This window comes from Actinosynnema sp. NPDC050801, assembly GCF_040673975.1.
Taxonomy (GTDB): domain Bacteria; phylum Actinomycetota; class Actinomycetes; order Mycobacteriales; family Pseudonocardiaceae; genus Actinosynnema.
Window position 1 is genome coordinate 281,794 of sequence record NZ_JBFAQZ010000001.1, and the last position, 55,907, is coordinate 337,700.

Below are 55,907 nucleotides of genomic sequence, written 5' to 3' on the forward strand. Positions count from 1 at the left end.
ATCCAGGCCTACGACCTCGCGCCCAACGGCAGCACGGTGCGCAGCCACGAGATCAACCCCGTCCCCGAGCCGAAGCGGTTCACCCAGCCGCCGGCGAACGGCGTGGCGACCGCCAAGGTGGGGCTGCTCGGCGACTCGTTCGCCTACTACGCGGCGCAGTACCTGGTCGCGTGCTTCACCGACCTGACGATGGTGCACGTCGAACGCCTCACCAGCAACGCCCGCGAGGTCGCCCAAGCCCTCGCGGCCACCGACGTCGTGGTGCTCGAAGCCGCGGAGCGACTGCTGGTCAGCGGGCTGGACCCGGTGCTGGCACCGGCCGTCATCGACGTGATCGCCGAGGAGTTGGCCAAGCAGCCGCGCTAGCGGTGGTGCCCGTTCTCCTTGGCGTGGTTGGCCAGCAGGGACGCCACCGTCACCGCGGGACCGCTGTCCTCACGCAGCCGCCGGCGCCTCGGCGCGACCTCGTCCGGGTCCGGCTCGTCGGAGGGCCAGACGGCCGGGATGTGCTGGGTGGGGTCCTCGACCGCCCTCGGCGCCGGGGCGGGACGGGGCGCGAGCGGACGCGGCGTGAGCCGGTCCGGAGCGGGTCGAGCCGGGGTGAGCCGCCCCGGTACCGGTTGGTCCGGTGCCGGTTGGGCCGGCGTGCCGCGGGGTGGTGTGGCTGTACGCACCGGAGGAGCGGGTTGGGCCGGCGTGCCGTGCGGTGGTGTGGCTGTACGCACCGGAGGAGCGGGTTGGGCCGGCGTGCCGTGCGGTGGTGTGGCCGTGCGCACCGGAGGGACGGGTTGGGCAGGCGTGCCGCGCGCCGGCGTGCGCGGGGGAGGGGTCTGCCGGGGAGGAGCGCCCTGGAGCGGCGTGCCCTGGGGCGGGGTGCGCGGCGTGCGCTGGGGCGGCGGGGTGCGCAACCGGTTCGGCGGCCGGACCGGCGCGATCACCACGGTGGGCTCCTCGCGCACCGGCTCCGGGTCCGCCTCCTCCGGCCACCGCGCGTCCTCGACGTCCTCGACGTCCTCGAACTCGTCCGGTTCGGCCACGTCGTCGAACTCGTCCGGCTCGTCGTGCTCGTCCTCGAACTCCGCCTCGGCCTCCGCCGGTTCCGGCTCGGGCTTGGGCGCGGGCTTGCGGGACAGCCGCCGGGCCAGCGCGTGGCTCGGCTTCTCCACGAACCGGTAGCTCAGCTCCACCACGCCGAACGTCAGCGCCACCGCGAGCGGTATCGCCAGCAGCAGCGGCACGGTCGGCCGCATCAGGTCCAGCGCCACGAACGCGACCAACCCGTGCAGCAGGTAGATCGAGTAGCTGCGCTCGGACAGCGCGATCCAGATCCTGCGTTCCTTGAGCCGCGGCTCGGCGAAGTACCCGGCCATGAAGCACAGCAGCGCGAACGCGAGCGCGAGGTTGTAGGAGGTGTCGAGCCGGCCCAGCTCCAGGTGCTCGGCGAGCACGTACAGCGCCCACGCGATGCCCACGTAGGTCCCGCCGAGCCACAGCGGCACGCGCTTGCTCGTGGTGGCCCAGATGATCTGCCCGATGATCGGGATCGGGAGGTAGGAGACGTTCACCGCGAACAGCGCCCACGACGCGCCGAACTCCCGGGCGCTCATCATCACCACGAACACGAAGGTCAGCTGGGCGCCGATGGCGAGCCACGTCCAGCGCCTCATCACCGGCAGCAGCAGCACCAGCAGGGTGTAGAAGACGACCTCGACGACCAGCGTCCACGCGACGCCGACCATCACCACCTGCGGCACGATCAGGTAGTTGACCACCAGCGAGTTGGTGAGCACGGTCCACCAGGTGATCGTCGGCTCCTCCGCGCCGACCAGCGTCTGGGCGCCGAGCAGGATCACCCCGGCGGTCAGCAGCACCACGAACGTCATCGGGATGTAGACGCGGACGAGCCGGTTGAGGCCGAACCGGCGCTGGCCCTGGCGCAGCGCGATCGGCGTCACCACGAACCCGCTGACGAGGAAGAAGAACGGCACCGCGATCTGGCCGATGCCCTGCAGGCCCATGTGCATCGGGTCGCTGGTGAGCGCGTCGATGAAGTCGATGCCGGGCGTCGGCCCGACCTCGCGCTTGGCGACCCACTGCTCGGCGAGGTGGCTGTAGAAGACCAGCAGCGCGGCGAGCCCGCGCCCGATGTCGATGAACGCGATGCGAACCTTCGGCGGTGCCGTCTGACCGTCCAGGGGTCCGCCCCTTCCAGTCTCGCGACCCTCCCCGGGCAGCATGGTAACGGAAGGCTCTCGATCGGACGGCGGATCGTGATTATCCCGGGCGGCCGGTAACGCTGCCGCGCCGCTCCCAGCGGCGGATCGCCCGATCAGCGGGCATCTCGACCAACCGGTGCAGCACTTCGGCCGCGAGGAACGTCACCGCGAGTCCGATCAGGACCACCAGGTTCTCGTCCAGGTGAGGCATCAGGGTGTCGAAGACCGGGTAGATCGCGCACACGTGCACCAGGTAGATCGCGTACGTGCGCTTGGCCCACGCCTTGACGAGCGCCGACCGGCTGACCCGGTCCTGCGCCTTCATCAGCAGCACGACCACGAGCACCGCCAGCAGCACGGTGCGCGGCACGCCGTCGCCCTGGAACGTGAGGCCGATCTTGTCCGCCCAGACCAGCAGCAGGAAGTGGACCGAGCCGATCGCCACGCCCGCCAACGGGTCGACCCGCCCGGAGTGGACCAGGGAGATCAGCTGACCGAGGCACAGGACCGGGAGGTAGGTGGCGAACCCGGTGAAGTGGGCGCCGAAGAACTCGTTGTGCGGCGCGGCGAGCAGCGTCAGGCAGCAGAGCGCGGCGATCGCGAGCGGCGGTACCCAGGCCCGCTTGCGCAGCAACGGGATCGAGAGCGCGACCAGCACGTAGAAGAGGACCTGCACGCGCAGCGTCCACGTGATGGCGAGCAGCGCGACGTCCGGTTCCGCGAAGCCGTTGCCCAGCACCATGCCGAGCAGCAGCTTGTCCACCCCGAGCGGGCCTTCCCAGACCCGCGAGATCCGCAGCCCGAAGTTGATCATGCACCAGCCGATGAACGTGACCACGAACAGCAGCGGCGCGAGGCGGGTCAACCGGCGGCGCAGGAACTGGCCCGGCGTCTCGCGGTTGGTGACGTGCGTCACCACGACCCCGCTGACCACGAAGAAGAACGCGACGCCGACGAACGAGATCCACGGGTGCAGGTGCAGCGTGTCGGCGCTGACCCACGCGGTCGCCGTCCACGCCCACCACCCCTCGCCGACGCCCGCGAACCAGGCGAGCACGTGCGTGAAGACGACCGCGCACGACGCGATGACCCGCAGCAGGTCCAGGCCGTGCAGGTAGTCGGTGCGCTTGGCCCGCGCGGTCGTGGGCTGCTGCTCCAGTTCGGTGGTGCTCATGCCGGACGCCTCCTCCCGCGGTGCAGGACCCGGTGCACGACGCGGTGCGAGCCGAGGTGCAACAGCTCGGCGGCGAGGCACGTGCACGCCAACGCGACCGGGATGGCCACCACCGGCGGCACCACGGGGTGCTGCACGCCCAGCACCGCGTACCCCACCACCGGGATCGACACGAACAGCGGCAGCGCCCGGCTGTCCAGCCAGCGGACGAGACGCGTCGCGGCGAGGGAGGCGCCCCTCGGCAGCGCGATCAGGAACAGCAGCAACGCGTAGACGCCGGTCAGCGGGCGCCAGAACGCGGCGGTCCCGGGGACCACCCGTTCCGCGAGCACCAGGAGCCCGAGGCACAGCAGGCCGAGCCCGAGGGCGTGCCGCCGGAACAGCAGTTCGGTGCGCTGCAGCCAGGCGACCTGACCGAGCGTCGCCAGCGGCACGAGGGCGGCGACCAGACCGATCACCCGCGGCACGTCGTGCGCACCGGTCGAGGCGGCCCACCCGCTCCCGAGCAGGAGCAGGCACACGACCTCCAGCTGCACGAACACGGCCAGGCCGGGGAACCGGTGTTGCAGCGGCAGCAGCACCAGCACGACGAGCGCGAACAGCGCCACCGCGGCCACCGGCGTGGTGATCGCCGGGTCGACCAGCGGTTGCGCGCCGACGGCCAGGAGCAGCGCACCCACCGCCACGGCCACCACCAGCGGCGGGAGACCCCGGCGCGCCAACCGGGACGCGAACGCGAGCCGGCCCGGACCCGCGGCGCCGGCGATCCCGCCGACCGCGAACCCGGCGACCATCAGCAGCAGCGCGACACCGAGGAACCCGAAGTCCTCGCCGACACCGGTCGGTCGGTTGACCCAGTTGCGGATCGCCAGAAGCAGGTCCGGCGACCGGTCGTGCCGGCTGAGCCACAACCCGACGAGGTAGCTGTAGGCGACCAGGCACACGGCGGCGGCGGTCACCACGCTCACCCCGGCGACCCGGGTGCGTCTGTCAACCATCGGCGGGCAGCGCCCCGAGCTGCTTGGCGAGCAGACCGCCGAACCCGGCCAGGTCCGCGGGCGTCCGCGCGTTCAACTCGACCCGGACGACCAGGTCACCGTGGACGTAGTGGGCCCGTGCCGTGGACCGCGCGTGCGGATCGGCGTCCGGTTCGGGCTCGAACTCCACGATCCGGGTGACGCCGTTCTCGGCGGGCGTGCGCCAGAGGCCGAACGAGACCTGCAACTCGTCGAGCTCGTCGGCGGCCCGCAGCGCGGCGTCCCGGTCGGCCAGCCGGACCACCGCGACCAGGAGGCGACCCTCGGGGAGCTTGGACGACACGGTCAGCCGCGCCGCGCCCGCCCCTTCCCGGGTGAAGACCTCCACCTCGGACGGGTTGAGGAAGCCGAGCTTCTCGACGTCCCGGAAGGACAGCACGTGGTCGTAGTACTCGGTGCCCGAGTCGAAGTCGGCCAGCGCGAGCCGCGGCGCGGCGCGTCGGCCCTCCTCGCCGGCGAGCGGCACGTTGCGCGCGTTGTCCGGCAGCGGTGGCGCGCCGAACAGCGCGAGACCGCCGAGGCTGACGCCCGCGAGCAGCGCGATGGTCAACAGGGTGCTGGGCACGGAGGTGCGCGACGGCGTCCGACGGTCGGACACGGCACCTCCTCACCAGGACGCGGCCCCCGCCGATGGCGGGAGCCGCGTCGATTGTAGGTGAGGATTTTGGTCACCAACCTGGAAAAGGCTCAGGTCAGAGTGGGCGAAGCCACAGTGTGACGAAGCCGGTGTCGACCGCTTCCGCCTGCCGCACCAGGTCTTCGTCGACCTGCTCGGCCTCCGGGTCGGCGCCGAGCGGCACGGGCGCGTACCCCATCTTGCGGTAGCCGAGGAGGACCTGGAGCGGGTCGTCGCCGAGCTCGGTGATCGCACTGGGGCAGAACTCGCACACCACGTGCGGCCGGTCGCGTTCCAGCACGGCGGTCAGCCCGGCGAGCGCGCGGTGGTCGCGGCCCTGGAGGTCGACCTTCACCAGCGTGACGCGGCGGTCGGCCACCTCGGGCCTGCCGTCGAGCCGGACCGCGGGGATCACCACGCCGCCCGCCGCCTCGTCGGACAGCTCGTGCGCCCGGTGGTCGCCGCTGTTGTCGTCCTGGGCCTGCACGAGGCGGATGCTGCCGTCCTCGTCCCAGGCCGCGACCGGCAGCACGTCGACGGTCCGCGCGCCCTCCGGCCCGAGGTTGGCCACCACGTTGCGGCGCAGGTACTCGGCGTTGACCGGGTTGGCCTCCACCGCGACGACCGACGTGACGCCCTCGGTCCGCTGGAGCAGGCGCAGCGTGTGGTAGCCGACGTGCGCGCCGATGTCGAGGAACGTGCCGTCGCCCACCAGCCCGGCCATCAGGTCGGCCTCGTCGACCTCCCACGACCGGTGGTAGGCCAGCCACGGCAGCACCACGTTGTCGACGGGCAGCAGCAACGCGCCCGCGTCGCACACCACCACGTCCGCACCGGCGGGCACCGGCGCGTGCCGCAGCCGGGCCGTGTCCTGCACCGCGGCCAGCGCCCGGGCGAGCTCGGCGATCCGCTGCTCGTCGCCGTCGAGCCGCCGGTCGCGCTCGGCGAACCGGCCGAACGTGGTGCGCTCGTCGTCCTCCAGCCGCGACCACACCCGTTCCAGGGTGGTGTCGAGCTGCTTCTCCAGGCCCGTCACGCTCGACGCGGTGTCCTGCACGGCGGTGCGGAACTCGTCCTGCACGGCGGCCAAGCGGGTCTTGAGGCCCTCGTTCGCCCAGCGCGTCGACTCCACGTTGGACTCGACCGCCTCCAACCGCGCCACCACGCCGTGCAGCGTGTCCTCGACGCCGCCGACGAGCGTGCCCATCACCTTGCGCTGGTGCACGTCGTAGTGGTCGATGGCGCGCAGCACGGCCTTGCGCAGCGCGGGCGCCAGCGGCGTGCGCGCCGCGGTGCCCACCTCGGCCCGCCACAGCAACGCCTGCTTCGACTCGCGCAACGGCCGCAGCAGGTCCGCGCCGGGCAGCTCGGCCCGGTAACCGGCGCCGCCGCTGCCCTGCCAGCTCTCGTGCGCCGCGCGCAGCTGCTCGGCCATCCAGTCGGCGGCCTTGGCCACCGACCGGGTGCGCAGGATGTGCTCACGTGCCGCGCGACCGCGGCGGGCGGCCTCGGCCGGGTTGTCCGCGACCTCGCGCATGGCGCGCGCGGCGGCGTCCAGGTCCGGCTCGGCCCACACCGCGGTGGCCGGGTACGGGTGGTTGCCCGGACCGACCGGCACCCGCCGGTGCGGCACCGGCCAGCCCGTCGTGGCGTCCAGGAACTCCGCGGTGCTGGAGTAGTCGGTGGAGATCACCGGCATGGCCCGTGCCATCGCCTCGGCCACGGTGAGGCCGAAGCCCTCGCTGCGGTGCAGCGAGACGTAGGCGCTGCTCGACGCGTACAGGTCGTCCAGCTCCCGCACGGACAGGTACCGCTCGACCAGCTCGATCCGCGGGTCGTCCATGACCTTGACCCGCAGCCGCTCGGCGGTGTGCGGGTTCTTGTCGCCGTTGATCGCCTTGAGCACCAGGCGCACGTCGTCGCGGCCCTCGAACGCCCGCTGGAACGCGTCGACCAGGCCCCACGGGTTCTTGCGCTGGCCGATGCTGAAGAAGTCGAACGCGAACAGGAACCGGACCGGGTCACCGGGACGGCGTTCGGGCCTGCTCACCGGGCCGGGGTCGCGCACCGGCACCGGGATCGCCTTGACCGGGACCGACGTGTGCTTGGCGATGGCGTCGCGGCAGAACTCGCTGACCGTCCACACCTCGTCGACCAGGTCGAACGCGTGGTGCATCTCGCCGGGGAACTCCTCCAGCTCCCACGCCCACAGGCCGATGCGGTAGCGGTGGTGGCCGACCTGGGGCTGGTGGTCGAGCACCGCGCGGGTCTGGTCGGCGTTCACGCACAGCAGGCTGATCGGGAACCGCGGCTGCCCGACCGTGCCCGGCTCGGCCAGGCCCGTGCGGTTGGACACCAGCTGGTCCTCGACCACCGAGACGACCGGCACACCGGACTCGCGGATCGCGTCGTGCACCAACCGCGCCATCTCGCCGACACCGAGCTCCGCGGTCAGGTAGCCGACCACGTTGACGCCGAAGTCCGGCGTCGGCTCCGCGGGCTCGACCGGCTCGGCGGGCAGCGCCCACGCCGGCAACGACGCCTCGGTCACCCCGGAACTCGCGCACCAGGAGCGGAACGGGCCGGCGTCCCGGCTGTGCGGCAGCGGGAACGCGGTCCTCAGGTCGGGGCGCGAGTCCCACACCGCCTGCACGAGACGGCTCAGCGTGGTGCCGACGGGCGCGTCGTCCGGCGGACCGGCGAGCCACCGGCGCAGCGCCGCGCCACCGTCGGAGTCGAACGCGTGCGGCGGCACGACGACGGCCCGGGCGCCCGTGTTCTTGCGTTCGGTGTTCTTGCGTTCGGCTTTGACCCACGCGTCGCGGTACAGGGTGCGCATGGCCGGGCTGATCTTCGTGCCGTCGGCCATCTTCGCGAAGCCGTACGGGATCGACTCCAGCGTCTCGGCGTAACCGTTGCCCTGCAAGGACGTGCGGTAACCGTCGCACAGCTCGCGGACGGTGGGGTGCTCGGACAGCACCACGCGCGGCCGGGTCGGCGTGTGGTGGGACAGCAGCCACGGCTTCTCCGGCCGGTAGCCGCTGTAGTGGAAGAACCGCAGCCGGTGGCCGCCCGCGGTCAGCACGCCGTCGGCGTCGCGCTCCACCGGGCGCTCGTGGATGTTCCAGTAGGCGACGTTGAAACCGGGGTCGCGCAGCACGGTGTTGCCGAACAGCGCGGGCACCTGGTCCACCCACCGCTGGTCGGTGAACAGCTGCTTCTCCGGCGCCACGATCGCGTCGTGGCGCAGGCGCTCGGCCCAGAAGTCCAGGAACGGCTCGGAACCGGGACCGGTGGCCACGAAACCGAGGTTGAAGATCCCGGCGCCCATGATCGCGGCTTCGCTCGGGTCCTTGCCGTCGCGCGGCAGCGGGGTGAGGAAGTGCGGCGTGAGCACGATGCCGTGCGCGAGCGCCAGCTCCTCCAGCTCCGGCATCGGGGCGAAGACCTCGATGTCCGGGTCGAGGTAGATGACCACGTCGGCCTGCGAGCGCAGCTCGCGCAGCAGGTACGGCTTCACCGCCGTGGCGAGCTCGGTGATGTTGTAGGCCGTGGCCATGCGCAGGTAGTCGTCCGCGTCGATCCCGGTGGCGTCGGGGCCGACCGTGCGCATCCGCCCCTGCCGCTCGCCGGAGCCGCGCGGCGCGTCGATCACCGCGATCACGAACTCGTGATCGGGGTGGTGCTTCAGGTAGGACGCGGCCAGGACGCGCGCGGCGGGCATGTAGTTGCGGGCGACGACGGTGCACGCGGTCACGGCACCGCCGCCGTTGCGCGGCTCAGCCATCTGCGGGGAGCACCTCTAGCTCGGCGTCGAGGGCCTCGTCGAAGCCCTTGCGGGCGGCGGCGAGGGAGGGCGCGGCGACGTCGACCCGGATGATCAGGTCCTTGCTGCTGTAGTGGCCGCGGACCCGGGCGTTCTGCCCGTCCTTCGCGTCGACCTGGCCCGCCATCACGCCGGCGGGGGCGTCGGTGACCTGCGCCATGCCGTTGTTGATCTGGGTGTTGTGCAGGCCGAGCGCGCCGGCGGCGGCCGCCGCGGCGTCGGTGCACTGCACGATCAGGATGATGCCCCTGGAACCGTCGTCCAGGGTGAACTGGGCGAGCTTGGTCTTGGTCGCGCCCGCGGTCGTGTAGAGCGCGGCCTCCGAGTCCAGCAGGTACTTGAGGTTCGGGACCGCGGTGAAGTCGGTCACCGCCTTGTTCGTGCTGACCTTGCCGGGGACCTCGCCGATCGGCAGCGGGTCCGGCGGCGGCTGCGACGTGGTGGTCGTCGTGGCCCCGGAGCTCTGGGTCGGGTCGGCCACGGGCGTCGAGCCGCCGCGCCCCCAGATCCAGTAGGCGCCGAACGCGATGCCCGCGAGCAGCACGACGGCCAGCACGATGCCGATGACCTTGCCCTTGCCGCTGCCGCTGTCGTCGAAGACCTCGGGGCCCTGCGCGATCCAGCTCGGGTTGGCGTCGCCGACCGGGCTGTAGCTGTCGCCACCCCACGGCGGCGTGCTCGACGGCGGAGCGGACTGCCAGCCGCCCTGCTGCGGCGGCGGCATCTGCTGCTGCTGCTGCGGTGCGATCGGGGTCACGTACTGGGTGCGGTCGGCGTCCGCCGGCCGCTGGCTCACGACCTGCGTCTTGTCCGGGTTGGCCTGGTGGGCGCCGGGCGTGACGATCTGGGTCGCGTCGGGGTTCGGGTTCGGCTGCGACGGCGGCACCGCGTCCCAGCGCACCGGCGGTGCGAACGGGCCGCTGTTGGGCTGCGCCGGTGCGGCCGGGCCGCCACCCGAGGCGGCGGCGAGGAGTTCATCCCGGCGACGGCGGTAGTCGTCGGCACTGATCCGACCCTCCGCCAACGTGCGGTCCAGCTCTGCCAGGTCCTCTTGCCAGGACATTCCGCTCCTCCAGGGGTTGCCGCGCGAGCGCCATTGTTGCTTATGCGCTTCCGGGCGGTGCGGGCATACGGCACTTGTGATGTGGTCGTTGCCGGCCGTTGGTTCCTCCGGGTGCGCAAGGCCACCCGAACAGCACGTGGACCGCGGGGCACGCGATCCGGACGTGACGAAACCCGACCGACCGGTATCGCTGGTCACGGCGAGCGAGCAGTGGGCACGCACAGTGCCCGGCAGGCGTGGAGGCAGCCTGCAACACATGCAGCAGGTGGCAGTTCGGACTTCGGTACCGACGGCGTCGACGTGATCGTGCGGGCGTTGGTCGGACCGCTCCGTTGACCGGACTGCTTTGATCGGTGAGCCGCCGTCGCGTTCCCACGGAGGAAGGACCGTCAATGCGCTTGACCGCGACAGTGCTCGCCGTGCTCGCCGCGCTGGTCGTCCCGGGCCAGGCCAACGCGGCCAGTCCCATCGGCATGACCAGCGGTTTCTACGTCGACCCCAACTCGAACCCCGCCGTGTGGGTGCGCAACAACCCCAACGACGGGCGCACGTCGGCCATCAGGTCGTCGCTGTCCACCAAGCCGATGGCGCGGTGGTTCGGCAACTGGAGCGGTGACATCCGCACGGCCGTCGGCAACTACGTGGCCGCCGCCGACGCGGCCGACAAGCTGCCGGTCCTGGTGGCCTACAACATCCCCGGCCGCGACGCGTGCGGCGGACACTCCGGCGGCGGCGCGGGCTCGCCCGAGGCGTACCGGACCTGGATCTCGAACTTCGCGTCCGCGATCGGCACCCGGCCGGCCGTCGTGGTGATCGAGCCCGACTCGCTCGCCGACTTCAACTGCATGACGCCCGACGCCGTCACCACCCGCAACGCGATGATCCGCTACGCCACCGAGCAGTTCCGCGACCGGGCGCCCAACACGTGGGCCTACCTGGACGCGGGCAACGCCCGGTGGGTGCCGGCGAACACGATGGCGGGCCGCCTGGACGCGGCCGGCGTGCGCAACGTCCGCGGGTTCGCGATCAACGTCTCCAACTACTTCACCACGTCGGAGTCGGCGTCCTACGGCAACTCGGTGAACGGTTCCCTGCCCGGCTACACGAAGGCGTTCGTGATCGACACCAGCCGCAACGGCAACGGCTCGAACGGCCAGTGGTGCAACCCCGGTCAGCGCAGGCTCGGCGTGACCGCCCAGACCGGCGGCGGCGCGGAGATGCTGCTGTGGGTGAAGGTCCCGGGCGACTCCGACGGCAACTGCGGCACCGCCCCGAACACGCCCGCGGGCACGTTCGACCCGGAGCTGGCCTACCGGTTGGTGTTCGGCTACTGACGCTCCGCCACGCCGGGCGGGCGCCTGCACGGCACCCGCCCGGCCAGGGCAAATGCGGTGGACCGGCCACCTAGGATGTGAGAGCGCTCTCCCACACGGCGCGGTGTGGGGTGCCCCGTGCCCCCGCCGTTCCAGGAGCCCTGTCGCCCCATGCCCCACGGTCCGCTCGACCACCGCTACCGCGGCGAGCACCCCGTCCGCACCCTCCTCTACCTCTTCCGCGAGGACCGCGCGAAGCTCGCCCTCGGCGCGGGCGCGTTCTTCGTCAAGCACAGCCCCACCTGGCTGACCCCGGTCATCACCGCCCACGTCATCGACGTCGTCGTGGAGCGCAAGCCGCTCATCGGCATCTGGCTCGGCGCGGGTCTGCTGCTGGTCATGCTGGTGCTCAACTACCCGTTCGCCGTCCTCTACACGCGCTGGTGGTACGGCAGCGCCCGCCGGATGGGGATGCGGATGCGGTCGGCCCTCACCCGGCGCATGCAGCAGCTGTCCATCGGCTACCACGCGCGGGTCAGCGCGGGGGTGTTGCAGACCAAGGTGATCCGGGACGTCGAGAGCATCGAGACCTCCGCCCAGCAGGTCGGCGACCAGGGGCTCTCGGCGCTGGCGACGTTGAGCGGCGCGCTGGTCGTGATCGGGTTGAGCGCGCCCGCGTTCCTACCGGTCTTCCTGCTGGTCGTGCCCGCGGCGGCGGTGCTGGTGATGTGGTTGCGCGGCAGGCTGCGCGCGTACAACGAGTCCTTCCGCCAGGAGGTCGAGCAGCTCTCGTCGCGGGTCGGCGAGATGACCACGCTCATCCCGATCACCCGCGCGCACGGCCTGGAGCGCACCGCCCTCAACCGCATGGACGGCACGCTGCGCCAGGTCTTCGCGGCCGGCATGAAGCTGGACGGCCTCAACGTCCGCTTCGGCGCGCTGGCCTGGATCCTGCTCAACGCCCTGGGCGTCGGGTGCCTGGCGGGCTCGGCGCTGGCCGCCTACCACGGCTGGCTCTCGGTCACGCCCGGCGACGTGGTCATGCTCAGCGCCTACTTCGCCTCCCTGACCGGCGCGGTCACCACGTTGATGAGCCTCACCCCGTTGATCAGCAAGGGCCTGGAGTCGGTGCGCTCGCTCGGCGAGGTGCTCCAGGCGCCCGACCTGGAGCACAACGCGGGCAAGGCGCAGGTCGACGCCGTGCGCGGCGGCGTCCGGTTCGAGCGCGTCGGGTTCGCCTACCCCGAGGCCGAGCGGAACTCGGTCGACGACTTCAGCCTCGACGTGCGGCCGGGCGAGACGATCGCGCTGATCGGCGCTTCGGGCGCGGGCAAGTCGACGGTGGTCAACCTGGTCATCGGGTTCCTGCGGCCGACCGCGGGGCGGATCCTGCTCGACGGCGTGGACATGGAGTCGTTGGACCTGCGCAGCTACCGGCGGTTCCTGTCGGTGGTGCCGCAGGAGTCGATCCTGTTCGAGGGCACGATCCGGGACAACGTCACCTACGGCTTGGACGACGTGCCGGAGCACGTGGTGCGGCAGGCCCTCGCCGACGCCAACGCGCTGGAGTTCATCGACCGGCTGCCGACCGGGCTGGACACCGTGGTCGGCGAGCGCGGTGCGCGGCTGTCGGGCGGGCAGAAGCAGCGGCTGGCCATCGCGAGGGCGTTGATCCGCGACCCGCGCGTGCTCGTGCTGGACGAGGCGACCTCCGCGCTGGACACCAAGTCCGAGGCCTTGGTGCAACAGGCGCTGGCCCGCCTGGTGCACGGCCGCACGGTGTTCGTCGTGGCGCACCGGCTGTCCACGATCCGCAAGGCCGACCGCATCGTGGTGATGGAGGACGGCCGGATCGCCGAGATCGGCTCGCACGACGAACTGCTCCGCTCCGGTGGCCTATACGCGCGGGCGCAGAGCGCGTAGCCGGAGCCGCCCCTCAGTTCTTCTTGGTCAGCAGCGTGGGCCCGACGATGCGCCGCGCGATCCGGCGCAACTTGCTGCGCGGCTTGGCCGGTGGCGTCGACGCGCGCTCGGGGGCCGGGGTGGGTGCGGCAGCGGGGACGGGTGCCGCCGGCGCGGGAGCCGGGACGGCGGTCGGCTCGGCCACGGGAGCTGCCGGCGCGGCGGCAACGGGTGCCGTGGGCTTCGCGGGAGCAGCGGCGACGGGTGCCGTGGGCTTCGCGGGAATGGGAGCGACGGGTGCCGCGGGCTGCACAGGAGCGGCGGCGACGGGTGGCGTGGGCTTCGCGGGAGCGGTCGTGCCGCCGGTCCTGCCGTTGGCGGTGCCGTTGGTCGGGCGGTTGCCCGTGCCGTGGGCGGGGAGGATCACCGGCGGGAACTTCGTGGTGGCCGCCGCGACCGGCATGAGGTCGGTCGCGGTCATCGGCTCGGTCGTGGGCCAAGCGGGTTCGGGCGTGGTGGCGACGGGCTGGATGCGGACCGTGGGCGTGCCGTTGGTTCGCTGGGGCTGGGTGGGCACCTGGCTGGACGTCACGCCTCGATCTTGCCAAAGCACGCTCGGTGATCCGGTGGCGGGCGATCAGCAGAAGATGAGCCCGCACTGCTTGCGGGTCGTCGTGGTGGTCCTGCTCGTCGTGGTGGTGGGCCGCCGGGTGGTGGTCGTGGTCGGCCGCGTGGTGGTGGTCGTCGTCACGTCCGTCGTCGTGGTGGTGGCGGTGGTGTCCGTCGTCGTGGTGGTGGTGCTGGACGACGACGACACCGTCGTGGTGGTGGTCTTGCCGGAGGACGCGGTGCTCGACGTCGTCGTGCCGGTCCCGCCGCCCGTGCGGCTCGGTTGCTCGCTGCGCTTGACGACCACGATCTCACCGCCGTCGGCCGGCTCCAGGCCCCTCGGCGGCTTCACGACGCCACCGTGCACCGCCAGGAGGGCGGCCACCGCCGCACCGATCAGGGCGCCGAAGGCGAGCCGGCCGGAACCACCCAACGCCGTGAGCATCCACAACGACTACCGGCCTCACTCGTTCGGGTCAAATCCTTCGGGACATCCGGTACCGGCCTGACACTTCGGGTATCAGGCTGGTACCGGACGTCATCCGATCAGCGGGTCACGCCTGGAGGTTCGCGGTCAGCGTGATCTCGGTGCCGGTCAGCGCCTTGCTGACCGGGCAGTTCCGCTTGGCGTCCTCGGCGGCCGCCGCGAAGCCCTCGGCGTCCAGGCCGGGGACGATCGCGGTGACGGTCAGGTGGATGCCGGTGATGCCGGTGCCGGGCTGGAACGTCACCTCGGCCGAGGTGTCGACCTGCTGCGGCGGGGTCCCCGCCTGGGCCAGGCCGTGCGACAGCGCCATCGAGTAGCAGGACGAGTGCGCGGCGGCGATCAGCTCTTCGGGGCTGGTCTTGCCGTTCGCCGCCTCGGCGCGGGACGGCCAGCTCACGTCGTACGTGCCGATGCCGGACGACTCCAGGGCGACGGTGCCCTTGCCCTCCAGCAGGTTGCCTTCCCAGTGAGTGGTCGCCTTGCGGGTGGTGGCCATGTCTGCAACTCCGTCTTCGACGAGGAAACCTTCGACGCCAACCTAATGGCGATCGCGGGCGCGTGCGGTGCGCACCCGGGGGTCGAGAGGGCTCCGCCGGGGAGTTCGGGGCCTGGCGCCCGTGTGGAGGGCGAACGAAAACGGCGAGTGCTCCATGAGCACTCGCCGTGATTCGAGAGCGGATGACGAGACTCGAACTCGCGACCCTCACCTTGGCAAGGTGATGCGCTACCAACTGCGCTACATCCGCCTGTTGCCGACAACTATAGCCCACCGTCCGACTTGGTTTCGACGGGGGGTCCCGAGCGCTCCAGCAGCCGGTCCACCTCGACCAACCGCTCCTTCGACCACCGCCACTCCCACAGCGGCCTGACCCGGTCGACGACCTCGGCGGGCAGCCACGGCGCCACCTCGTCGCGCAGCTCCCACTCGTCGAACACGTGCTCGTAGAAGCTGACCACGGACGCGTCGGACAGGAACCGCTCGGGCTGCCGGAAGCACCAGTGGGCGAAGCCGTACACGCGGCAGAGCACGTCGTGGTCGCCGTCACGGTGCGCTTCCAGTGCGAGTTGCCACAACTCGGACAGGAACACGTGGCAGGACCAGGACTCGCGCTCAACGACGGCGCTCAGCTCGGGGAGGAGGGCGGAAGCCCTTGTGCGCCAATCGACCACGCGGCAGGAGACTACTCGTGATCGGCGCGCCCGCAGCACGGTCGGCCACCAGCTGACGCCCACCCGTGACCGGTCCGTCACCGGTTGCGAGCGGACCCGCTGCGGCGCGCAGGTGCGCCGGGTAGGCCGAACGGCCCAGTCCGTCAGTCGGTGTTCGGTATCGGCTCGCTATCACTTCGGGCCGGGACCGGCCGGCTGTGGCATCTTGACGACTGGACCACAGGCGGGGCGGGAGGTGCCGGGCGGGATGGCCGGAGATGCCGATTTCGACCGGGAACTGCTCGCCAGGGTCAGGGCGGGCGACGACGGCGCGTTCGGCGAGCTGTTCACCCGTCACGCCGACGCCGTTCGTCGGTTCGCTCTCCGGCACGTGCGTGAACACGCCGAGGCCGACGACCTGACCGCCGAGGCGTTCTTCCGGGTGCTCCAGGCGATCCGCCGGGGCAACGGCCCGACCGACCACGTCCGCACCTACCTGCTGACCGTCGCGCGCCGGGTGGCGTGGGAGTGGAGCGGGCGGCGGCGGGACGTGCCGGTCGAGGACGAGGAGCTCAGCCGGCGGGTCGAGCCGTTCCCGGACGTCACCGCGAACCGGCCGGAGCACGCGCTGATCTCCCGCGCGTTCACCAGCCTGCCCGAGCGGTGGCGCACGGTGCTGTGGCAGGTCGAGGTGGAGGGCGAGCGGCCGGCCGCGGTCGCGCCGAGCTTCGGCCTGAGCCCGAACGCGATGGCGGCGCTGGCCCGCCGTGCCCGCGAGGGGCTGCGGGCGGCGTACCTCCAGGCGCACCTGGCCGAAGACGCCGGGCCCCGCGCGTGCGGCTCGGTGGTCGCCAAGCTGGGCGCCTACACGGCGGGCGGCGCGCAGGGCACCGAGGGCAAGCGCATCCGCAAGCACCTGCGGACCTGCTCCTCGTGCAACGCGCTGCACGCCGAGCTGGTCGAGGTGTGCTCGACGTTGCGCGCGCACGCGGGCAGCATCGCCGTGCCGGTGGCCGCGACCGCGTTGCTGGCCCCGGCGGCGCTCGGGTCGGCCGGTCCGGTCGTGCTCGGTCCGGTCGCGATGGGCCCGGTCGCGATGGGCCCGGTCGCCGTGGGCAAGGCCGCGTGGCTCACCGGCCGGGTGAAGCTCGTGCTGGCCACGACCGCGTCGGCGGCGGCCGTGGGGCTGTTCGGCGTGATCGCCGGGACGTTCACCGGCGCGCCCGGCCCGGCGCTGGTCCAGTCGGGCCCCGACGGTGCGCCCGGCCGGCACGTGCTGGTCCTGGGCACCACCACGACCGTCACCGCCACCGGCACCGCGACCAGCGAGACCTCGCCGGCGCCGTCGGTCGACGCGCCGCACGTCCGGCACACGAAGACGATGACGACGGGGCGGTCGACGCCACCGGCCACCACCTCCTCCTCCGCCGTGCCCGTCCCGCCGGCGGTCGTGGTGCCGAGCGGCTCGTCCTCGCCGGCCCGGGAACGCGCCCTGGCGGTGGCCCCGGCGCCGACCACCACGTCCGACTCCCGCACGGCGCTGCTGATCACGACCACGACGACCGGCCCGCCGACGACGACCACCGGGTCGGCCAAGCCCACGGTCACGCCGACGACCGTGACGCTGCACCCGACGCCGAGCCGCCTCGAACCCGCGTAACTGCGGGTTTTCACCCACGAGGTGCAAGACTTTGCCGGTAGCGTGGACAACGCTGAGTGATCGCTCGACGTCTTGAGGAGACGGTGATGACGCGGCTGGTGCGCGGAGCTGACGGCCGGATGTGGACGGTGCGCAGCCAGATCGAGTGGCGCAACCCGTCGACGGACGAGGACTTCGAGCACGACGTGAGCGGTGGCCACGGTCCGGGCGTGCTGCTGCTGGCGATCGTCATCGGCATGGGCGTCACCCTGGTCATGTGGACGCCCGCCGAGGTGGTCGTGCCGTCGTGGCTGATCGTGGCGCTGGTCCTGGTGTTCCTGTTCTTCCCGGTGCGCTGGGCGGTGCGGCGGCCGTGGCTGGTGGCGGCCGAGTCGAAGAAGACCGAGGAGCTGCCGCCGGAGCGGTGGGTCGGCTCGGTGCGCGGCTTCCTGACCGTGCGCAACGAGGTGGCCAACGTGGCCCGCAAGATCGAGATGTACTCGCTGCCCGACCTGGACGGTCCGCTGCAACCGGTCGACTGATCGCGCCCGGCGGGTGACACTGGTCGGGTGCCGGAACTGCCCGAGGTCGAGGCGCTCGCCCACCACCTGCGCGAGCACGCCGTTGGACGGCGCGTGCACCGGGTGGACGTCGCGTCGTTGCAGGTGTTGAAGACGTTCACGCCGCCGTGGACCGATCTCCAGGGACGCGAGGTGACCGGCGCGGGCCGGTTCGGCAAGCACCTGGACCTCGACTGCGGCGGCCTGCACCTGGTGGTGCACCTGGCCCGGGCCGGGTGGCTGCGCTGGTCGGAGCACCTGTCGGCGGCGCCGCCCAAACCGGGCCGCGGGCCGTTGGCGCTGCGCTTGCACCTGGGTCCGCCGGGCGAGGGGCCGGGGTTCGACCTGACCGAGGCGGGCACGAAGAAGGGCCTGGCCGCGTGGGTGGTGCACGACCCGGCGGACGTGCCGGGCGTCGCGCGGCTGGGTCCGGACGCGCTGTCGGTGACGCGCACCCAGCTGGAGGACCTGTTCGCGGGCCGCACCGAGCGGCTCAAGACCGCGTTGACCGACCAGACGCTGATGGCGGGCGTCGGCAACGCCTACTCCGACGAGATCATGCACACCGCCCGGCTGTCGCCCTACGCGACGGCGGGCAAGCTGTCCGCGGAGGCGTTGGACCGGCTGCACGAGGCGTTGATCGGCGTGCTGAACGACGCGGTGGCGCGATCCGTGGGCCAGTCCGCGGCGACCCTGAAGGGTGAGAAGCGGTCCGGGCTGAGGGTGCACGCGCGGACCGGTCTGCCGTGCCCGGTGTGCGGTGACACCGTGCGCGAGGTCTCGTTCGCGGACAAGGCTTTCCAGTACTGCCCGACGTGCCAGACCGGCGGCAAGCCGCTGGCCGACCGGCGGATGTCACGACTGCTCAAGTGAGTCACACGGACGAGTGGCTTGCTCCGTTCGTCGGCTGAGCGCGGTCGTGCGGGGAAATCCTCCAGGTATCGGATCGACTACCTGGAGGAGTTATGAACCAGCGCCTCGCCGCCGCGCTGATCGGTACCGCCATGGGGATCGCGACGTTCGCCGGCTCGACCATCGCCGTCTCGGTCGCCGACCCGGCGCCGAAGCAACCCGAGTTGGAGCAGGACCAGGTCACCAAGGTGATCTGCCGCGTGCTGGAGCAACTGGACCTGCTCGACGACCCGAACCTGGAAGACCTCGTCAAGAAGCTGGAGTGCAAGAAGACGGACCCGACCGAGACCACGACCACCACCAAGACGAAGTGACGGCGGGCCGACGCCGAGCGGGGGCGGTCGACGCTGACGCGGGGTGAGCGCCGCGGCCGCGGGTGCGACCCGAGTGATCGGGTCGCACCCACTCTCCGTGATCATCAGACCTCTTGATCACCCGATCGAGTAAGCGCTGTGCCACGGTTGCCGCCAATTCATCGGATGAACGCGTCTTGGCCCGGCGATCCCCTTGCCTATACCGCCCCCACGGAACAGCATGGACGCCGTGCGGGACCTCCTGACCGAGCGCGCTGTGCTCGGACTCATCGCGACCTTGGCCGTGCTCGGCTTGTTCGTGATGCTGTGCCGCGCCCGCCGCGTCAGCACCTCGGTCGAGGACGCCGTGATGGACATGCTGCACCGCATGTCCAAGGCGTCGGCCGACCTGCGCGAGGGCTTGACCGAGGAAGCGGCGAACAAGGCGACGCCCCACCTGCGGGAGATGTTGCGGTGCGTCGCGGTCGGCATCACCGACCACGAGGGCACGCTGCTGTCGTGGGACGGCGGTGCCAACGACCACTACGAGTTCCTGCGCACCTACATCGAGCGCGCGATCGGCGAGGGCCACAAGGAGCACGTCGAGCACCGCAAGCTGGAGTGCGAGCTGCCCGGTCCGTGCTCGCTGCACAGCGCGGTGATCGTGCCGCTGGTGGTGGAGAACGACGTCGCCGGCACGTTGATCGTGGTCAGCGGGGTGGCGAACAAGCGGCAGATCCGGATGGCCGAGGAGACCGCGCGGTTCGTCTCCACGCAGCTGGAGCTGGAGGTGCTGCAGAAGTCGCGGCAGGCGTTGGCGCAGGCCGAGGTCAAGGCGCTGAGGGCGCAGATCTCGCCGCACTTCGTCTACAACGCGCTGAACACGATCTCCTCGCTGATCCGCACCGACCCGGCGCACGCGCGGGAGCTGCTGCAGGAGTTCGCCGAGTTCACCCGCTACTCGTTCCGCACCGAGGGCTTCTTCACCACGCTGGCCGACGAGCTGACCAACATCCACCGCTACCTGACCATCGAGCAGGCGCGGTACGGGCCGAGGCTGAACGTGCGGTTGAAGATCGCGCCCGAGGTGTTGCAGGTCGTGCTGCCGTTCCTGGTGCTCCAGCCGCTGGTGGAGAACGCGGTGCGGCACGGCCTGGCGCGCAAGCCCGGCGGCGGGCTGTTGACGATCATCGCCGAGGACAACGGCGCGGAAGCGCTGATCTCGGTCGAGGACGACGGCGTCGGCATGGACCCGGACCGCCTGTTCGAGGACTTGAAGGACGCCCACCAGACCGGTGCGCACGTCGGCCTCGGCAACATCAACCACCGGATGCGGGCGGTGTTCGGCGACGACTACGCGCTGGTCGTGGAGACCGCGCCGGACGCCGGCATGAAGATCATCCTGAAGATCCCCAAGTACAGCCGGGGCGTGCAGACGAACCTGCCGCTGATGCCGCCGCGGCTGGAGGACACCACGGAACAACCCGTCGTCCGCGCCTGATCCGCCCGACGTCTGCGGCGTGGGCCCGCGAACCGGTCAGGCGGCGGCGATCGCCAGGACCGTGACCATCATGACCGCGCACACGCCCCACGAGATCCACATCCAGTAGACGTGCATGGCGGTCGGGCCGTCGGCGTTCTTGCGCCCGCGGTCGTCCCACCACTCGACGTAGCGTTCGAGCCACCGGATCGGGTTGAACGTCACCGGTCGATGCTAGCCCCGCCGACCGTGCTTCCCACCCACACCGGACCGGCGGCCACACGTAAGGTCGACGGCATGAGCGTGACGGACAAGATCGCGGCCCGGCTGCCCCGGATCGTCAGCGAGCGGACCGAGCGCGGACCCGTGGTGGCCGCCGTCCGCCTGCACGGCGTCATCACGCCGACGCCGACGCCGATGGCCCGCAACACCATCAACATGCAGACCGTGGAGAGCGCGCTGACCCGCGCGTTCGAGCACGACCGGCTGGTCGCGGTCGCCCTGCTGATCAACTCGCCCGGCGGCGCGCCCACGCAGTCCGCGCTGGTCGCGGAGCGCATCCGGGAGCTGGCCGCGAAGAAGAAGGTCCCCGTCCTGGCGTTCTGCGAGGACCTGGCGGCCTCCGGCGGTTACTGGCTGGCCTGCGCGGGCGACGAGGTCTACGCGCACGGCACGTCCCTGGTGGGCTCGATCGGCGTGGTCAGCGCCGGGTTCGGCCTCAACGGCCTGATCGAGCGCTACGGCGTCGAGCGGCGGGTGCACACGGCGGGTGAGGCCAAGGTGCGCCTGGACCCGTTCAGCCCGGAGAAGCCCGAGGACGTCGAGTGGCTCAAGGGCCTCCAGGCGCAGCTGCACGAGCAGTTCGTCGACTGGGTCAAGGAGCGCCGCGGCGCGAAGCTGACGGCCTCCGACGACGAGCTGTTCAACGGCGAGGTGTGGACCGGGGCGAAGGCGGTCGAGCTGGGGCTGGTCGACGGCGTCGGCACGTTGCGCGGCGTGGTGGCCAAGCGCTACCCGGACGCCGACATCGCGATCGCCGAGCCGCGCCGACCGCTGCTGGCCCGCCTCGGGCTGGCCGGCGCCACCACTCGATCGGGCGACTTCCTGGTGGAGGGGTTGGCGGCCCTGGAAGAGCGGGCGCGCTGGTCGCGATTCGGCTTGTGAGGTCACGGCCTCGCGGCCGTCCGGCAACCGGCGTAGACAGCGACCCCACCGGGTCGGCAAGATGCGCGGCACAGTGAGCACCCCAGTGAACAATCGCACGGACAGCACCGGCCTCCTCGTCCTGGCGGTGGACGACGAGGCACCCGGTCTGAGCGAGATCAAGTACCTGCTCGAGAGCAGCCCGCACATCCGACGCGTGCTCACGGCCTTCGACGCGGCCGAGGCACTGCGCATCCTCCGGGGTGACTACGACGTCGAGGTGATGGACCGCACGAAGGCAGGGCTACCGCCGGTCGACGCCGTGTTCGCCGACATCAACATGCCCGGCCTGAGCGGCACGGACCTGGCGCGCGTGCTCGGCGCGTTCCGCGCGCCGCCGGCGTTGGTGTTCGTCACGGGGGTCGAGCACTCGGAGGCCGTGGTGGCGTTCGAGGTGGGCGCGTTGGACTTCGTGACCAAGCCGATCAACTCCGACCGGATCAACAAGGCGATCTCGCGGGTCGTCGAACGGGTCGCCTCGACACCGGCGGTCACACCCGAGGCCACCGCGGCGGAACCGCAGGACGACGAGGTGATCCCGGTCGAGCTGGGTGGCACGATCAAGCTCGTGCCCCGGGCCACCGTCCGCTACGTCGAAGCGCAGGGCGACTACGCGCGCCTGCACACCAGCGACGGCGCGAGCCACCTGGTGCGCATCCCGTTGGCGCAGCTGGAGGAGCGCTGGGAGAACGCCGGGTTCGTGCGCATCCACCGCTCCTTCCTGGTGGCGCTGCCGCTGGTGACCGAGCTGCGGATGACGTCGAACGGGTACGCGGTGGTGATCGGTTCGGGTGAGGGCGCGAAGGAGCTGCCGGTGAGCCGGCGGCACACGCGTGAGCTGAAGGAGCGGATCGTGCGTCCCCCCAAGAGCAGTTGGGGATGACCAAGCACTCCGGCCCCCCAGGCCAACCGGACCAGCCGCAGCCGGCCGAACGCGATGCCTGGCTGTCGGTCTCGGCGCGCAAGAACCGCCGCCGGCGGGTGGTGCTGGCGGACCCGCGCGGGCGTGGGCGGGTGCTGCGCACGATCATCGAGCTGGAGGAGCAGACCAGCGTCGGCGAGAAGCTGATCCGCGACCTGATCCGGACCCAGCTGCGCACCGGCCTGGTGCTGGGCGGCGGCACGTTGCTGCTGCTGGCGTTGCTGCCGCTGGTGTTCTACCTGCTGCCGTGGTTGGCGGAGGTGCAGCTGGTGGGTGTGCGGCTGCCGTGGCTGCTGCTGGGCCTGCTGCCGTTCCCGCTCTGCTACGGCGTGGGCTACGCCTACCGAAGACTCGCCGAGAGGCATGAGCACGACTTCGTGAGCTCGGTGGACCGGTGATCGACAACCCCTGGAGCCTCGTGCTCGTCGGCGTGATGGCGGCGCTGACGTTCCTGTTGGGCTACGTGGGTTCCCGCCGGGCGAACACGACACCGGACTTCCTGGTCGCCCGCCGCGCGGTCCCGGCCACCCGCAACGCCGCCGCGATCTCCGGCGAGTACCTGTCCGCCGCGTCGTTCCTGGGCGTGGCTGGGCTCGTGCTCAAGGACGGCATCGACGCGCTGTGGTACCCGATCGGCTTCACCGCGGGGTACCTGGCGATGATGCTGTTCGTGGCGGCGCCGCTGCGGCGGTCCGGCGCGTACACGTTGCCGGACTTCGCCGAGGCCCGGCTGGGCCCGTCGAACCTGCGGAAGTTCTGCACGTTCTTCGTGATCTGCATCGGCGTGCTGTACCTGGTGCCGCAGCTGCAGTCGGCCGGGCTGACGCTGAACACGATCACCGGCCTGCCCACGTGGCTGGGCGGCGCGGTGGTGACGGGGATCGTGGTGGTGAACGTCCTGGGCGGCGGGATGCGCGCGATCACGCTGGTGCAGGCGTTCCAGTACTGGGGCAAGCTGTTCGCGATCGCCGCGCCGACGTTCGTGCTGTTCGCGGTGTTCCTGACCGGGCCGGGCAACGGGGCGCAGCCGGTCGACGCCTCGGGCGTGCTGCGGTTCCCGGAGAACGCCGAGGTGACCACGGTCGACCCGGTGCGGGTGCGCGTCGACGTGGCGATCGACCTGTCCGCGACCGGGCAGGTGAACGGGGGGCCCGTGGACGGCCCGGTGTACTGGACGCCCGGCCTGCACGAGGTGGGCGCGGACACCGAGCTGCGGTTCACCGCGGGGTCGCCGGTACCGGTGGTCGAGGGTTCGCCGACGTCCAACCACGACTGGCTGCGGCCCCAGACCGAGGGCCTGTCGGGGCTGTTCGAGACGTACTCGCTGATCTTCGCGACGTTCCTGGGCACGATGGGGCTGCCGCACGTGCTGGTGCGGTTCTACACCAACCCGGACGGGCGGGCGGCGCGGCGCACGGCCCTGCACGTGCTGTACCTGCTGGGGTTGTTCTACCTCTTCCCGACCGTGCTCGGCGTGATCTCGCGCCAGTACCTGCCGCAGTTGCTGGTGACGGGCAAGACGGACGCGGCGGTCCTGCTGCTGCCGACCACCATGCAGCCGAACGTGCTGGGCCAGGTGCTGGGCGCGATCGTGGCGGCGGGCGCGTTCGCGGCGTTCCTGTCCACGTCGTCGGGGCTGCTGGTGTCGGTGGCCGGGGTGGTGTCGACCGACATCCTGCCGGGCAAGGTGCGCGACTTCCGGTGGGCGACGGTGCTGACCGGCGCGGTGGCGATCGGGTTGGCGCTGCTGCTGCCGCGGGCGGACGCGTCGTTGACGGTGGCGATGTCGTTCGCGTTGGCGGCGTCGACGTTCTGCCCGTTGTTGCTGTTGGGCATCTGGTGGCGCGGGTTGACGTGGGTCGGCGCGATGGCCGGGCTGGTCGTGGGCGGCGGGCTGGTGATCGGCGCCCAGGTGGTGATGGTGGTGAGCTCGTACACCGGGCGGTGGGCGCCGTCGGTGTTGTCGCAGCCGGCGCTGGTGACGGTGCCGGTGGCGTTCCTGACCATGGTGATGATCAGCAAGCTGACCTCGCGCCGCAGACCCGACGACGTGAACCAGATCCTGCTGCGGCTGCACGCGCCGGACCCGCTGGGGTTCATGCGCGACCGGGACGTGCAGCGGTTCGGCACGGCCGAGGAGAAGGCCCGGGTGGCGGACCGCAAGTACCGCGACGGCGACTCGACCCCGTCGACCTGAACCCGCGGCTCGGCGGCGGACCGGTGCGGCTCGGCGGTGGGCTGTGAAATGGCTCACGCCGATGTTTGGGCACCGGGAGGTGGGCTACGCCCTCTTGAGAGTCCTGTCGACGCACGTCACCCTGGTGATGACCTGCGCGGTACCCGTTCAGTCCTGCGCGATGGTTGCCGAGAGTGGAGATAGGTCTCGATCGGGTGAAGATAACGACACCGATCTGGTTACCGGTGATTTCAATCACCCGAGTGGCACTTCGTCTCAGCAGCACTACCGCTCATCGCATCACTCGACAGTTGAGCGCACGGTCACACGAAAGGTCTTTCAGGCGTGAGCCAGGTCTCCCTACGGTGCACGGCGTATCAGGAACGCACCAGGAGGACTTACGTGCCGTTCACACCGTCGTCAAGTACGCGAGGAGGGGACCGTGAGCACCTCTGAGCAGCACACCCCCGACGCCCAGGGCAGCCACAACTGGGTTGATGTGCAGAACAGCCCCGACTTCCGTGAGCTACGCCGGCGGCTGCGCAGTTTCGTCTTCCCCATGGCCGGTCTCTTCCTGGCCTGGTACCTGCTGTACGTCCTGCTCGCCGACTACGCCCACGGGTTCATGTCGACGAAGGTCATCGGCAACATCAACGTCGGCCTGATCCTCGGGCTGCTGCAGTTCGTGTCGACGTTCGTCATCACGACGCTCTACGTGCGGCACGCGAACAAGAACCTCGACCCCATGGCGGAGAAGCTCCGCAACGAGCTCGAAGGGGGTCAAGCGTGAACGGCAACGCCCTGCTCAACATCGGTATCTTCGGCATCTTCGTCGCGGCAACCCTGGTCGTCGTCATCCGGGCCAGCCGCAACACCAAGACGGCCGCTGACTACCTCGCCGCGGGCCGTTCGTTCACGGGCCCCCAGAACGGCGTCGCGATCGCGGGTGACTACCTGTCCGCCGCGTCGTTCCTCGGCATCGCGGGCGCCATCGCGCTCAACGGCTACGACGGCTTCCTGTACTCCATCGGCTTCCTGGTGGCATGGCTCATCGCGTTGCTGCTGGTCGCGGAGCTGCTGCGCAACACCGGCAAGTACACGATGGGCGACGTGCTGAGCTTCCGCATGCGCCAGCGCCCCGTGCGCGCGGCGGCGGCGACGTCGACCATGGCCGTGTCGTTCTTCTACCTGCTGGCGCAGATGGCGGGCGCGGGCGGCCTGGTCGCCCTGCTGCTCAACATCACCGGCAAGGTCGGCCAGGCGATCGTGATCGCGATCGTGGGCGCTCTGATGATCGCCTACGTGCTCATCGGCGGCATGAAGGGCACCACCTGGGTGCAGATCATCAAGGCGGTGCTGCTGATCATCGGCGCCGGCGTGATGACGGTGTGGGTGCTGGCCAAGTTCGGCCTGAACCTGTCCGCCCTGCTCGGCTCGGCCGTGGAGAACGCGCCGAAGGCGGGCGAGAAGCTGCTCGGCCCCGGCCTGCAGTACGGCGCGACCGGCACGTCGAAGCTGGACTTCCTGTCGCTGGCGCTCGCGCTGGTGCTGGGCACGGCCGGCCTGCCGCACATCCTGATGCGCTTCTACACCGTGCCGACCGCCAAGGAGGCCCGCCGCTCGGTGGTCTGGGCGATCTGGCTGATCGGCCTGTTCTACCTGTTCACGCTGGTCCTGGGCTACGGCGCGGCGGCGTTGGTGGGTCCGGACAAGATCAGGGCGGCACCCGGTGGGGCGAACTCGGCGGCTCCGCTGCTCGCCGAGGCGCTCGGCGGACCGCTGCTGCTGGGCCTGATCGCCGCGGTCGCGTTCGCCACGATCCTCGCGGTCGTGGCCGGTCTGACGATCACCGCTTCGGCGTCGTTCGCGCACGACATCTACGCCAACATCATCAAGAAGGGTGAGGCGGAGGACAAGGACGCCGAGGTCAAGGTCGCGCGGCGCACCGCCATCGTGATCGGCGTCGTGTCGATCCTCGGCGGCATCGCGGCCAACGGCCAGAACATCGCGTTCCTGGTGGCCCTCGCGTTCGCGGTGGCGGCGTCGGCGAACCTGCCGACCATCCTGTACTCGCTGTTCTGGAAGCGGTTCAACACCTCCGGCGCGCTGTGGAGCATCTACGGCGGTCTCGCCGTCACGATCACGCTGATCGTGCTGTCGCCCGCGGTGTCCGGCAAGCCGACGTCGATGTTCAAGAACGTCGACTTCGCGTTGTTCCCGCTGTCCAACCCGGGCATCGTGTCGATCCCGGTGGCGTTCATCCTCGGCTACCTCGGCACCGTGCTGTCGAAGGAAGACGACAAGGAGAAGTACGCGGAGATGGAGGTGCGCGCCCTCACCGGCGTCGGCGCCGAGAAGGCGACCGCTCACTAGTCGCCGTTCCTCCGCTGGGGACCACGCCGGCCATCATCCTTTCGGGGAAGGTGGCCGGCGTGCTCCTTATCCCCGGTTCATGACCCCCATGGCAGCATGGACCCGTGACCGTTCCCAGCGTTGAAGTGTCCGAGGTGCCGGCGGAACTGCCGGAGGGCAAGGTGCTGCTCGACGTCCGCGAGGCCGACGAGTGGGCGGCGGGTCATGCCCCGGGCGCTGTGCACATCCCGATGAGCGAGCTGGCGGGCAGGCTCGACGACCTGCCCGGCGACTCCGAGTTCTACGTCGTGTGCCGGGCCGGCGGCCGGTCCGCGCGGGTCACGCAGTACCTCAACGCCAACGGCTGGGAAGCGACCAACGTCGACGGCGGCATGCAGGTGTGGGCCGCGTCCGGTCGTCCGCTGGTCGGTGAGGTCGACGGCGCGGAGCCCGAGGTCATCTGACATGGCACTGCGACCGCTGCGCGTGGACTGGGTGGCGAACCCGCCACCCGGCGCCTACCCGCACCGTCGCCAGGGTGCGCCGCGCCGGGGCTACACCGGCCCGCCGTCGTACCCGGTGCCACCGCGCTGGGGCTTCCCGCTGCTGGCGTGGCGCTGGCCCACGTCCGTGGCCACCGACGACCACCGGCCCGCCGACACGGTCGACCAGGTGCAGCGGGCGGCGCGGACCGCGTCCCACGCCCTGGGGCTGGCCGCGTTGACGGCGGTGTGGGCGGCGGGCAGCGAGACGTGGCGTTACGTGTTGCTGCTGCTCAGCCGGTACGGCGCGATGTCGGGGACCACGGTCGGCGTGTCGGACGCGATGGTCGTGGCGTCGTCGGTGGTGATGTTCGTGGCGTCCGCGGTCGCCGTGGTGTTCACCCTGCTGTGGCTGCGCCGGGCCCGGAACGCGGCCGCGCGCGAGGCGGGCTACGGCCCGTCGAGGTCGGACAACGAGGTGGTGATCGGCCTCGTCGTGCCCGGCGTGAACCTGGTCGTGCCCGGCTCGGTGCTGGCCGAACTGGAGCACGCGGCCCTCCGCGAACCAGCCACCAGCCGCCCGAACCCCTCCACCCTGATCCGGTGGTGGTGGGGCCTGTGGGCGTTCACGTGCCTGTTCACCGCGTTCACCCTGGCCTGGGGCTTCCGCTCCAGCACCCAGGCCCTGGCGGACGGCGTGCTGTTCCACGCCATCACCGACCTCCTGGGCGCCGCCGCGGCGACCGTGACGGCGCTCGTGGTCCGCCACATCACGGTTCTCCTGCTGCCGGTGGACGCGGCCGCCATCCGCCGGATGCGGGTGGTGGACGTCAAGGACGCCCCGGCCCCCACCCTGCGCCCAACCCGCGCCTCCGGCTCCCCCCGCTGACCCCCGCGCCACCTCTTCGCCCACCGACCCGCCTGCCTGCGCTGACCCGCCTGCCCGCGCTGCCTGCCTGCCTGCGCTGCCGCTGACCTGCGCCTGCCCGCCTGCCCGCCTGCCCCCGCTGCCGCTGGCCTGCGCTTGCCCGCGCTGCCTCCGCGCCGCCACTTACCTGCCCGCCGCGTCGGCTGCCCCGCCCTCCGCGCCTCGGCCGTGGAAGAGCCGCTCTGCCCGTCTCGGCCGCGGCCCCCTCCGAGCCGCAGCCCGAGCCCGCCCTGCCGATCCCGCCGCGCGAGCCCGCGCCGTCGATCCGGTCCCGCCGGTCCCGCCGCGCGAGCCCGGGCCGCCGATTCCACCCCTGCCGTGGCTGGTCGCGCTGGTCGTGGCTGGTCGCGCAGGTCGTCACCGGTCGGTCAGCACCCGTTCGGCGAGGAAGTCCTCCCAGGTCCGACGGCCGAGCGTGGCGCCCTCGCGCGACAGGTTCTCGCCCGCGCGGTAGGCCCGTCCCGCCTGACCCGGCATCCGCACCGGCAGCGTGACCCGGCGCTTGCCCCGCACCCCCAGGTACCCGCGCACCAGCTCGCCCATCCCGTACACCTTCGGGCCGGCCAGGTCCGGCACCCGGCCCGCCGGAGAGCCGACCACGAGCTCCACCAGGCGCTCGGCCACGTCACGCGCGTCGACCGGCTCGAAGCGCAACCCGCCGGGGATCGGGACGACCGGCAGCTTCGCCATCTTCGCCACCACCGTCAGCGCCAAGTCGTGGAACTGCGCGGCCCGCAGCGTCGTCCACGGCAGACCCGACTCGGCCACCGCCCGTTCCGCCCCGAGCTTCGCCCTGAACCACCCCAGTGGGACGCGGTCGGCGCCGATCGCCGAGATGTAGACGATATTCCGTACACCGTCGACCTTCGCCGCCGCACGCACCAGCCGAGCGGTCGCCTCCGCGTCACCCTTCGAGCCGCCGGCCAGGTGGAGCACGACCTCCGCGCCGTCCACCGCGGCCTCGACGCCCGCACCCGTGAGCAGGTCGCCGGTCACGTGCTCGACCCCGTCCGCCGGCCCGCCACCCCGGCGGCTGAGCACCCGGATCGTGAAACCGGCGTCCGACAGCAGCGGCACCACGAGCCGGCCCAAGGTGCCGGTACCGCCGGTGACCAGGATGGATGTCATCGTTCCTCCGAACGTGTCGTGTGGGTCTACCGCTACGACCCGCGGCGGAGAAGGGATGTGACACGGTGGACGACCGCGATCTGCCGACCGAGCGCTTCGAGGAGCACCGGCCCCGCCTGCGCGCGGTGGCCTACCGGATGCTCGGCTCGGTGGCGGAGGCCGACGACGCCGTGCAGGAGACCTGGCTCCGGTTCCACCGCGCCGACACCGACGAGGTCGAGAACCCGGCCGCGTGGCTGACCACCGTCGTCGCCCGCGTCTGCCTGAACGTCCTGCGCTCACGCGAGCACCGCCGCGAGGACCCGTTCGACGTCCACGTGCCCGACCCGGTCGTCAGCCACGACGACGGCACCGACCCCGAGCACGAAGCGGTGCTGGCCGACTCGGTCGGCCTCGCGCTGATGGTCGTCCTCGACACCCTCACGCCCGCCGAACGCCTCGCCTTCGTGCTGCACGACATGTTCGCCGTCCCGTTCGACGAGATCGCCGCGCTGATCGAGAAGTCCGCCGCCGCGACCAGGCAACTCGCCAGCCGCGCCCGCCGCCGCGTACGAGGTCAGGCTCCGACCCCGGACCCCGACCCGACCCGTCAGCGCGACGTCGTCAACGCCTTCTTCGCCGCCGCCCGCGACGGTGACCTGGACGCGCTGGTCGCAGTCCTCGACCCGGACGTCGTCCTCCGCTCGGACGCCGGCGCGGGTTCACGCCTCACCGCCACCTTCACCGGCGCGCGCACCGTGGCCGGCCAGGCGGTCACCTTCGGCCGACTGTCCCCGTTCGCTCGCCCGGCCCTGGTCAACGGCGTGGCCGGGGTCGTCGTCGTGGTCAACGGGCGGCCGCTGTCGGTCATGGCGTTCACCGTCACGGGCGGGCGGATCGTCGCCATCGACGTCCTGGCCGATCCCGAACGCCTGACCCGCCTCGCGGACGTACAGCGCGAACGGCTCGCCGTGGTGCAGGAAGTCGTGGCTGTAGGCGAACCCGAGACGTTCCATGACCGCCCGTGAACGGTGGTTGTGGGTCTCGGTGAAGGACACGACTTCCGCCGCCGCCAGCTCGGTGAACGCCACGGTCAGCGCCGCCCGACCGATCTCGGTGGCGTACCCCTGACCCCAGAACCGCCGCCGGACCGCCCACCCGACCTCCAACCGCCGCACCCCGTCGACCTCGGCGTGCGAGAGGCCACCCCGGCCGATCAGCTCGCCGGACTCGCAGTGGTGCGCCAGCCACTTGTGGACGCCCTCGGTCCGCCACGCGTCACCCATGTGCACGGCGGCGTTGAGGGCGTCCTCCTCGGTCCACGGGCCGTACCACTCGGCTATGCCCGGGTCCTGGTGGAGGGCGTGCAGTTCTCCGGCGTGCTCCGGCCCGATCGGCGTCAGGCGCAGACGCGGTGTGGTGTTCATGCGAGTCGGTCCTCGTGCTCCGGTTCCTCGTACTCCCAGGCCAGCGCGAGGGGAATGCGCCTGCCGTAGCGCTTGAGGGCTGATTCGGCGGACGCGTGCCGGCCGATGAACGTGCGGCCGGTGTCGGGATCGCGCCGGTAGACGATCGCGTCCGTCGTCTCGTCCTCGATGATCTCCATGCCCCACGCGAAGATCCGGTTGCGGTCGGTCGCGTCCACGAGGCTGAAAAGGTTCGCTTCCACGGGGCCGACTGTGCGGCCGGGAGATCCGCCCGATGCGGTGAAGCGCGACGGGAATCCCGCATGCGCGCGTCCCGCCGGATCATGCTGCCCTGTGCCCACCCCGCCACCGTTCCGCCGCCGTCGGCTGGGTCGCAAGCTCGCCCGGATGCGGACCCAGGCCAAGATGACCCTCGACGAGGCAGCGAGGGCCCTGTACCGCACCAAGTCCACCCTCCACAGGCTGGAGAAGGGCGAGACCATCCTCGACGTCCACCTCGCCAAGTCGATGATGGACCTCTACGACCAGTACGACCCCGAACTCCTCGACCAGGCACTACGCGCCCGCGAGCCCGGCTGGTGGACCACCTACGGCATCGAGAACCAGGGCTACATCGACGTCGAGACCGAAGCCGCGCACGTCTCCGAACTGGCGTTGCTGGTGATCCCGGGCCTGCTGCAAACGGTCGGGTACATGCGCGCGTTGTTCGAGGCCCACCGCCTGCCGCGCACCAGACGGTGGCTGGAGAACGACATCCGAGTCCGCCAGATCCGCCAGGAGCGACTGACCGGTCCGAACCCCCTGCGGCTGCACGCGATCATCGACGAAGCCGCGCTGCGCAAGGAGGTCGGCGGTGCGGATGTCATGCGTGAGCAGCGGCGACACCTGCTCGACATGGCGGAACGGCCCAACGTGACCATCCGGGTGCTCGGCAACGAAAGGGGCGCGCACGCCGGCATGGTCGGCGGCTTCTCCCTGCTCGGGTTCGAGGACGACGAGTCGCCGGTCCTCTTCATCGAGCACATGGCGGGCGCGGTGCACATCGAGGATGAGCAGGGGCTCCGGGAAGCTAAACTCATGTTCGAGTACCTGACTTCCCAAGCGTCGAGCCCGGCTGAGTCGATCGCCCTGGTCCAGCGGGTTCTGGCGGAGTGAAAGAGGCGATGCTGTGTCCACTGTGGACTTTTCGGGTGCCGTGTGGCGGAAGAGCAGCCGTAGTGGGGGCGCCAGCAACACCAACTGCGTGGAGGTGGCGTTCGCGGGACCGGCGGTCGCCGTCCGGGACTCGAAGAACCCTGACGCCGCAACGCTCGCGTTCCCCGCTGTTCAGTGGTCGTCGTTCCTGCGCGCCATCGACTCACGGCGGGTCACCGCCTGATCAGCGGGTGCCCAGACGGGCGCGTGCCACCTCGACCTCCGGCGCGCCGATGCGCTCCAGCACCACCAGGGCTTCGGACCAGTGCCGGCGGGCGTCCGCCGCGTCGCCCAGCGCCGCCAGCACATCTCCGAGGTTGAGCAGGCTCAACGCCTCCTTGTGCGGGTGGTCGAACCGGCGGAACATGGCCAGCGCCTCTCGGTGGCGAGCAAGCGCTTCTCCGTGCTCGCCCGCCGCCATATGTGAAAGTCCCAGGGAGTTGAGCGCCAACCCGACGGACAACCGGTCGTCGGTCTCCCGGAACACCGCCGAAGCCTGTCGCCCGTAGTCGATCGCCTCGCCGAACCTGCCCATGGCGCGGAGGCAGTCGCCGAGGCTGAGCAGGCACATCCCCTCGCCGCGCCGCGCACCGGCCTCTCGCAGCCTGGCCAGCGCACGTCGGTAGTGCTCGGCGGCGAGCTCGAACCGCCCCGCCTTCTCCTCCACCAGTCCGATCCCGCGCGTCGCGAAACCCTCGGTGCGGCCGTTGCCGATCCGCCCTGCCAGGTCGGCCGCTTCGCGGTAGTGCTCCAACGCCTGATCCGACTCGCCCAGGATGTGGTGGGCGTCCCCGAGTCCGACGAGGTTGGCCACGGTCGACGGGGCCAAGCCGATCTCCTTCGCCGAGCGGAGACCCGTGGCGTAGACGTCGCGGTAGTCCGACCAGTAGGCGCGAACCTCGAAGAAGCCCGCCATCGCCTTCGGCATGGTGGCGGCGATGTCGTGGTGTCCCAGGGCGGATGCCTGGGCGAGGGCGTCGAGCAGGTTGAACCGCTCCGCTTCGAACCACCGCAGCGCGGCGTCGACGTCGGTGAACACGAGCGGGGTGACCTCGTCGACCGAGTCGGCGGTCCCGATCTCGAGGATCAGGTCCGGGAGGAACGCCCGGCGAGCGTTCGCGGCCGACAAGAGGTACCAGCGCAGGCTCCGGCGGACGGTGTGACGCCGTGCGTCCTCGGTCTCGTCCGCCACCGCGCGGTCCGCGGCGTAGGTGCGCAGGAGGTCATGTAACCGCCAGCGGTCGGTGGCCGTCTGCTGGAGGAGGTTCGCGGTGGTCAACAAGCCCAGCAGGCGACGCACGGGGACCGGGTCGGAACCGGTCAGGGCTGCTGCGGCAGCCGTGCCGAAGTCGGCTCCGGCGTGCAGGCTGAGCAGCCGGAACAGCCGTGCCGCGTCGGGCGGTAGGCGGTGGTACGACCACGAGAAGACCGTTCGCACGTCGGCGAGTTCGTCGTCCGACGCGAGGGCGTCCAGCCTGCGGTACTCGTCTGCCAGCTCATCGGCGAGTTCGTCGAGGGTCAGGTACTCCTGCTCCACCAGGCGTTCGGCGACGATGCGCAGCGCAAGCGGCAGGTGGCTGCACCACCGGGCGATCCGTCCGGCTGCCTCGGGTTCGGCGTCGACCCGATCGGCGTCGACCAGGCGGCGCAGCATCTCCAACGACTCGGCGGGCGTCAACACGTCCAACACGACCGGTTCAGCTCCCTCCACGGCGATGAGACTGGACAGCCGGCTGCGACTCGTGATGACCGTCATGCAGGTCGGCGAGGCGGGCAGCAGAGGTCGGGTCTGCGCGGCGCTGACCGCGTTGTCGATCAGGATCAGCATCCGCTTGCCGTCGAGCAGGGAGCGGTAGAGGGCCGCAGCGGATTCCAGGTCCGCCGGCACGCGCTCAGCCGGCACGCCCAACGCGTGCAAGAAGAACCCGATGCCCTGCAACGCGGTCAACGGCGGACCGGCGCCGTAACCTCGCAGGTTCAGGTAGAGGTCGCCGTCCGGGAAACGGTGACGGACGCGGTGTGCCCAGTGCAGCGCCAACGACGTCTTGCCGATCCCCGGCGCACCGGCCACCGCGGTCAGTACCACCGTCTCCGGGGCCTCGGTCGGTCGATCGGTCACGAGGGCGTCGAGCGAGGCGAGCTGGGCCTCCCGGTTGACGAACTTCACCGGGGCCATCGGCAACTGCCGCAGCGAGGCCGGACCGCTGCCACCGACCCCGTGGACGGTGATGTCACCGTGGACGGTCCCGGCCTGCACCACGGCGGCCACCGGCCCGGTGACCGCGTTGCTCGTTGGTTCAGGTCGCTGTTCGGCCATCTTCGCCGGTCCCGACGAGGCCGCCGCTCCCTCGTCGCCGGTATCGGTGGAATGGCGTGCTGTGCGCCAACGCCAATTCCTTGTAGTGCACGTAGTCGGCGGGATCGGAATCGGTGAGCAGCTCACGGCCGATCTGCAGGCCGTCCTGGTAGTGCATGAGCACGACCACTTGATCGTCGAAAAGCCAGAAGTCCTGTGCCGGCAGTTCCCGGACCACATCGTCGTCCTGGTCAAGGACGCGGATGTCCTCGCCGGCTGCGGAGTTCCCCGGATAACCCCATTCGAACTGGCTGCGCTGGTAATCGGTCAGGGGTCGGGCCACGACCCGGACGCGCTGTACCGTTCTGTCGGAACGCCGGTAGGAGCGCAGGCGCTCGTGCCAGGCCGAGTTGAACCCGCTGGGCATCGGCAGGCCGGACCGGAAGCGCTCCAGCAACCCGTCCTCGCCGGCGACCCGGTACTCGGGCAGCGTCTCCAGCCGGAACGCCGATGTCGTGAACTCGCGCCACACACGCGCCCAATCGTCGCCCGCCAGCCAGTTCTCGTCCGAGCGCAGGTGGGGTTCACCCGGCCGCACGAGCGGCCTCCCGCAACAGGTCGACCGAGATCTCGACCAAAGCCTCGCCCGGCGACAACCGGACCCGGCCGGGATCGGTCACGATGACGCCTTGGACTGCGATGGTGCCGCGATCGGTGGCGTACACGGTGGGGCAATCGTCATTCTGGCAATCGCCCGCCAGTCGTATCATTTCCATCTTCAACCCCCTGGGATCGCTTGCAAGTCACACGGTACCGGTGCCTATAGCGAGGTCACAGCGCTGAACAGGTACTCTGCGGCGATTTGCCGCAAAATTGGGGAGATCCTTATTCCGGTCGAGTGACGAATTATTCCTGAAAGTGTATTCGGCTACGCTGGGTGTTGCCTTGGGTGGAAAAATGCCAAGTGGTGAGGACTGGAACGGCGCGCGTTCATGCTTTCCGGTGAACCGCGGCACGGTGGATGTTCACCGTCCTGACGCTCGCGCTTTGCCTTACCCGTGACGTCCACGTGCAACCGTGGCCTCATGCGGGCACTTGCGGCGGCACTGGTCCTGACCCTGCTGACCTCCGGCGTGGCGAGCGCGGGCGGCGACGGCGGCGGGAAGTTCGACCTCCAGGCGCACCGGGGCGGCATCGGGCTGACGGTCGAGAGCACGTTGGCGGCGTTCGGCAAGGCGCTTGAACTGGGCGTCACGACCCTCGAACTGGACGTCCAGATCACCAAGGACGGCCGTGAGGTCGTCACCCACGACCGCAGGACGAACCCCGCGAAGTGCGTCGACACCGCGCCCGCCGTCCCCGGCGACCCGGCCTTCCCGTACGCGGGCAAGTACGTGAAGGACCTGACGTTCGCGCAGGTCCGCACCCTGGACTGCGGTTCGCGCCGCTGGTCGCAGTACCCGGACCAGGAGCTGTCGCCGGGCGCGAGGATGCCGACGCTGGCCGAGGTCTTCGCCCTGGCCCGCCGCCACCGCGCGTTCGGCGTCAAGTTCAACATCGAGACCAAGGTCGAGGCCGCCGCACCGCACGAGACCGCGCCGCGCGAGCAGTTCGTCGAGGTCACCGCCCGCGAGATCCGCAAGTCCGGCTTCCACCGCAACGTCACCGTCCAGTCGTTCGACTGGGCCACGTTGATGCTGTGGCGCGAGGCCGAACCGCGCCTACCGCTGGTCGCCCTGACCCAGCCCGAGTTCCTGCGCCCCGGCTCGCCGTGGACGGGTGGCCTGGACCTGGCCGACTTCGGCGGCAGCGTGGTCAAGGCGGTGAAGAGCTTCGGCGCGTCCGCCCTCTCCCCGGTCCACGGCAACCCGCAGAACGGGAGGGTCGGCGACCCGGACTACGTCCCGTTCACGACGAAAGCCCTGGTGGACGAGGCGCACGCGCACGGCCTGAAGGTCGTCCCGTGGACGGTCAACGACCCGGCCACCATGCACAAGCTGATCGACGACGGCGTGGACGGCATCATCACCGACTACCCGGACCGGCTGCGCACCGTGATGGCCGAACGCGGGTTCAAGCTGCCGAAGAAGTACCCGCTCAAGCGCTAACCGCCCAACGGCGCTGGTGGAAGATCGGGTCGCGGCCGTAGACGTCGAGCGCCACGTCGGGCTCGGTGAACACGGTCCGCAAGCCGGTCAGGTGCGCGTGCCCGTGCCGGTGGACGTCCCGGTCCGCGGCCACGAGCTCGCCCGCCTCGGTGAACAGGTCGCCGAGCCGGTGCAGCGAGCGGCCCGTGCTGGAGACGACCAGGGCGGACGCGTGCTCGGCGAGCGTGATCCGGTGCGACCCGGTCCACTCCCACGGGCGCCACACCTCGTCGGTGCGCGCCGGGGGCGTCGTGAACCGGCCGGGTCGCGCCGTCGACCGCCGCAGCGCCCGCCGCACCGCGGGCCAGTCCGACGGCCGCAGCCCGACGTCACGGCGCACCACCAGCAGGTCGACGGGCCGGGCGTGACCCATCCGCCACAGCTCCTCGGGCGGCACGTTGTCCCGCGCCGGGACGAACAGCGCGCTGTGCCGACTGGTCGCCGCCAACCGCACCAGCGCGCCCAACCGCAGCAGGTCGGCCCGTGACCCGGTGACCGTCGCCACGCCGACGACCGGCTCGGGAGGTCGCAGCCAGAGGTTCCGCAGCCGTGCGGCGGGAACGAGGACGCGGTGCAGCGGCGCGTGTCGCACCACGGGGTGCGCGATCACCGACAACCGCATCGGCCCAGCGTGGCGGCTGCCGTGACGCGCCGTCCACCGCTTTACCCGGTGACGGTGCCACCGGGACGACTGGCCGTGAGCGGCAGGTCGTGGAGGCCGCGGATGACGAACTCGGCGCGGCGGCGGGGGTCGGCGGCCAGTTCGGCGTCGGGCAGCTTGCGGGCCAGGGAGGACAGGGCGGCCTGGACCTCGATGCGGGCCAGCGGTGCGCCCAGGCAGTAGTGGATGCCCATGCCGAACCCGAGGTGCGGGTTGGGGTTGCGGCCGACGTCGAGGGTGTCCGGGTCGGTGAAGACCCCGGGGTCACGGGCCGCCGCACCCAGCAGCGCGGCGATCTTCCGACCCGGCTCGACCTGGTAGCCGGCGATGGTGACGGGCTCGGTGGCGGTGCGTTCGAACAGCTGCAACGGCGAGTCGTAGCGGATCAGCTCTTCCACCGCGGTCGGCAGCAGGGCGGGGTCGTCCACCAGCCGGCGCCACTCGTCCGGGTGTTTCATCAGCGCTTGGACGCCGTTGCCGATGACGTTGACGGTGGCCTCGTGGCCCGCCATGAGCAGCAGCACGGCGGTCGCCACCAGCTCGTCCTCGGTCAGCTTCGCGCCGTCGGTGTCGGTCACCGCCACCAGGTCGGACACCAGGTCGTCACCGGGCGACCGCCGCCGCAGCGCGATCAGCTCCCGCAGGTAGGCGACGAACTCGGTGGCCGCGTCCTCGGCCGCCGCGCGCTTGTCCTCGGCCAGGCCGAACTCGTACATCTTCACGATGGCGTTCGACCACGGCTGGAGCAGCGCGCGGTCCCGCGCGGGCACGCCCAGCAGCTCGGCGATCACCTCGACCGGCAGCGGCGCGGCCACGTGGGCCAGCAGGTCGGCCTGTCCCTCGGACCGGATCTCGGCCACCAGCCCGTCCACCAACCGGTCGGCGAGGTCGGTGATCCACGGCCGCAACCGCTCCACGTGACCGCGGCCGAACGCGGCGGCCACCAGCCTGCGCAGCCGGCTGTGCGTGGGCGGCTCGTTCTCCAGCAGTGAGTTGCGGTGCAGCAGGTTGAACGACGCGAACTGCTCGACCGGCTTGGCGTCGGTCCAGATCCGACCCAGCGACCGGTGCCTGAGCACGGCGGACGCCGCCGCGTGCGACACCGCCACCGCGACGCCCAGCCCTTCGTGCCAGTGCACGTCACCCTCCGCGCGCATCGCGGCGAACGCGGGGTACGGGTCCGCGATGAAAGCCAGGTCGTGCTGGTCGAAGGACGCCACGGTGACGGACGGTAGGTCTTGAGCGGGGCTCGCGTCCATCCGAGTGTGGTTGCTGTTTCAAATATTCAGGGAGCTGTGACGTGAGGTAGTCGGGTTGACCCGGTCCGCGTCCCACCAGCAGCATCGCTGGTGTGTCACCTGAAGTCGTCGCCCACCGCGGCGCGTCCACCCGCCGCCCCGAGCACACCCTCGCCGCCTACGAGCTGGCCCTGCGGCAGGGCGCCGACGGGTTGGAGTGCGACGTGCGGCTCACCGCGGACGGGCACCTCGTCTGCCTGCACGACCGCAGGATCGACCGCACCAGCGGCGGGGAAGGCCTGGTCAGCGCGATGACGTTGGCCGAGCTCCGCCGGCACGACTTCGGCAGCTGGCACGGCGGCGAGCCCGCCGGGGTGCTGACCCTGGACGCGCTGCTCGGGCTCGCCGCCGACCACGGCACGCGGCTGTTCATCGAGACCAAGCACCCCGTCCGGTACGGGGCCCGGGTGGAGCGCAGGCTCGCCGAGGAGCTGGACGGGCACCGGCTCGACGTGGTGATGATGTCGTTCTCCGTGTTCGCCGTGCACCGGTTCAAGAAGCTCAGGCCCGAGGTGCCGACGGTCCTGCTCTACGACCGGTTGTGGCCCAGGACCAAGCCCCGCTTCGCCGACTTCGCCGGCCCCGGAGTTCACCTGCTCAGGCGTCACCCGGACCGGGGAGCGGGCGTCTACGCCTGGACCGCGGACGATCCGGCCGACATCGACCTGTGCCGTGAGCGCGGCGTCCGGTTCCTCGCCACCAACAACCCGGAGGAGACGCGCCGGCACCTTGCGGATAACTTGACGCCCGACCAGCCCTGAGACCGAGGAGGCGCGGTGGCGAAGCGGACAGCCGTGAAGAACAAGCCGGCGGACGGCGTCAACCCGCGGCAGCCGTGCCCGTGCGGCTCCGGCAAGCGCTACAAGGCGTGCCACGGCGCGGCCGGCGGCGGGGCGGACCTGATCGTCTCCCGCCCGTTCGAGGGCCTGGCGGCCGAGGCCGAGCTGATCGCGCTGCGCGAGTTCGTGCCGTCGGCGACGGTGAAGCTGCCGCTCAAGGACGACTCGGGCCGCGAGGTCGTGCTGGCCACCGTGCTGCCGATGGCCGCGGCGGGCCTGGTCCGCGCGGACGGCACCGCGTTCGTCGGCCTCCAGGTGCAGACCCGTTCCGGCGACCTCAGCCGCGACCTGGCCCGTGCCGTGCAGTGGGCGTCGACCGCGAAGACCGGTGACGCGCTGTCCGTCGTCGGGCCGGACGACGGTGCGAACCCCGGCCGGTTGCAGGACCTGCTGGACACCGGGGCCACGTTGAGCCCCGAGCTGCACGCCGACTTCGCGTGGTGGCTGCCGCCGGACAACGAGCCCGCCGGCGAGGTCGCCCTCTCCCTGGAGCGCGCCAACTCCGCGATCCTGCCCACCGAGCGCCTCGACGCGCCCGGCGTCGAGGCCGCCTACTGGGTCGACGCGGGCGACAAGGCGCACCTGCGCTGGGTGCGGCCGGAGCCGGAGGAGTCGTTGCTCGCGGCGCTGGCCCGGCTGTCCGTGCGCGGCGAGCTGGACCTGGGCGAGGGCTCCCGGTACGCGGGCTCGTTCCGCGCGCACGGCCTGCTCGTCCCGGTGTGGGACCTGGACCGCGAGCTGCACTCCAGCGAGTGGGCACCGGGCGCGGAAGCCCTGGGCAAGCGTTTGCAGGACGCCCTGACCAGCATCGACGCCGACCCGCTCACCGACGCCGAGCGGCGTGCGCGCGACGGTCTGCGCGGACGGCAGATCACCCTGCGCTGAACCTGTCCACAGGTATCCCCAGCTTTGTCCACAGGCACCTGTGGACAACTAGGAGGCGGAGTGATCCTGCGGATCAGCCCGAAGGCCGACTGGACGCGGGCCCGCGAGGACGGCGCGATCCCGCTGGACCCGGACGGTTTCGTGCACTGCTCGGACCCCGGCACGGTGCACCTGCCCGCCAACCGCCTCTACCCGAACCGGCACGACCTGGTGCTGCTGGTGGTCGACCCCGAGGGCCTGCCCGTGCTGTGGGAGCCGGGCGAGACCGAGGACGGCCCGTGGTTCCCGCACGTCTACGGGCCGATCCCGGCCGACGCGGTGGTCGCCGTGCACGAGTTCACACCGGACGCCGACGGCGCGTTCCGGCCGTTGCCCGTTTTGTGACCTGAACGGCGGCAACCGGCGGACCCGTTCGGGCGTGTACACCTCGACGGCGGTCGGGAGGTCGCCGGGAGGGGGAACGAGGTGACGGCGGTCCTGCCGGTCGAGTGGGTGGATCCCGGGGTCGACGCCCGGGCGGACTTCGGGGAGTTCGTCCGGGCGTCGCTGCCCACGCTGCTGCGCTACGGCCACGCGTTGACCGGCAACCCGCACGACGCCGCCGACCTGGTGCAGACCGTGCTGGAGAAGCTCGGTGCGCGCTGGTCGACGTTGTTGCGCAAGGGGTTCGAGCCGCTGGCGTACGCGCGGCGGTCGATGGCGAACGCGCACATCAGCCGGTGGCGGCGGCGCAGCCGGGAGAAACTGGTCGCGGACTTCCCGGACGCGATCGCCGAGTCCGGTGTCGACCGGTTGGAGCACGAGCCGCTGTGGCAGGCCCTGCGCGACCTGCCGCCCCGGCAGCGCGCGGTGGTCGTGCTGCGGTTCTACGAGGGCCTGTCGGAGCTGGAGATCGCGGCCACGCTCGGCATCTCGCCGGGCACGGTCAAGAGCCAGAACAGCAGGGCGATGGCCACGTTGCGCAAGAGGCTGGAGGAGGGGTGACGGTGGAACTGGACGACCGGTTGCGGGAGCTGTTCGCCGACGAGCGCCTCGACCTGCCCGCGAGACCGGACGCGGCCGAGGTGATCGTGACGGGCGCCCGGCGCCGACGGCGCGCGCGGGTCGCGGTGGCGTCGACGTTCGCGCTGACCCTGCTGGTCGGGGGCGGTGTGGCGGTGAGCGGCGTGGGCGGGAGCCTGCTCGGCGAGCCCGCCTCACCCGCACCTTCGACGGCGCCGCTGCCGGTGCGGACGTCGGGCTACCCCGTCCTGAGGTTGGGGATGCCCGCCCAGGAGGCCCGGGCCAACCCGGCGCTGACCTTGACGCGCATCGACACGTGCGAGTTCTACTCGTTGCCCGACGTGCCGGGTGACGCCGTCGCGATCTCACCGCGGTACGGGGTAGCGCGGATCACCCGGCCCGCGACGAGCGTGACCCCGACCAGCCTCCTGGGCGTCGGGACGCCGGCCGGGAAGGTGCTGGAGCACTACCCGGAGGCGGTGCGCCGGGACGACCTGATCACCGTCCGGTTGCCCGGCACGCCCGAGTGGCGCTACGCGTTCCCGCTGGACGACGCCGGCGAGGTGACGGCCGTGCGGCTGGAGCTGGTCGGGTCGGACTGCCCCCTGGGGGGCGGATGAAACGCCTGGTCATCGCGGCGCTGCTGCTGCTGACGGCGTGCGATCCGGCACCTCGGCCGACCGCGGGGCCGACCGCGGTCAGCGAGACCGCCGCGACCGACGGCGGCCAGGTGCTCGACTCGCGCGGTCTCGGGCAGGTGCGGCTCGGCCTGACCTCGGCGCAGCTGGAAGCCACCGGCGAGATCGGCGGCGACGTGACCACACCGGAGTTCTCCTGCCCCATCCGCGAGCTGAGGACCGCGAAGGGCTGGGTCGGCCTCCAGGACGGCGTCGCGGTGGAGATCCGGGTCGAGGGCGGCGCCCGCACGCCCGAAGGCCTGCGCATCGGCGACTCGCGGGACCGCATGCACGAGGTCTACCCGGACGTGCGGCAGTACCCGCACGGGTTCGTCCACGAGCTCGACCCCGAGACCCTCTACAAGTTCTTCTTCGAGAACGCCGGCGACACGCTCACCGGCATCAGCCTGGTCAAGGCCGACCGGGGCTGCCTGACCTGAGACGCCGCGACGCCCGCCACCGGCTGAGGTGACGGGCGTCGTCGGCTGTTCGGGCGCGCCGCTCGGGCGTGCTGGGGGGTGCCTACAGGGCGCCGCCCGCGGCCCTGGGCGCGCCGCCGTCGGCCACGTCGCCCACGGTCTCGCGGGTCAGGAAGGTCTCCACGTGGAACAGGTTGCCGTCGGCGCGGTCGACCACGGTGAGCAGCGTGCTCATCGACGCGACCTCCTCCACCTGCTCCTTGAGGAACCACTGGAGGAACTGCTCGCCGATGTAGTCGCCCTCGTCGCGGGCCGTCTTGGCCAGCGCCACGATCTGCTCGGTGACCTTCTTCTCCTGCTCCAGCGCCAGCGCCACCGGCTCACGCGGCGCGGCGAAGTCGTTGCGCACGTCGTCCACCCCGGGAATGGCCACCGGCAGGCCGTTGTCCATCAGGTACTGCACGATCATCATCGCGTGGTTGCGCTCTTCCAACGCCTGCTTGTAGAAGTGCGACGCGAGGCGCGGCAGGTCGTTGCCGTCGAACCAGACCGCGATGGCCACGTACTGCTGCGAGGCCGTGAACTCGTTGCGCACCTGCTCCGTGAGCAGGTCGTGGAACTTCGAGGTGCGCGCGGAGGCAATTTTCTTCAAGTTGACAGCCATGCTCGAAGAATAACCGAAAGTGCGCTTTAATGCATTGCAGGTAAGGCTTACGAAGGTAAGGAAAGGGTTGCCGAAGAAAGCTTAGGCAACCCTTTCCAGCTCATTCAGACCAGCGGCGCGCGGTCGATCGGGCACGACATGCAGCGCGGCCCGCCGCGGCCGGAGCCCAGCTCCGAGCCGCTGATCCGGATCACCTCGACGCCCGCGTCCTCCAGTCGCGCGTTCGTCTCCACGTTCCGCTCGTAGGCCACCACCAGGCCGGGCCCGACGGCCAGCGTGTTGTTGCCGTCGTCCCACTGCTCGCGTTCCGCGGTCACCGGGTCCAGCCCCGTGTCGATCACGCGCAGCTTCTCGATGCCCATCGCGTCGGCCGCCGCCTCCAGGAACGGGCGCCGGTCCTCGACCACGACGCCGCCCGCGCCGTCGGACCGGACGGGGAAGGCGAACAGGTTGTCCCGCACCGCGGGGTACATGACCACCGCGTCCCGGTCGACCATCGTGCACACCGTGTCCAGGTGCATGGTCGCCCGCTCCTGCGTGATCGGCACCGCCAGCACGGTGTGCGCCAGGCCGTCGGCCAGCGCGGACCGGGCGAACGATTCCGCGCCCGCGGGCGTGGTCCGCTCGCCGACGCCGATCGCCAGCACGCCCGGCGCGAGCAGCAGCACGTCACCGCCCTCGACCGGCGCGGAGTGCGCCCCGTACGCGCGGCCGGTCCGGCGGAACCGCGGGTGGTAGGCGTAGATCAGGTCGGTCAGCGCGGTCTCCCGGTCGCGCGCGGGCAGCGCCAGCGACGTGATCGCGACCCGGTCGCCCACCCACACCGACGAGTCGCGGGTGAACAGCAGGTTCGGCAGCGGGTCGACCGCGAAGTCGATCGGGTGGTGCATCTTGCGCACCAGCGACGCGCCCTCGGCCGCGGGCAGCTCCTCGAACGTCATGCCGGTCATCAGCGCGGTGGCCAGCTGGTCCGGGCTGATCGAGGCCAGGTGGGAGCGCAGCGCGTCGGCCAGGTCGATGCCCAGCCGCCGCTCGTTGACCGCGCTGTGGATGCCCGCGATCCGGGCGCGGTCGTCGTGCAGCGCGTCGACCAGCAGGTCGGCCAGCAACAGCACCTCGACACCGCGTCCGCGCAGCAGCTCGGCGAACGCGTCGTGCTCCTCCTGGGCCCGGTCGACCCACGGCACGCCGTCGAACAGCAGCTGGTCGTTGTTGCGCGGGGTGAGCCGCTTGAGCTCGGCGCCGGGCCGGTGCAGCAGCACCGTGCGCAGGGGGCCGACTTCGCTGTCGACTCGGGGCGCCGGTGCCGGCTCGTCGTCGGTGGACGCGGTCTGGGCGATGTGCGCAGTCACGGGATCGAGGGTAACCCGAGGTCGGTCGGAACAGCAGCTCTGAGTGGTCTGCGCCAGTGAAACTCGATCGTACGACGGCCTGAGAACGGCGATTCGTTGCGTCAGTGCCGGGTCGGACATTTGGAACGTTGCGTTGTGACGTGGACTACCGGTCCGTCGCTGTGGTTGCGGGATGATCGTGTTCTACCGGGGGAGGATCAGTGGCGGACTTCCGCTTGTTCATCGACGCGCCGGGCCGAACCGCCTCGGCGACCGGCCAGTTGCTGCAAGAGCTGGTCAGGGGTGCGAAGGTCGACGCGCGGCCCGCGCCGGCCGAGTCGCCGGACGGTTCGAAGAGCGGCGCGGGCGCGACCGTCGCCGAGCTGGTCGTCAACGGCGCGCTGCCCGCCGCGGTGGCCGCCGCCGTCGCGGCCGTGATCACGTCGTTCGTGCAGCGCGGCAGCGCGCGCAAGGTGACGATCAAGACCCGCGACGACGAGATCACCGTCGAGGGTGTCGACGCGCGCTCGCAGAAGGCCCTGCTGGAGGCGTGGCTGCGCGAGCACGAGAGCGAGGGGTGAGGTGGGTCGGCACGCCCTCCTGGTCGCGACCGGCGAGTACGAGGACGTCCGGCTGAGCCGGTTGCGCGCGCCCGAGCAGGACGTGGAACGGCTCGCCGCCGTGCTGGAGGACCCCGACGTCGGCGGGTTCACCACGGTCGAGGTGTTGCGGGACAAGGCCGACCACGAGATCCGCCGCGCGGTCGAGGACCTGCTCGCGCCGCGGGAGGCCGACGACCTGGTGCTGCTGTACTTCTCGTGCCACGGCCTCACCACGCCCGCGCGGCGGCTGTACTTCGCCGCGTCGAACACCTTGCAGGACCGGCCCGCCGGCACCGCGATCCCGCGCTCGTTCCTCAACGAGCAGCTGGAGGACTGCCGGGCGTCCGGGCGGGTCCTGCTGCTGGACTGCTGCTTCAGCGGCGCGTTCGTGGAGGGGTTCAAGGCGGCGGCCGGGACGACCGTGTTGGACGACCCGGGCAGGGACGGCGCGGGCACGGACGACGCCGGCTCCGGCTACGTGGTGATGACCGCGTCCAACGCCTACGAGTACGCGTTCGAGCAGGACTCGCTGTCCCTGGACGCGCCGCTCGCGTCGCTGTTCACCGACGTGCTGATCGAGGGCTTGGCCGGCGGTGGCGCCGACCTGGACGGCGACGGGTGGATCGACGTCGACGAGCTGTTCAAGTACGCGCAGGGCGAGGTGCGCCGCCGCCGGCCCGACCAGACGCCGCAGTTCTTCGCGCACGGCGCCTCGCAGCCGCTGCGGATCGCACGGGCCGGTGGCGCGCCCGGCCGTCGACCGCGGCGCACGGCGTCCTACACGTCCGGGCAGCTGCTGGTGGCGCGCGGGTTCCGGGCCGCCGCCGAGCCGGTGTGCCGGACGTTGGGTCCGATGGGCAGGCGGGCGGTGGTGTTCGTGGACCGGCGGCCGGTGGAGCTGTCCGACGCGTCGGCGATCGTGGCCGCGTTCCAGCCGGACGACCCGAGGGACTGGCTCGGCGCCGGGTACGTGCGCGACCTGGTGGAAGAGGTGCGGCGGGAAGCCGGTGACGGCGCGGCGTCGGCGGTGGCCGTGGCGGGGGGCGCGATCGGCGGACTGGTCGAGGCGATGCGCGACGGCCACAACCCGGTGCGGCTGATGCGCGGCGTCACGGCCGCCGCCGCCCGCGCGGCCGAGCTGATCGCGTCCGTGGCGGCGCCGTTGCGGGAGGAGGACGTGCCGGCGCTGGCCACGGCGGCGTCCGGCGACACCGAGGTCGGCTCGCTGGTCGGGCAGGTGGTCGCGGTGACCGGCCCGCGTGGACCCGTCCTGGTGGAGGCGAGCCAGGGCTTCGACCTGGAGTACGAGGTCCGCCGCGGGGTGCGCTTCGACAGCGGCTACGCGTCGAGCCTGTTCGTGACCGCCGGGGCGCGGAAGGAGGTCGTGCTGACGAACGCGCGCGTGCTGCTGGTGAGCGGGCGCCTGTCGGTCCCCGTCCACAACCTGGTGCACGAGGTCGGCGGGAGCGTGCTGGTGGTGTGCGAGGAGCTGCCGCACGACGCGCTGACGGCCTTGGTGTCGCTGGGCAAGGAGCTGCCGATCGCGGCGGTGGTGACCGACCAGGAGCGGTTGACCGAGCTCCAGGCGGCGGTGGGCGGCACGATCCTCGACGCGGACCTGCTGCCGACGGCGAACCCGCGGTCGCTCGGGCAGGCCGAGAAGGTCGTGGTCACGTCACGCGAGACCTCGGTGTACGGCGGCCGTTCGCAGACGGGCAACGCGGCGGCGCTGCTCCGCGCCCCGGCGTGGGCAGTGCCCAAGGTCGAACGGGCCGTGCGCGCGGTCCGCAGCGCCGCGCACGAGGGTGTGCTGCGAGGCGGCGGCGTGGGCTTGGCGGACCTGGGCGCCCGCCTGGCCCTGGAGGCCACCGGCACCCCGGAGGAGATCGCCGGCTGGCAGGCCTTCGCCGCCGCCCTCGCCGAACCGGCCGCCCGGATCGCCGAGAACGCCGCCCTGACCGTCGCCGACCTGGACCCGACCCTGCTCGACTCGGCGGGCGTGACCCGCACCGTGATCACCGCCGCCGCCCACACCACCTCCCGCTTCCTCCTGGTCCACTAACCCCCGCGTGTCCTACCTCCAACCCGCGCGTGTCCTACCTCCAGAACGCGCGTGTCCTACGTTCGCGTCGCGCGTGTCCTACGTTCAGGACCCCCGAGTTCAACGCTCAGGTCAGCTCGCCGCAGCCGCCACGACGACGGTCGCCACGATCGCGGACTGGACCTCCTCGATCGCCTTGCGCACGGCGGCCGCCGCCCAGTCGCCCTCGGTGATCGTCTTCAAGCGCCGGCGCACGACCGCGCGCGGCAGGCCGGCGAACACCTTCCGGTCGTAGCCGACGGCCTTCACCAGCGCGCACAGGGCCGCCGTGCGCGGGTCGACCGGACCGTCGCCGGTGATCGCCGCCGTCATCCGCGCCCGGGCGTCCACCTCCGCCGGCGGCTGGGCGCCGTCCGGCGTGGGGAACCGGGTGCGCGGGAACACCAGCAGCACCCGGTCCTGCTCACGCCGCAGCACGCCCGCGGCCACCAGGCCGTCGAGCACCTGGTCGGTCAGCTTCTTGCCCAGCTTCTCGATCCAGTGCGCGGGCTTGCGCGGCTTCTCGCCCGCGATCCTGGTCAACGCCCGGTCCAGCACGACGTGACCGACCGGCGCCGGGTCCAGCACGACGACCTTCTTGTCGATCACGTCGATCCGCTCCGCCAACGCCAGCTCGACCAGCAGCGCACCGGCCAGGCCGTACCCGAGCGCCGGTTGGCCCAGCCTGCGCGACCCGTCGTCCTCGTAGGCGAGCAGCGCCAGCTCCTCGGCCAAGGTCAGGTCGTCCACGACAGCACCCCCCGCTCCCTCAGATGAACCGCACGTCCGGGTGATCCGGCGAATCACCCCGGAACAGCGACGTGCCCCGACCCTTCAGGTGCAGGTCGAAGTATGCGGTGAAGTACTCGTACTGCGCGGTCAACGACCGGGTCGCGTCGATCTCGCCCACCACGCCCCGTCGCCGCTCCGGGCTCACCAGGTCACCCATCTGAGGCACGGCGAACTGCAGGTCGGCGTGCCGATCGGTCGGGTAGGTGACGGTGACCATCACCTCGCGGTTCTTCGCCGGTCGCCACGGGTCCGGCCGCCGGTCGACCAGGTGCAGGTCGGTGGTGCCGACCGCGTGCTTCCCGGTCGGTTCCGGCATGGTGATCACCACGCCGGTCGTGGCGGCCGCGGCGGGCACGGTCAGGGCAAGAGCGGCAACGGCCACGACGGCCGGTGCGGTGACGCGCATCGAGGTCCCCCCTCGTCGGGCAATGACCTCACTGTTCGCGACGGGGTCCTCGGCACGCGTCCTTCTGCCGGATGAACGCCCGATCCCCCGCGCGGATGACCCTGCAGGGATGACCCCGCGCGGATGGTTCAGGGCAACCAGGACACGTGGCCGCGCAACGCCGTGTAGCCGACGAACGCGACCACGTCCAGCAGCGCGTGCGCGACCACCAGCACCCACAACCGGTTCGTGCGCTGCCACACCTTGCCGAACACCAGGCCCATCACCACGTTGCCGACGAACCCGCCGAACCCCTGGTACAGGTGGTAGGAGCCGCGCAGCACCGCGCTGGCCAGCAACGCCGTGTTCTCCCGCCAGCCGAGCTGCCGGAGCCGGGTGATGAAGTACCCGACGACCAGCACCTCCTCCGCCCACGCGTTGCCCACGGCGGACAGCACCAGCACCGCGCTCCGCCACCACGACGAGTCCAACGTGGACGGCAGCACGGCCAGGTTCAGGCCCATGTTCCACGCGACCAGGTAGAAGACCAGCCCGGGGATGCCGATCACCGCGGCCAACCCGAGGCTGCCCAGCGCGTCCGGCCCGACCCTGGTCCGGTCCAGCCCCAGCGCCCGCAGCTTGATGCCGCCCTGCCACAGCAGGTACAGGCCGAGCCCGCCCCACGCGGCCAGCTGCACGACGCTCAGCAGCTGCGCGATCAGGTCCAACAGGTCGAACCGCGCCTGCGGGACGTTGATCGCGACCTTCTGCTCGTTGAGCGGGACCGGGTCCAGCAGGCTGTCTAGCAGCCGCACCAGGCTCCGCACCCCGGACAGCCCGAGCGTCACGGCGAAGACGAGCAGCAGTTCCAGCCGGTAGCCGCGGCGCGTCCGGGCGTCGAGGTCTTCGATCACCCCACTACGTTAACGACGCCCGCGTCACCGGCGTTGGGCGAGGAACGGACAGCCCATCAGGCGACGCAGCTCGCCGGCCAGCTCCTGCGCCGTGCCCACCGGCTGGGAGAACGCGATCCGCACGTCGTGGTCCTGGTCCGCCATCTCCACCCGCAGCCGCAGGCCGAACCGGTCCAGGCCGAGCGGCCGGACGTGACCGCCCTTCAGGTCGTCCGGCAGGTGTTGCGCGAGCAAGCCGACCACGTCCCGGTGCGACAGCTCCAGGTGACGCAACCAGTGGTCCTCGTGCGCGGCGAACGGGTCCGGCTCCGCCTGCGCGAACAGCTCCGGCCGCAACGACGTGGTGCCCTCGGCGTCGGCCACCACCAGCGAGGCGGGGGACAACCGGAGCGCGGACGCGCCGTGCCCGACGTCGAGCAGCCGCGGGTCCGGCCGCGCCTCGGCGACCTCCAGGGCCGCCTCGCGGGCCTGCTCGGCGGTGAGGGTGCGGAGCCAGCCGGTGATCCACAGCAGGCCGCGGACCGGCTCGCGCAGCTGCACCGGCGCCTGGTCGGCCACTTCCAGCATCGTGGTCAGCTCGGTCCGGCGGGCGGCTTCGACCAGCGGGTGCCGGTCGGGCAGCACGATCGTCGTCTCACCGCTGGGGTGGACGTGGTGCAGCACCGGGGTGATCCGGTTCTCCGTGCCGCCCGACGGCAGCAGGGCCGCGCGCCCACCCCGGGCGGCGATGGTGCGGGCCCGCTCCGCCGGATGCGGTGCCGGCGGTCGACGTGTCTCGTTCAACCGCTCACCTCCCAACTTAGGGCAGCCTAACTTGATGGGGCACCGCGGCGGTAGTCCCACGACCGGCGTAGCGCGTCCCGGCCCGGCGCACCCGGCCCGCCGGAATCGTTCACGCAGGTTAGGGGGCGCGCAACCGACGCGCCGAGCGGGGTCGCGAATGCGCCTGATCGGTCCGGTTGGCCGATTCGACGCGACCCGCGTCCGTCGTAACCTTGGCTCGCCTGGCGGAGGTGGCTCGTGGTCGTGCCCAACAAGCCGTCCACCCGAGGAGCGGCTCTCGATGACCGGTGGACCCGGTACTGCATGGAGATCGCCGGTCGGCGCGCGTTCGGCTGGGTGCTGATCGGCGCGCTCGCGTTCGTGCTGCAACTCGCGTTGATCTTCGTGTTCACCGTGTCGTCCGCCCTGCCGCTCTTGCTGCTGCTGTTCTCCGTGCTGGTCCTCGGGCTCGGGCTGACCCGGCGGCAGCCGTCCACCAAGGTGCTGGGCGACCACGCGTGGGTCTACGTGCGCGTCCACTGGCGCGCCGGGCTGCTCGTCGTGCACGGCCCCCGGCCGTTGGTGCTCGACGTCAGCGCCGGACCCCTCGCCCGCGGGCGGATCAACCGGCACCGGCGGGCGTGGGTCGTCGCACCGGACCGGGCGGGGAACACCGTCGTGACGTTCCGCGGCGTGCCCAAGCTCTTCCCCGCGAAGATCGTGCGCACCTGAGTTTGCTGATCATCTATTCGGTTACCCCGGAGGGGGAACTCTGGTTTGCTGGGAGCAGTGGTGGGCGAAACTTGGGTTGACAAGTGCCTGACCAGCGCGGATCGCCGCGCGGTCGGGTTCGTCGGGCTGGCCCTGCTCGCGTTGCTGACGCTGTGGGTCGTGTCCGAGTGGCTCGGCTCGCGCTGGGTCTTCCTGCTCACGCCGCTGTGCGTGGAACTCGCCGTGCCCGGGCTGCGGCACTTCTTCTCCCGCCGCGCGCTGCGGCGGCTGCTCGCGACCTACCCCCGGCACCCCGTCGAGGTGAACTTCGTGCCGGGGCGCACGCGCGTCGGGCGGCAGGCGTACCTGGAGACGGCGGACTCCGACCGCACGTTCCTGCGGCTGGCCGAGATCCCCGAACGGGTGCGCGAGAACATCCGCCGCGGCGGGCGCGTGTGGCTGGCCGGGCCCGACCCGCGCGGCCGGACGGTGGTGCTGACCCGCGGCGCGCCGTTCATGACCCTCGGACGGGTGGTCATCCGGTGAGGTCGCCCGTTCGCCCGACGAGCTGACGTGGGCTGACGGGTTGGCGGGTCGACGCGGGTTGACGCTGGTTGGCGGGTTGACGCCGGTCGGCGGGCTACCGGCCGACCGGGATGCCGCTCTGCTCTGCCCAGGCGGCGACGTCCTCCCGCCGCAACGCCGTGGCCAGCAGGTCCGGGAACCGGTCCGGGGTGCAGGCGAACGCGGGCGCGCCCAGCTCCGACAGCTTCGCCGCCAGCTCGTGGTCGTAGGCGGGCGTGCCGCTGTCGGACAGCGCGAGCAGCACCACGACCGTCACCCCGCTCTGCACCAACTCCCGCACCCGCCGCTGCAACTCGCGCGCGACACCACCCTCGTACAGGTCGCTGATCAGCACCATCACCGTGTCCGTCGGGCGGCGCACCAGTGACTGGCCGTAGGCGACCGCGCGGTTGATGTCCGTGCCGCCACCCAGCTGGGTGGAGAACAGCAGGTCCACCGGGTCCTTCAACTGCTCGGTCAGGTCCACCACCTCGGTGTCGAACACGACCAGCTTCGTGTCGACCGCCTTCAACGAGGCCAACGACGCGCCCAGCACGGCGGAGTACACGACCGACTCGGCCATCGAACCGGACTGGTCGACCAGCAGGACCACGTCCCGCAGCGAGGCCTGGCGGCTGCGCCGGCTGTTGCCGACCAGGTCCTGCACGACCACCGTGCCCTGGTCGGGCTGGTAGTGGCGCAGGTTCTTCCGGATCGTGCGGTTCCAGTCCACATCGGACAGCCGCGGCCGGCTCGTGCGGCGGGACCGGTCGATCGCGCCGTGCACGGCGGCCAGGAGGCGGTCGGCCAGCCTGCGCTCGATGTCCTCCACGACCTTGCGCACCACGGCGCGGGCGGTCTCGCGGGTGCGCTCCGGGATGGCGCGCGACAGCGAGACCAAGGTGCCGACCAGGCTCACGTCCGGTTCCACGCTCGACAGCAGTTCGGGTTCCAGCAGCAGTTGGCGCAGCCCCAACCGCTCGACCGCGTCCTTCTGCATGACCTGGACGACCGAGCTCGGGAAGTACGTGCGGACATCGCCCAACCACCGGTGCAGCACCGGCGACGACCCACCCAACCCGGCACTCCGCTTCCCGCCGGCGTCCACCGCGTCACCGCCGCCGTACAACCCGGTCAACGCCGCGTCCCGCCGCTGGTCGTCGTCGCCGAGAGCACCGAGGTCCCCGGCCGCGCCACCCAACAACAGCCGCCATCGCCGTTGCCGCTCAACCGCGATATCGTGCGTCACGCGAACATCCCACCCATCCCGGCCACCCAGGCCCTGTGTCACACAATCGGGTGATCATCGCCCGAATATGTACGGAAACACCGTTACCGGTCCTCGGTTAGAAACCATGAGGCCGCCGACAACCACCCCCACGTCCACTCCACGCCACCCGCCGCTTGGCCCGTCCCGACCGCCGCCGGCGACGCCCGCCGCACGTCATGCGCCGGCGCCCAGGAGATCGCGCACGTGACCGGCGAGACGCGCCGCGAGCTCCTCGTCCCAATCGCTCGCCGTCGCCGTCGCCGCCCCGCCCGCCGCCGTGCCCCTGACCCGGTCGCCGAGCATCCGGCGCTCCGCCGGGCTGAACTCGCCCACCGCCCGGCGCAGCAGGGGTAGCGCGGCCGCGAAATCGGCGCCCGACAGGCCCGTCAGCCACTCGTCCACCACACCGAACAGACGCGGGTCCGCGGTGAGCAGCGCGGCCGACCCGCGCAGGAAGCCCGCCACGAACGCCGTCGCACCGGCGGCCAGGGAGACCGCGCGGTGCAGGCGGGCGGCGACCTCGTCGGAGTCCAGGGCACCCGTTTCCCACAGCAGGCGCGTCGCGCGGCCCGTCGGCAGGCCGTGCGCGTCCGGCATGGCCACCAGGGACCTCAGCGCCCGCTGCCACGTGTCGCGGTGCTCGTCGTCGGCGGCCAGGCGGACCGCGTCGTCCGCGCCCTCGACCGCCTTGACCGCGCGTTCCGCCGTGTCCTCGTCCACGCCCCGGCACGCGATCGGCAGGCCGACCGCGCCGCGCGCCAGCAACCCGTGCAGGGCGACGCGCAGCAGCTCCGGGTCCGTGCCGCGCACCGAGCCGTAGCGCACGGTGGTCGCGAGGTCCGGGAGGGCGGACAGGAGCTCCAGGGCGTCGGTCGCGGCCGCCGCGCAGCGGTCCAGCGCCTGGCGGGACGCGGCGACGGCCTCCGGGATCTCGCACCCCACCGACCGGCTCAGTGCCTCCGCGGCGTCGACCACGCGGGTGGCCGCCGAGGCCCGGGCGACCAGCACGGTGCGGGCGGCGGCCTCGACGGTGGTGCCGTGCCGGGCGGCCACGGCCAGCGCCACCGCGAACTCCGGCTGCCAGTGCAGCTGCCACGCCTCGGCGAACGTGCCCAACGTGCGGGTCGTGTCCGGCGTGCCCCACGGGACGTCCAGCACTTCCAGGCGCCGCAACAGCTTCGAGCGTTCCCGATCGGTGTCCTTGCGCAGGTCCAGGCGGATCGGCTTGACCGCGGTGCTGGGTTGCAGGCGCAGGCGGCGTTGCAGGCGGGCCAGGTCCGCGGCCAACGGCGAGGTCGGCACGTCGTCACCCACCGCGCCCAACCGCTCGCCGACTACCAACTCCTCGTGCACCAGCCGGAGCGGGGTCGCGTCGCCGCCGCACAACACCGCCAACGACGCCTCCATCACCTCCGACAGACCGGGCGACGGCCGGCCCCGCATCGCGGCCAACGCGTCCGCCAGCCGCACCGCCTCCACCGCGCTCGCCGTCGACGCGGGCAAGTCCTCCGCCCGCAGCACCGCGCACACCTTGGCGAACCAGCGCGGCACGGCGTCGCCCCGTTCGGCGCACTCCCACAGGTGCGCGTACCAGCCGGGCGAGTCGACGCCCGCGCCATACCCGGACGACGCGGCCAGCTTGCCGTGGCTCCACGGCACCCACGTGCCGGAGATCTTCTTGCGCGGCAGGCCTTTCAGCGCGGCGGCGTCGACCGAGGCCGGAGGCAGGGTGCGCAGCGCGGGCACGTGCCAGGCACCGGCCACCACCGCGATCGGGCCGTCGACGTCCTTCAACGCCTGCCGCACGTTCTGCCGCATCGCGGCTTCCCGGCGCAACGTGCGGGCGTCCACCTGGTCGGCGAACTCCTCCCGCAACGCGCCCATCGCCTCCGCGACCGCCTCGGCCAGGTCCTGCGGGTCGGTGTGGTGCTCGACCACGTCCTCCCACCAGCGTTCCGGGTCGTCGAAACCGGCCGCCTCGGCCAGCGTGCCCAGGGGGTCGATCGCGGCTCGCGGGGCCTCGGCCGACTCCGGTGAGCCGGTCGGCTCGGTCGGTTCGGTCGGGGTGTCGTCCAGGGACGCGGCGGCGGGCAGGTCGAAGAAGCGCACCGGGACACCGTTGGCGTGCGCCCACGTCATCGCCCGCCACTCCGGCGAGAACTCGGCGAACGGCCAGAACGCGGCCCGCGCCGGCTCCGCCTCGTCGTGCAGCAGCAACGCCACCGGCGGCGTCAGGTCGGGCACGTGCCGCAGCAGCGCGTCACCCTCCGGCGGACCCTCGATCAGCACCACCTCCGGCCGCACGGCCGCCAGCGCCGCCGCGACCATGCGCGCCGAACCCGGACCGTGGTGCCGGATCCCGAGCAGCGTCACCCGCTCGGGCAGGGGCTGCTGTTCCCTCGTCATCAGCCCACCATGTCCTGGCACGCCCGGTACAGGTCGCGCCACTCCGCACGCTCCTTCACCACCGCTTCCAGGTACTCCTGCCACGCCGCGGTGTCCGACACGCGGTCCTTCACCACCGCGCCGAGCAGGCCGGACGCCAGCTCGTCGGCGGTGATCGTGCCGTCGCCGAAGTGCGCGGCCAACGCCATGCCGCTGGTCACCACCGAGATCGCCTCGGCCGTGGAAAGGCTGCCGCTCGGCTTCTTCAGCTGCGTGCGACCGTCCACGGTGGACCCGTTGCGCAGCTCCCGGAAGATCCGCACCACCCGGCGCACCTCCTCCAACGCCGGCGGCTCGGCGGGCAGCTGCAACGCACGGCCGAGCTGCGCGGCGCGGGCCGAGACGATCTCCACCTCGTCGTCCTCGGTCGCGGGCGGCGGCAGCACGACGGTGTTGAAGCGGCGGGCCAGCGCGGACGACATCTGGTTCACGCCGCGGTCGCGGTCGTTCGCGGTGGCGATCACGGTGAACCCGGGCACGGCCTGCACCTGGATGCCCAGCTCCGGGATCGGCAGCGTCTTCTCGGACAGGATCGTGATGAACGAGTCCTGCACCTCGGCGGGCATCCGGGTCAGCTCCTCGATCCGGACCACCGCGCCCTCGCGCATCCCCGTCATCACCGGGCTCGCCACCACCGCCGCCTCCGACGGCCCCTCGGCGATGAGCCGGGCGTAGTTCCAGCCGTAGCGGACCTGGTCCTCGCCCGTGCCCGCGGTGCCCTGCACGACCAGCGTCGAGTTGCCGCTCACGGCCGCCGCGATGTGCTCCGACAGCCACGACTTCGCCGTGCCCGGTACGCCGACCAGCAACAACGCCCGGTCGGTGACCAGCGTGCCGACGGCCACCTCCACCAGCCGCCGGTCGCCGACGTACTTCGGCGTGATCACGGTGCCGTCCGAGAGCCTGCCGCCGAGCACGTAGGTGACCACCGCCTGCGGCGACATCCGCCACCGCGGCGGGCGCGGGCGGTCGTCCGCCGCGGCCAGGGCCACGAGCTCGGCGGCGTACTGCTGTTCCGCGGCGGGCCGCAGCACGGATTCGGTGGTCACTGGCTTTCCTCCCGGTGGTTGAACGCCTCGCGCAGCTGCATGCGCAG

Annotated in this window: 58 protein-coding genes, 1 tRNA gene and 1 pseudogene (2 of these 60 only partly in view); 30 read left to right on the plus strand and 30 right to left on the minus strand. The window is 71.8% G+C overall.

Annotation, left to right across the window (positions count from 1 at the left end; genetic code table 11):
• Positions 1–366: the end of a hypothetical protein gene (locus tag AB0K14_RS01360; protein WP_360448443.1), read on the plus strand. 909 nt of this gene lie to the left of the window's left edge; 366 of the gene's 1,275 nt are visible here — the last part of the coding sequence; its start codon lies beyond the left edge, outside the window; it ends in the stop codon at positions 364–366.
• Here the strand turns inward: AB0K14_RS01360 and AB0K14_RS01365 are convergent.
• The 6 genes from AB0K14_RS01365 to AB0K14_RS01390 all read right to left on the minus strand — a co-directional run bounded on the left by AB0K14_RS01365 (position 363) and on the right by AB0K14_RS01390 (position 9,932).
• Complete coding sequence (locus AB0K14_RS01365; RefSeq protein WP_360448440.1) at positions 363–2,237, minus strand: acyltransferase family protein; 1,875 nt, start codon at positions 2,235–2,237, stop codon at positions 363–365. The two genes, AB0K14_RS01360 and AB0K14_RS01365, sit on opposite strands and share 4 nt — an antisense overlap.
• Before the next feature lie 37 nt (positions 2,238–2,274).
• Positions 2,275–3,390: an acyltransferase gene (locus tag AB0K14_RS01370; protein ID WP_360448437.1), complete on the minus strand. Its 1,116-nt coding sequence runs from the start codon at positions 3,388–3,390 to the stop codon at positions 2,275–2,277.
• Positions 3,387–4,388 (minus strand): hypothetical protein, encoded by a 1,002-nt coding sequence (locus AB0K14_RS01375; RefSeq protein ID WP_360448435.1) that lies wholly within the window; start codon positions 4,386–4,388, stop codon positions 3,387–3,389. Before AB0K14_RS01375 ends, AB0K14_RS01370 begins: the two co-directional genes overlap by 4 nt.
• The gene (locus AB0K14_RS01380; RefSeq protein ID WP_360448432.1) at positions 4,381–5,025 is read right to left on the minus strand and encodes a hypothetical protein; all 645 of its coding nucleotides are present in this window, start codon (positions 5,023–5,025) and stop codon (positions 4,381–4,383) included. The genes AB0K14_RS01375 and AB0K14_RS01380 overlap by 8 nt, the downstream gene beginning before the upstream one ends.
• 94 nt (positions 5,026–5,119) lie before the next feature.
• Positions 5,120–8,830 (minus strand): FkbM family methyltransferase, encoded by a 3,711-nt coding sequence (locus AB0K14_RS01385; RefSeq protein ID WP_360448429.1) that lies wholly within the window; start codon positions 8,828–8,830, stop codon positions 5,120–5,122.
• On the minus strand, positions 8,823–9,932 hold the full coding sequence (locus tag AB0K14_RS01390) for a hypothetical protein (protein WP_360448427.1): 1,110 nt from the start codon (positions 9,930–9,932) through the stop codon (positions 8,823–8,825). The genes AB0K14_RS01385 and AB0K14_RS01390 overlap by 8 nt, the downstream gene beginning before the upstream one ends.
• A gap of 392 nt (positions 9,933–10,324) precedes the next feature.
• Between AB0K14_RS01390 and AB0K14_RS01395 the strand changes: the two genes are divergently transcribed.
• Both AB0K14_RS01395 and AB0K14_RS01400 read left to right on the plus strand, forming a co-directional pair.
• Positions 10,325–11,266 (plus strand): glycoside hydrolase family 6 protein, encoded by a 942-nt coding sequence (locus AB0K14_RS01395; RefSeq protein ID WP_360448424.1) that lies wholly within the window; start codon positions 10,325–10,327, stop codon positions 11,264–11,266.
• 150 nt (positions 11,267–11,416) lie between these two features.
• Positions 11,417–13,168, plus strand: a complete 1,752-nt coding sequence (locus AB0K14_RS01400) for an ABC transporter ATP-binding protein (RefSeq protein ID WP_360448421.1) — start codon at positions 11,417–11,419, stop codon at positions 13,166–13,168.
• Between the two features lie 13 nt (positions 13,169–13,181).
• On the opposite strand, the gene AB0K14_RS01405 is transcribed toward AB0K14_RS01400, so the two are convergent.
• The 5 genes from AB0K14_RS01405 to AB0K14_RS01425 form a co-directional block, all read right to left on the minus strand.
• Positions 13,182–13,739 carry a hypothetical protein gene (locus AB0K14_RS01405; protein WP_360448418.1) on the minus strand — a complete coding sequence of 186 codons (558 nt, stop codon included), beginning with the start codon at positions 13,737–13,739 and terminating at the stop codon, positions 13,182–13,184.
• A gap of 45 nt (positions 13,740–13,784) precedes the next feature.
• Positions 13,785–14,201 carry a hypothetical protein gene (locus AB0K14_RS01410; protein ID WP_360448415.1) on the minus strand — a complete coding sequence of 139 codons (417 nt, stop codon included), beginning with the start codon at positions 14,199–14,201 and terminating at the stop codon, positions 13,785–13,787.
• A gap of 109 nt (positions 14,202–14,310) precedes the next feature.
• Positions 14,311–14,739 carry an OsmC family protein gene (locus tag AB0K14_RS01415; protein WP_360448412.1) on the minus strand — a complete coding sequence of 143 codons (429 nt, stop codon included), beginning with the start codon at positions 14,737–14,739 and terminating at the stop codon, positions 14,311–14,313.
• A 177-nt stretch (positions 14,740–14,916) separates the two neighbouring features.
• Positions 14,917–14,989, minus strand: a tRNA-Gly gene (locus AB0K14_RS01420).
• Between the two features lie 13 nt (positions 14,990–15,002).
• Positions 15,003–15,413, minus strand: coding sequence for a hypothetical protein (locus tag AB0K14_RS01425; protein WP_360448410.1), 411 nt, complete (start codon positions 15,411–15,413; stop codon positions 15,003–15,005).
• A gap of 247 nt (positions 15,414–15,660) precedes the next feature.
• Here AB0K14_RS01425 and AB0K14_RS01430 point away from each other — a divergent pair, with 247 nt between their 5' ends.
• From AB0K14_RS01430 to AB0K14_RS01450, 5 genes are all read left to right on the plus strand, one after another.
• Positions 15,661–17,052, plus strand: a complete 1,392-nt coding sequence (locus AB0K14_RS01430; RefSeq protein WP_360448408.1) for a sigma-70 family RNA polymerase sigma factor — start codon at positions 15,661–15,663, stop codon at positions 17,050–17,052.
• Positions 17,053–17,138: 86 nt separating this feature from the next.
• Positions 17,139–17,573, plus strand: coding sequence for a DUF983 domain-containing protein (locus tag AB0K14_RS01435; protein WP_360448406.1), 435 nt, complete (start codon positions 17,139–17,141; stop codon positions 17,571–17,573).
• A 27-nt stretch (positions 17,574–17,600) separates the two neighbouring features.
• On the plus strand, positions 17,601–18,464 hold the full coding sequence (locus AB0K14_RS01440; protein WP_360448403.1) for a DNA-formamidopyrimidine glycosylase family protein: 864 nt from the start codon (positions 17,601–17,603) through the stop codon (positions 18,462–18,464).
• Positions 18,465–18,556: 92 nt separating this feature from the next.
• Entirely contained in the window at positions 18,557–18,817 is a 261-nt protein-coding gene (locus AB0K14_RS01445; RefSeq protein ID WP_360448400.1) for a hypothetical protein, read from the plus strand.
• Positions 18,818–19,037: 220 nt separating this feature from the next.
• Entirely contained in the window at positions 19,038–20,297 is a 1,260-nt protein-coding gene (locus tag AB0K14_RS01450; RefSeq protein ID WP_360448397.1) for a histidine kinase, read from the plus strand.
• Positions 20,298–20,333: 36 nt separating this feature from the next.
• Here AB0K14_RS01450 and AB0K14_RS01455 read toward each other — a convergent pair whose 3' ends face one another.
• Positions 20,334–20,501, minus strand: coding sequence for a hypothetical protein (locus AB0K14_RS01455; RefSeq protein WP_360448394.1), 168 nt, complete (start codon positions 20,499–20,501; stop codon positions 20,334–20,336).
• A gap of 72 nt (positions 20,502–20,573) precedes the next feature.
• Between AB0K14_RS01455 and AB0K14_RS01460 the strand changes: the two genes are divergently transcribed.
• The 8 genes from AB0K14_RS01460 (at position 20,574) to AB0K14_RS01495 (ending at position 28,300) form a co-directional block, all read left to right on the plus strand.
• Complete coding sequence (locus AB0K14_RS01460; RefSeq protein ID WP_360448392.1) at positions 20,574–21,440, plus strand: S49 family peptidase; 867 nt, start codon at positions 20,574–20,576, stop codon at positions 21,438–21,440.
• Positions 21,441–21,501: 61 nt separating this feature from the next.
• A complete protein-coding gene (locus AB0K14_RS01465; protein WP_360448390.1) occupies positions 21,502–22,362 on the plus strand; it encodes a LytTR family DNA-binding domain-containing protein in 861 nt (286 codons plus the stop codon).
• The gene (locus AB0K14_RS01470) at positions 22,359–22,799 is read left to right on the plus strand and encodes a hypothetical protein (RefSeq protein ID WP_360448387.1); all 441 of its coding nucleotides are present in this window, start codon (positions 22,359–22,361) and stop codon (positions 22,797–22,799) included. The genes AB0K14_RS01465 and AB0K14_RS01470 overlap by 4 nt, the downstream gene beginning before the upstream one ends.
• Complete coding sequence (locus AB0K14_RS01475; RefSeq protein ID WP_360448385.1) at positions 22,796–24,598, plus strand: cation acetate symporter; 1,803 nt, start codon at positions 22,796–22,798, stop codon at positions 24,596–24,598. Before AB0K14_RS01470 ends, AB0K14_RS01475 begins: the two co-directional genes overlap by 4 nt.
• A gap of 421 nt (positions 24,599–25,019) precedes the next feature.
• Entirely contained in the window at positions 25,020–25,367 is a 348-nt protein-coding gene (locus AB0K14_RS01480) for a DUF485 domain-containing protein (protein ID WP_360448383.1), read from the plus strand.
• On the plus strand, positions 25,364–26,950 hold the full coding sequence (locus tag AB0K14_RS01485) for a cation acetate symporter (RefSeq protein ID WP_360448381.1): 1,587 nt from the start codon (positions 25,364–25,366) through the stop codon (positions 26,948–26,950). The genes AB0K14_RS01480 and AB0K14_RS01485 overlap by 4 nt, the downstream gene beginning before the upstream one ends.
• A gap of 104 nt (positions 26,951–27,054) precedes the next feature.
• On the plus strand, positions 27,055–27,393 hold the full coding sequence (locus AB0K14_RS01490) for a rhodanese-like domain-containing protein (protein WP_360448378.1): 339 nt from the start codon (positions 27,055–27,057) through the stop codon (positions 27,391–27,393).
• Position 27,394: 1 nt separating this feature from the next.
• On the plus strand, positions 27,395–28,300 hold the full coding sequence (locus AB0K14_RS01495) for a DUF4328 domain-containing protein (protein WP_360448376.1): 906 nt from the start codon (positions 27,395–27,397) through the stop codon (positions 28,298–28,300).
• A 396-nt stretch (positions 28,301–28,696) separates the two neighbouring features.
• Here AB0K14_RS01495 and AB0K14_RS01500 read toward each other — a convergent pair whose 3' ends face one another.
• A complete protein-coding gene (locus tag AB0K14_RS01500) occupies positions 28,697–29,467 on the minus strand; it encodes an NAD(P)H-binding protein (RefSeq protein ID WP_360448373.1) in 771 nt (256 codons plus the stop codon).
• A gap of 65 nt (positions 29,468–29,532) precedes the next feature.
• Between AB0K14_RS01500 and sigJ the strand changes: the two genes are divergently transcribed.
• Complete coding sequence (sigJ, locus tag AB0K14_RS01505) at positions 29,533–30,474, plus strand: RNA polymerase sigma factor SigJ (RefSeq protein ID WP_360448371.1); 942 nt, start codon at positions 29,533–29,535, stop codon at positions 30,472–30,474.
• Between the two features lie 30 nt (positions 30,475–30,504).
• Here the strand turns inward: sigJ and AB0K14_RS01510 are convergent.
• Both AB0K14_RS01510 and AB0K14_RS01515 read right to left on the minus strand, forming a co-directional pair.
• Positions 30,505–30,873: pseudogene (locus AB0K14_RS01510) on the minus strand (GNAT family N-acetyltransferase); the annotation flags it as partial.
• Positions 30,870–31,115, minus strand: a complete 246-nt coding sequence (locus AB0K14_RS01515; protein WP_360448369.1) for a hypothetical protein — start codon at positions 31,113–31,115, stop codon at positions 30,870–30,872. The pseudogene AB0K14_RS01510 and the gene AB0K14_RS01515, both read right to left, overlap by 4 nt.
• 91 nt (positions 31,116–31,206) lie before the next feature.
• Between AB0K14_RS01515 and AB0K14_RS01520 the strand changes: the two genes are divergently transcribed.
• Both AB0K14_RS01520 and AB0K14_RS01525 read left to right on the plus strand, forming a co-directional pair.
• Positions 31,207–32,028 carry a helix-turn-helix transcriptional regulator gene (locus AB0K14_RS01520; protein ID WP_360448367.1) on the plus strand — a complete coding sequence of 274 codons (822 nt, stop codon included), beginning with the start codon at positions 31,207–31,209 and terminating at the stop codon, positions 32,026–32,028.
• A 40-nt stretch (positions 32,029–32,068) separates the two neighbouring features.
• A complete protein-coding gene (locus AB0K14_RS01525; RefSeq protein ID WP_364337417.1) occupies positions 32,069–32,251 on the plus strand; it encodes a DUF397 domain-containing protein in 183 nt (60 codons plus the stop codon).
• Here AB0K14_RS01525 and AB0K14_RS01530 read toward each other — a convergent pair whose 3' ends face one another.
• The 3 genes from AB0K14_RS01530 to AB0K14_RS01540 are packed head-to-tail and all read right to left on the minus strand — an operon-like array spanning position 32,252 to position 35,145.
• Complete coding sequence (locus AB0K14_RS01530) at positions 32,252–34,384, minus strand: tetratricopeptide repeat protein (protein WP_360448362.1); 2,133 nt, start codon at positions 34,382–34,384, stop codon at positions 32,252–32,254. It abuts the gene before it with no gap.
• Positions 34,365–34,961, minus strand: a complete 597-nt coding sequence (locus tag AB0K14_RS01535) for a DUF6879 family protein (protein WP_360448359.1) — start codon at positions 34,959–34,961, stop codon at positions 34,365–34,367. Before AB0K14_RS01535 ends, AB0K14_RS01530 begins: the two co-directional genes overlap by 20 nt.
• Entirely contained in the window at positions 34,948–35,145 is a 198-nt protein-coding gene (locus AB0K14_RS01540) for a hypothetical protein (RefSeq protein WP_360448357.1), read from the minus strand. The genes AB0K14_RS01535 and AB0K14_RS01540 overlap by 14 nt, the downstream gene beginning before the upstream one ends.
• A 303-nt stretch (positions 35,146–35,448) precedes the next feature.
• On the opposite strand from AB0K14_RS01540, the gene AB0K14_RS01545 reads away from it, so the two are divergent.
• Positions 35,449–36,471, plus strand: coding sequence for a glycerophosphodiester phosphodiesterase (locus AB0K14_RS01545; RefSeq protein ID WP_360448355.1), 1,023 nt, complete (start codon positions 35,449–35,451; stop codon positions 36,469–36,471).
• On the opposite strand, the gene AB0K14_RS01550 is transcribed toward AB0K14_RS01545, so the two are convergent.
• Positions 36,461–37,132: a hypothetical protein gene (locus tag AB0K14_RS01550; protein ID WP_360448353.1), complete on the minus strand. Its 672-nt coding sequence runs from the start codon at positions 37,130–37,132 to the stop codon at positions 36,461–36,463. The two genes, AB0K14_RS01545 and AB0K14_RS01550, sit on opposite strands and share 11 nt — an antisense overlap.
• Positions 37,133–37,173: 41 nt before the next feature.
• The gene (locus tag AB0K14_RS01555; protein WP_360448351.1) at positions 37,174–38,430 is read right to left on the minus strand and encodes a cytochrome P450; all 1,257 of its coding nucleotides are present in this window, start codon (positions 38,428–38,430) and stop codon (positions 37,174–37,176) included.
• 92 nt (positions 38,431–38,522) lie between these two features.
• Here AB0K14_RS01555 and AB0K14_RS01560 point away from each other — a divergent pair, with 92 nt between their 5' ends.
• The 6 genes from AB0K14_RS01560 to AB0K14_RS01585 all read left to right on the plus strand — a co-directional run bounded on the left by AB0K14_RS01560 (position 38,523) and on the right by AB0K14_RS01585 (position 42,312).
• A complete protein-coding gene (locus tag AB0K14_RS01560) occupies positions 38,523–39,230 on the plus strand; it encodes a glycerophosphodiester phosphodiesterase family protein (protein ID WP_360448349.1) in 708 nt (235 codons plus the stop codon).
• A gap of 15 nt (positions 39,231–39,245) precedes the next feature.
• On the plus strand, positions 39,246–40,193 hold the full coding sequence (locus tag AB0K14_RS01565; protein WP_360448347.1) for a DUF5926 family protein: 948 nt from the start codon (positions 39,246–39,248) through the stop codon (positions 40,191–40,193).
• Positions 40,194–40,256: 63 nt separating this feature from the next.
• Complete coding sequence (locus AB0K14_RS01570; protein WP_360449068.1) at positions 40,257–40,577, plus strand: DUF952 domain-containing protein; 321 nt, start codon at positions 40,257–40,259, stop codon at positions 40,575–40,577.
• A gap of 81 nt (positions 40,578–40,658) precedes the next feature.
• On the plus strand, positions 40,659–41,177 hold the full coding sequence (locus AB0K14_RS01575) for a SigE family RNA polymerase sigma factor (RefSeq protein WP_360448344.1): 519 nt from the start codon (positions 40,659–40,661) through the stop codon (positions 41,175–41,177).
• Positions 41,174–41,815 (plus strand): hypothetical protein, encoded by a 642-nt coding sequence (locus tag AB0K14_RS01580; protein WP_360448342.1) that lies wholly within the window; start codon positions 41,174–41,176, stop codon positions 41,813–41,815. The genes AB0K14_RS01575 and AB0K14_RS01580 overlap by 4 nt, the downstream gene beginning before the upstream one ends.
• Positions 41,812–42,312 carry a hypothetical protein gene (locus AB0K14_RS01585; RefSeq protein WP_360448340.1) on the plus strand — a complete coding sequence of 167 codons (501 nt, stop codon included), beginning with the start codon at positions 41,812–41,814 and terminating at the stop codon, positions 42,310–42,312. Before AB0K14_RS01580 ends, AB0K14_RS01585 begins: the two co-directional genes overlap by 4 nt.
• A gap of 82 nt (positions 42,313–42,394) precedes the next feature.
• Here the strand turns inward: AB0K14_RS01585 and AB0K14_RS01590 are convergent, their stop codons facing one another.
• Together AB0K14_RS01590 and AB0K14_RS01595 are read right to left on the minus strand one after the other, a co-directional pair.
• Positions 42,395–42,955: a ferritin gene (locus AB0K14_RS01590; protein ID WP_360448338.1), complete on the minus strand. Its 561-nt coding sequence runs from the start codon at positions 42,953–42,955 to the stop codon at positions 42,395–42,397.
• Positions 42,956–43,059: 104 nt separating this feature from the next.
• Positions 43,060–44,307, minus strand: coding sequence for an arginine deiminase (locus tag AB0K14_RS01595; protein WP_360448335.1), 1,248 nt, complete (start codon positions 44,305–44,307; stop codon positions 43,060–43,062).
• Between the two features lie 200 nt (positions 44,308–44,507).
• Here AB0K14_RS01595 and AB0K14_RS01600 point away from each other — a divergent pair, with 200 nt between their 5' ends.
• Positions 44,508–44,867 carry a hypothetical protein gene (locus AB0K14_RS01600; RefSeq protein WP_360448333.1) on the plus strand — a complete coding sequence of 120 codons (360 nt, stop codon included), beginning with the start codon at positions 44,508–44,510 and terminating at the stop codon, positions 44,865–44,867.
• A 1-nt stretch (position 44,868) separates the two neighbouring features.
• On the plus strand, positions 44,869–46,950 hold the full coding sequence (locus tag AB0K14_RS01605) for a TCP-1/cpn60 chaperonin family protein (RefSeq protein WP_360448331.1): 2,082 nt from the start codon (positions 44,869–44,871) through the stop codon (positions 46,948–46,950).
• Positions 46,951–47,061: 111 nt separating this feature from the next.
• Here the strand turns inward: AB0K14_RS01605 and AB0K14_RS01610 are convergent, their stop codons facing one another.
• From AB0K14_RS01610 to AB0K14_RS01625, 4 genes are all read right to left on the minus strand, one after another.
• Entirely contained in the window at positions 47,062–47,718 is a 657-nt protein-coding gene (locus tag AB0K14_RS01610; protein ID WP_360448329.1) for a GPP34 family phosphoprotein, read from the minus strand.
• A 19-nt stretch (positions 47,719–47,737) separates the two neighbouring features.
• Entirely contained in the window at positions 47,738–48,166 is a 429-nt protein-coding gene (locus tag AB0K14_RS01615) for a hypothetical protein (RefSeq protein WP_360448326.1), read from the minus strand.
• Positions 48,167–48,294: 128 nt separating this feature from the next.
• Positions 48,295–49,059, minus strand: coding sequence for a CPBP family intramembrane glutamic endopeptidase (locus AB0K14_RS01620; RefSeq protein WP_360448324.1), 765 nt, complete (start codon positions 49,057–49,059; stop codon positions 48,295–48,297).
• A gap of 24 nt (positions 49,060–49,083) precedes the next feature.
• On the minus strand, positions 49,084–49,842 hold the full coding sequence (locus AB0K14_RS01625) for a DUF2470 domain-containing protein (RefSeq protein ID WP_360448321.1): 759 nt from the start codon (positions 49,840–49,842) through the stop codon (positions 49,084–49,086).
• A 237-nt stretch (positions 49,843–50,079) separates the two neighbouring features.
• Between AB0K14_RS01625 and AB0K14_RS01630 the strand changes: the two genes are divergently transcribed.
• Positions 50,080–50,553: a hypothetical protein gene (locus tag AB0K14_RS01630; protein ID WP_360448319.1), complete on the plus strand. Its 474-nt coding sequence runs from the start codon at positions 50,080–50,082 to the stop codon at positions 50,551–50,553.
• A gap of 60 nt (positions 50,554–50,613) precedes the next feature.
• Positions 50,614–51,078 carry a hypothetical protein gene (locus tag AB0K14_RS01635; RefSeq protein WP_360448317.1) on the plus strand — a complete coding sequence of 155 codons (465 nt, stop codon included), beginning with the start codon at positions 50,614–50,616 and terminating at the stop codon, positions 51,076–51,078.
• Between the two features lie 94 nt (positions 51,079–51,172).
• On the opposite strand, the gene AB0K14_RS01640 is transcribed toward AB0K14_RS01635, so the two are convergent.
• The 4 genes from AB0K14_RS01640 to AB0K14_RS01655 form a co-directional block, all read right to left on the minus strand.
• On the minus strand, positions 51,173–52,345 hold the full coding sequence (locus tag AB0K14_RS01640) for a VWA domain-containing protein (RefSeq protein ID WP_360448315.1): 1,173 nt from the start codon (positions 52,343–52,345) through the stop codon (positions 51,173–51,175).
• A 195-nt stretch (positions 52,346–52,540) separates the two neighbouring features.
• Positions 52,541–54,772, minus strand: coding sequence for a DUF5682 family protein (locus tag AB0K14_RS01645; RefSeq protein WP_360448312.1), 2,232 nt, complete (start codon positions 54,770–54,772; stop codon positions 52,541–52,543).
• Entirely contained in the window at positions 54,772–55,860 is a 1,089-nt protein-coding gene (locus AB0K14_RS01650) for an AAA family ATPase (protein ID WP_360448309.1), read from the minus strand. Before AB0K14_RS01650 ends, AB0K14_RS01645 begins: the two co-directional genes overlap by 1 nt.
• Positions 55,857–55,907: the 3' end of a DUF5691 domain-containing protein gene (locus tag AB0K14_RS01655; protein WP_360448307.1), read on the minus strand. It continues 1,377 nt past the right edge of the window; 51 of the gene's 1,428 nt are visible here — the last part of the coding sequence; its start codon lies beyond the right edge, outside the window; the stop codon is at positions 55,857–55,859. The genes AB0K14_RS01650 and AB0K14_RS01655 overlap by 4 nt, the downstream gene beginning before the upstream one ends.

Bases quoted from the DNA above. Each gene is read 5' to 3' on its own strand.
- AB0K14_RS01365 (WP_360448440.1), bottom strand. From the start codon at position 2,237: ATGCTGCCCGGGGAGGGTCGCGAGACTGGAAGGGGCGGACCCCTGGAC.
- AB0K14_RS01370 (WP_360448437.1), bottom strand. From the start codon at position 3,390: ATGAGCACCACCGAACTGGAGCAGCAGCCCACGACCGCGCGGGCCAAG.
- AB0K14_RS01375 (WP_360448435.1), bottom strand. From the start codon at position 4,388: ATGGTTGACAGACGCACCCGGGTCGCCGGGGTGAGCGTGGTGACCGCC.
- AB0K14_RS01385 (WP_360448429.1), bottom strand. From the start codon at position 8,830: ATGGCTGAGCCGCGCAACGGCGGCGGTGCCGTGACCGCGTGCACCGTC.
- AB0K14_RS01390 (WP_360448427.1), bottom strand. From the start codon at position 9,932: ATGTCCTGGCAAGAGGACCTGGCAGAGCTGGACCGCACGTTGGCGGAG.
- AB0K14_RS01395 (WP_360448424.1), top strand. From the start codon at position 10,325: ATGCGCTTGACCGCGACAGTGCTCGCCGTGCTCGCCGCGCTGGTCGTC.
- AB0K14_RS01400 (WP_360448421.1), top strand. From the start codon at position 11,417: ATGCCCCACGGTCCGCTCGACCACCGCTACCGCGGCGAGCACCCCGTC.
- AB0K14_RS01410 (WP_360448415.1), bottom strand. From the start codon at position 14,201: ATGCTCACGGCGTTGGGTGGTTCCGGCCGGCTCGCCTTCGGCGCCCTG.
- AB0K14_RS01415 (WP_360448412.1), bottom strand. From the start codon at position 14,739: ATGGCCACCACCCGCAAGGCGACCACTCACTGGGAAGGCAACCTGCTG.
- AB0K14_RS01430 (WP_360448408.1), top strand. From the start codon at position 15,661: ATGGCCGGAGATGCCGATTTCGACCGGGAACTGCTCGCCAGGGTCAGG.
- AB0K14_RS01435 (WP_360448406.1), top strand. From the start codon at position 17,139: ATGACGCGGCTGGTGCGCGGAGCTGACGGCCGGATGTGGACGGTGCGC.
- AB0K14_RS01445 (WP_360448400.1), top strand. From the start codon at position 18,557: ATGAACCAGCGCCTCGCCGCCGCGCTGATCGGTACCGCCATGGGGATC.
- AB0K14_RS01450 (WP_360448397.1), top strand. From the start codon at position 19,038: ATGGACGCCGTGCGGGACCTCCTGACCGAGCGCGCTGTGCTCGGACTC.
- AB0K14_RS01460 (WP_360448392.1), top strand. From the start codon at position 20,574: ATGAGCGTGACGGACAAGATCGCGGCCCGGCTGCCCCGGATCGTCAGC.
- AB0K14_RS01465 (WP_360448390.1), top strand. From the start codon at position 21,502: ATGCGCGGCACAGTGAGCACCCCAGTGAACAATCGCACGGACAGCACC.
- AB0K14_RS01470 (WP_360448387.1), top strand. From the start codon at position 22,359: ATGACCAAGCACTCCGGCCCCCCAGGCCAACCGGACCAGCCGCAGCCG.
- AB0K14_RS01495 (WP_360448376.1), top strand. From the start codon at position 27,395: ATGGCACTGCGACCGCTGCGCGTGGACTGGGTGGCGAACCCGCCACCC.
- AB0K14_RS01500 (WP_360448373.1), bottom strand. From the start codon at position 29,467: ATGACATCCATCCTGGTCACCGGCGGTACCGGCACCTTGGGCCGGCTC.
- AB0K14_RS01530 (WP_360448362.1), bottom strand. From the start codon at position 34,384: ATGGCCGAACAGCGACCTGAACCAACGAGCAACGCGGTCACCGGGCCG.
- AB0K14_RS01545 (WP_360448355.1), top strand. From the start codon at position 35,449: ATGCGGGCACTTGCGGCGGCACTGGTCCTGACCCTGCTGACCTCCGGC.
- AB0K14_RS01550 (WP_360448353.1), bottom strand. From the start codon at position 37,132: ATGCGGTTGTCGGTGATCGCGCACCCCGTGGTGCGACACGCGCCGCTG.
- AB0K14_RS01555 (WP_360448351.1), bottom strand. From the start codon at position 38,430: ATGGACGCGAGCCCCGCTCAAGACCTACCGTCCGTCACCGTGGCGTCC.
- AB0K14_RS01585 (WP_360448340.1), top strand. From the start codon at position 41,812: ATGAAACGCCTGGTCATCGCGGCGCTGCTGCTGCTGACGGCGTGCGAT.
- AB0K14_RS01590 (WP_360448338.1), bottom strand. From the start codon at position 42,955: ATGGCTGTCAACTTGAAGAAAATTGCCTCCGCGCGCACCTCGAAGTTC.
- AB0K14_RS01615 (WP_360448326.1), bottom strand. From the start codon at position 48,166: ATGCGCGTCACCGCACCGGCCGTCGTGGCCGTTGCCGCTCTTGCCCTG.
- AB0K14_RS01645 (WP_360448312.1), bottom strand. From the start codon at position 54,772: ATGACGAGGGAACAGCAGCCCCTGCCCGAGCGGGTGACGCTGCTCGGG.